This window comes from Enterococcus sp. LJL99 (genome assembly GCF_054871725.1).
On record NZ_JBTXLT010000007.1, the window covers coordinates 115,343 to 173,013 of the forward strand.

The 57,671-nt window shown below is 33.5% G+C and carries 54 protein-coding genes (2 of these 54 running past the window's edge); 6 read left to right on the plus strand and 48 right to left on the minus strand.

Annotation, left to right across the window (positions count from 1 at the left end; genetic code table 11):
- From ACYSNW_RS11930 to ACYSNW_RS12095, 34 genes are all read right to left on the minus strand, one after another.
- Positions 1–472, minus strand: the 5' portion of a protein-coding gene (locus tag ACYSNW_RS11930) for a carbohydrate ABC transporter permease (protein WP_461744742.1). Its footprint begins 410 nt before the window's first position; the window shows 472 of its 882 coding nt (coding positions 1–472); its start codon is at positions 470–472; its stop codon lies beyond the left edge, outside the window.
- A gap of 12 nt (positions 473–484) precedes the next feature.
- Entirely contained in the window at positions 485–1,396 is a 912-nt protein-coding gene (locus ACYSNW_RS11935) for an ABC transporter permease (protein WP_461744744.1), read from the minus strand.
- A gap of 351 nt (positions 1,397–1,747) precedes the next feature.
- Entirely contained in the window at positions 1,748–2,434 is a 687-nt protein-coding gene (locus tag ACYSNW_RS11940) for an alpha/beta hydrolase (RefSeq protein WP_461744745.1), read from the minus strand.
- Positions 2,435–2,716: 282 nt separating this feature from the next.
- Positions 2,717–3,073, minus strand: coding sequence for a PTS glucitol/sorbitol transporter subunit IIA (locus tag ACYSNW_RS11945; RefSeq protein WP_461744746.1), 357 nt, complete (start codon positions 3,071–3,073; stop codon positions 2,717–2,719).
- Positions 3,074–3,093: 20 nt separating this feature from the next.
- Positions 3,094–4,101, minus strand: coding sequence for a PTS glucitol/sorbitol transporter subunit IIB (gene srlE / locus ACYSNW_RS11950; protein WP_461744747.1), 1,008 nt, complete (start codon positions 4,099–4,101; stop codon positions 3,094–3,096).
- A 29-nt stretch (positions 4,102–4,130) separates the two neighbouring features.
- The gene (gene srlA, locus ACYSNW_RS11955; RefSeq protein ID WP_461744749.1) at positions 4,131–4,682 is read right to left on the minus strand and encodes a PTS glucitol/sorbitol transporter subunit IIC; all 552 of its coding nucleotides are present in this window, start codon (positions 4,680–4,682) and stop codon (positions 4,131–4,133) included.
- A gap of 28 nt (positions 4,683–4,710) precedes the next feature.
- The gene (locus ACYSNW_RS11960; protein WP_461744751.1) at positions 4,711–5,193 is read right to left on the minus strand and encodes a transcriptional regulator GutM; all 483 of its coding nucleotides are present in this window, start codon (positions 5,191–5,193) and stop codon (positions 4,711–4,713) included.
- Positions 5,193–7,046, minus strand: coding sequence for a BglG family transcription antiterminator (locus ACYSNW_RS11965; protein WP_461744753.1), 1,854 nt, complete (start codon positions 7,044–7,046; stop codon positions 5,193–5,195). The genes ACYSNW_RS11960 and ACYSNW_RS11965 overlap by 1 nt, the downstream gene beginning before the upstream one ends.
- A 22-nt stretch (positions 7,047–7,068) precedes the next feature.
- Positions 7,069–7,869 (minus strand): SDR family oxidoreductase, encoded by an 801-nt coding sequence (locus ACYSNW_RS11970; protein ID WP_461744894.1) that lies wholly within the window; start codon positions 7,867–7,869, stop codon positions 7,069–7,071.
- A gap of 173 nt (positions 7,870–8,042) precedes the next feature.
- Positions 8,043–9,038, minus strand: a complete 996-nt coding sequence (locus tag ACYSNW_RS11975; RefSeq protein WP_461744755.1) for a zinc-ribbon domain-containing protein — start codon at positions 9,036–9,038, stop codon at positions 8,043–8,045.
- A 314-nt stretch (positions 9,039–9,352) separates the two neighbouring features.
- Entirely contained in the window at positions 9,353–9,613 is a 261-nt protein-coding gene (locus tag ACYSNW_RS11980; RefSeq protein WP_461744757.1) for a hypothetical protein, read from the minus strand.
- Between the two features lie 115 nt (positions 9,614–9,728).
- Positions 9,729–9,983 carry a hypothetical protein gene (locus tag ACYSNW_RS11985; RefSeq protein WP_461744759.1) on the minus strand — a complete coding sequence of 85 codons (255 nt, stop codon included), beginning with the start codon at positions 9,981–9,983 and terminating at the stop codon, positions 9,729–9,731.
- Positions 9,984–10,032: 49 nt separating this feature from the next.
- On the minus strand, positions 10,033–10,413 hold the full coding sequence (locus ACYSNW_RS11990) for a DUF805 domain-containing protein (protein WP_461744761.1): 381 nt from the start codon (positions 10,411–10,413) through the stop codon (positions 10,033–10,035).
- A 50-nt stretch (positions 10,414–10,463) separates the two neighbouring features.
- A complete protein-coding gene (locus tag ACYSNW_RS11995; protein WP_461744763.1) occupies positions 10,464–10,631 on the minus strand; it encodes a hypothetical protein in 168 nt (55 codons plus the stop codon).
- 13 nt (positions 10,632–10,644) lie between these two features.
- A complete protein-coding gene (locus ACYSNW_RS12000; RefSeq protein WP_461744765.1) occupies positions 10,645–10,806 on the minus strand; it encodes a hypothetical protein in 162 nt (53 codons plus the stop codon).
- A gap of 442 nt (positions 10,807–11,248) precedes the next feature.
- Complete coding sequence (locus ACYSNW_RS12005; protein ID WP_461744766.1) at positions 11,249–13,858, minus strand: YfhO family protein; 2,610 nt, start codon at positions 13,856–13,858, stop codon at positions 11,249–11,251.
- Positions 13,859–13,871: 13 nt separating this feature from the next.
- Entirely contained in the window at positions 13,872–14,552 is a 681-nt protein-coding gene (lepB, locus tag ACYSNW_RS12010) for a signal peptidase I (RefSeq protein WP_461744768.1), read from the minus strand.
- Positions 14,553–14,571: 19 nt separating this feature from the next.
- Positions 14,572–15,243: a signal peptidase I gene (gene lepB / locus ACYSNW_RS12015; RefSeq protein ID WP_461744769.1), complete on the minus strand. Its 672-nt coding sequence runs from the start codon at positions 15,241–15,243 to the stop codon at positions 14,572–14,574.
- A 28-nt stretch (positions 15,244–15,271) separates the two neighbouring features.
- Positions 15,272–15,937 (minus strand): hypothetical protein, encoded by a 666-nt coding sequence (locus ACYSNW_RS12020; protein WP_461744771.1) that lies wholly within the window; start codon positions 15,935–15,937, stop codon positions 15,272–15,274.
- A gap of 24 nt (positions 15,938–15,961) precedes the next feature.
- Positions 15,962–17,059, minus strand: a complete 1,098-nt coding sequence (locus ACYSNW_RS12025) for a DUF916 and DUF3324 domain-containing protein (RefSeq protein WP_461744773.1) — start codon at positions 17,057–17,059, stop codon at positions 15,962–15,964.
- Positions 17,060–17,382: 323 nt separating this feature from the next.
- Entirely contained in the window at positions 17,383–18,168 is a 786-nt protein-coding gene (locus ACYSNW_RS12030; RefSeq protein ID WP_461744775.1) for a WxL domain-containing protein, read from the minus strand.
- 26 nt (positions 18,169–18,194) lie between these two features.
- A complete protein-coding gene (locus ACYSNW_RS12035; protein WP_461744777.1) occupies positions 18,195–18,983 on the minus strand; it encodes a WxL domain-containing protein in 789 nt (262 codons plus the stop codon).
- The gene (locus ACYSNW_RS12040; protein WP_461744779.1) at positions 18,983–19,321 is read right to left on the minus strand and encodes an LPXTG cell wall anchor domain-containing protein; all 339 of its coding nucleotides are present in this window, start codon (positions 19,319–19,321) and stop codon (positions 18,983–18,985) included. Before ACYSNW_RS12040 ends, ACYSNW_RS12035 begins: the two co-directional genes overlap by 1 nt.
- Before the next feature lie 17 nt (positions 19,322–19,338).
- Complete coding sequence (locus ACYSNW_RS12045) at positions 19,339–23,088, minus strand: pectate lyase-like adhesive domain-containing protein (RefSeq protein ID WP_461744781.1); 3,750 nt, start codon at positions 23,086–23,088, stop codon at positions 19,339–19,341.
- A gap of 138 nt (positions 23,089–23,226) precedes the next feature.
- A complete protein-coding gene (locus tag ACYSNW_RS12050) occupies positions 23,227–23,907 on the minus strand; it encodes a hypothetical protein (RefSeq protein ID WP_461744783.1) in 681 nt (226 codons plus the stop codon).
- A gap of 1,266 nt (positions 23,908–25,173) precedes the next feature.
- Positions 25,174–26,190 (minus strand): amidase family protein, encoded by a 1,017-nt coding sequence (locus ACYSNW_RS12055; protein WP_461744784.1) that lies wholly within the window; start codon positions 26,188–26,190, stop codon positions 25,174–25,176.
- Positions 26,191–27,414, minus strand: a complete 1,224-nt coding sequence (locus tag ACYSNW_RS12060; protein ID WP_461744786.1) for a phosphopentomutase — start codon at positions 27,412–27,414, stop codon at positions 26,191–26,193.
- A 5-nt stretch (positions 27,415–27,419) separates the two neighbouring features.
- Positions 27,420–28,574: a YhfX family PLP-dependent enzyme gene (locus ACYSNW_RS12065; protein WP_461744788.1), complete on the minus strand. Its 1,155-nt coding sequence runs from the start codon at positions 28,572–28,574 to the stop codon at positions 27,420–27,422.
- A gap of 3 nt (positions 28,575–28,577) precedes the next feature.
- On the minus strand, positions 28,578–28,928 hold the full coding sequence (locus ACYSNW_RS12070; RefSeq protein WP_461744790.1) for a PRD domain-containing protein: 351 nt from the start codon (positions 28,926–28,928) through the stop codon (positions 28,578–28,580).
- 13 nt (positions 28,929–28,941) lie between these two features.
- A complete protein-coding gene (gene yhfZ / locus ACYSNW_RS12075) occupies positions 28,942–29,865 on the minus strand; it encodes a GntR family transcriptional regulator YhfZ (protein WP_461744792.1) in 924 nt (307 codons plus the stop codon).
- An 11-nt stretch (positions 29,866–29,876) separates the two neighbouring features.
- Positions 29,877–30,974: an aminotransferase class V-fold PLP-dependent enzyme gene (locus ACYSNW_RS12080; protein ID WP_461744794.1), complete on the minus strand. Its 1,098-nt coding sequence runs from the start codon at positions 30,972–30,974 to the stop codon at positions 29,877–29,879.
- Positions 30,971–31,864, minus strand: coding sequence for a phosphotriesterase family protein (locus ACYSNW_RS12085; RefSeq protein ID WP_461744796.1), 894 nt, complete (start codon positions 31,862–31,864; stop codon positions 30,971–30,973). The genes ACYSNW_RS12080 and ACYSNW_RS12085 overlap by 4 nt, the downstream gene beginning before the upstream one ends.
- A 16-nt stretch (positions 31,865–31,880) precedes the next feature.
- Complete coding sequence (locus tag ACYSNW_RS12090) at positions 31,881–33,197, minus strand: YhfT family protein (protein ID WP_461744798.1); 1,317 nt, start codon at positions 33,195–33,197, stop codon at positions 31,881–31,883.
- 19 nt (positions 33,198–33,216) lie between these two features.
- Positions 33,217–33,579: a DUF2620 domain-containing protein gene (locus ACYSNW_RS12095; RefSeq protein WP_461744800.1), complete on the minus strand. Its 363-nt coding sequence runs from the start codon at positions 33,577–33,579 to the stop codon at positions 33,217–33,219.
- A gap of 624 nt (positions 33,580–34,203) precedes the next feature.
- Here ACYSNW_RS12095 and celB point away from each other — a divergent pair.
- Positions 34,204–35,472, plus strand: a complete 1,269-nt coding sequence (celB, locus tag ACYSNW_RS12100) for a PTS cellobiose transporter subunit IIC (RefSeq protein WP_461744802.1) — start codon at positions 34,204–34,206, stop codon at positions 35,470–35,472.
- A 201-nt stretch (positions 35,473–35,673) separates the two neighbouring features.
- On the plus strand, positions 35,674–36,393 hold the full coding sequence (locus ACYSNW_RS12105) for a GntR family transcriptional regulator (protein WP_461744804.1): 720 nt from the start codon (positions 35,674–35,676) through the stop codon (positions 36,391–36,393).
- 214 nt (positions 36,394–36,607) lie between these two features.
- On the opposite strand, the gene ACYSNW_RS12110 is transcribed toward ACYSNW_RS12105, so the two are convergent.
- Together ACYSNW_RS12110 and ACYSNW_RS12115 are read right to left on the minus strand one after the other, a co-directional pair.
- Positions 36,608–37,495 carry an SDR family oxidoreductase gene (locus ACYSNW_RS12110; protein WP_461744806.1) on the minus strand — a complete coding sequence of 296 codons (888 nt, stop codon included), beginning with the start codon at positions 37,493–37,495 and terminating at the stop codon, positions 36,608–36,610.
- 489 nt (positions 37,496–37,984) lie between these two features.
- Positions 37,985–39,379 carry a glycoside hydrolase family 1 protein gene (locus tag ACYSNW_RS12115; protein ID WP_461744807.1) on the minus strand — a complete coding sequence of 465 codons (1,395 nt, stop codon included), beginning with the start codon at positions 39,377–39,379 and terminating at the stop codon, positions 37,985–37,987.
- 327 nt (positions 39,380–39,706) lie between these two features.
- On the opposite strand from ACYSNW_RS12115, the gene ACYSNW_RS12120 reads away from it, so the two are divergent.
- Positions 39,707–40,087, plus strand: a complete 381-nt coding sequence (locus tag ACYSNW_RS12120) for a helix-turn-helix domain-containing protein (protein ID WP_461744809.1) — start codon at positions 39,707–39,709, stop codon at positions 40,085–40,087.
- Positions 40,088–40,262: 175 nt separating this feature from the next.
- Here the strand turns inward: ACYSNW_RS12120 and ACYSNW_RS12125 are convergent, their stop codons facing one another.
- The 5 genes from ACYSNW_RS12125 to ACYSNW_RS12145 form a co-directional block, all read right to left on the minus strand.
- Positions 40,263–41,108, minus strand: coding sequence for a VOC family protein (locus tag ACYSNW_RS12125; protein WP_461744811.1), 846 nt, complete (start codon positions 41,106–41,108; stop codon positions 40,263–40,265).
- Positions 41,109–41,145: 37 nt separating this feature from the next.
- Complete coding sequence (locus ACYSNW_RS12130; protein ID WP_461744813.1) at positions 41,146–41,742, minus strand: nitroreductase family protein; 597 nt, start codon at positions 41,740–41,742, stop codon at positions 41,146–41,148.
- Positions 41,743–42,013: 271 nt separating this feature from the next.
- The gene (locus tag ACYSNW_RS12135; protein ID WP_461744815.1) at positions 42,014–42,652 is read right to left on the minus strand and encodes a nitroreductase family protein; all 639 of its coding nucleotides are present in this window, start codon (positions 42,650–42,652) and stop codon (positions 42,014–42,016) included.
- A gap of 261 nt (positions 42,653–42,913) precedes the next feature.
- Positions 42,914–44,197, minus strand: a complete 1,284-nt coding sequence (locus ACYSNW_RS12140) for an ABC transporter permease (RefSeq protein ID WP_461744817.1) — start codon at positions 44,195–44,197, stop codon at positions 42,914–42,916.
- Positions 44,198–44,878 carry an ABC transporter ATP-binding protein gene (locus ACYSNW_RS12145; RefSeq protein WP_461744819.1) on the minus strand — a complete coding sequence of 227 codons (681 nt, stop codon included), beginning with the start codon at positions 44,876–44,878 and terminating at the stop codon, positions 44,198–44,200.
- Positions 44,879–45,273: 395 nt separating this feature from the next.
- On the opposite strand from ACYSNW_RS12145, the gene ACYSNW_RS12150 reads away from it, so the two are divergent.
- Positions 45,274–46,008, plus strand: a complete 735-nt coding sequence (locus tag ACYSNW_RS12150; protein ID WP_461744821.1) for a MerR family transcriptional regulator — start codon at positions 45,274–45,276, stop codon at positions 46,006–46,008.
- A 363-nt stretch (positions 46,009–46,371) separates the two neighbouring features.
- Here ACYSNW_RS12150 and ACYSNW_RS12155 read toward each other — a convergent pair whose 3' ends face one another.
- From ACYSNW_RS12155 to ACYSNW_RS12170, 4 genes are all read right to left on the minus strand, one after another.
- Positions 46,372–46,851 carry a glutathione peroxidase gene (locus ACYSNW_RS12155; RefSeq protein ID WP_461744823.1) on the minus strand — a complete coding sequence of 160 codons (480 nt, stop codon included), beginning with the start codon at positions 46,849–46,851 and terminating at the stop codon, positions 46,372–46,374.
- Between the two features lie 201 nt (positions 46,852–47,052).
- Positions 47,053–48,045, minus strand: coding sequence for a choloylglycine hydrolase family protein (locus tag ACYSNW_RS12160; RefSeq protein WP_461744824.1), 993 nt, complete (start codon positions 48,043–48,045; stop codon positions 47,053–47,055).
- Between the two features lie 144 nt (positions 48,046–48,189).
- Complete coding sequence (locus ACYSNW_RS12165) at positions 48,190–48,984, minus strand: hypothetical protein (RefSeq protein ID WP_461744826.1); 795 nt, start codon at positions 48,982–48,984, stop codon at positions 48,190–48,192.
- 28 nt (positions 48,985–49,012) lie between these two features.
- Positions 49,013–50,482, minus strand: a complete 1,470-nt coding sequence (locus tag ACYSNW_RS12170; protein ID WP_461744827.1) for a helix-turn-helix domain-containing protein — start codon at positions 50,480–50,482, stop codon at positions 49,013–49,015.
- Between the two features lie 635 nt (positions 50,483–51,117).
- On the opposite strand from ACYSNW_RS12170, the gene ACYSNW_RS12175 reads away from it, so the two are divergent.
- Positions 51,118–52,224 (plus strand): hypothetical protein, encoded by a 1,107-nt coding sequence (locus tag ACYSNW_RS12175; protein ID WP_461744828.1) that lies wholly within the window; start codon positions 51,118–51,120, stop codon positions 52,222–52,224.
- Positions 52,225–52,301: 77 nt separating this feature from the next.
- Here ACYSNW_RS12175 and ACYSNW_RS12180 read toward each other — a convergent pair whose 3' ends face one another.
- The gene (locus ACYSNW_RS12180; RefSeq protein WP_461744830.1) at positions 52,302–53,546 is read right to left on the minus strand and encodes an MFS transporter; all 1,245 of its coding nucleotides are present in this window, start codon (positions 53,544–53,546) and stop codon (positions 52,302–52,304) included.
- Between the two features lie 805 nt (positions 53,547–54,351).
- Here ACYSNW_RS12180 and ACYSNW_RS12185 point away from each other — a divergent pair.
- Positions 54,352–54,891: a LysM peptidoglycan-binding domain-containing protein gene (locus ACYSNW_RS12185; RefSeq protein ID WP_461744832.1), complete on the plus strand. Its 540-nt coding sequence runs from the start codon at positions 54,352–54,354 to the stop codon at positions 54,889–54,891.
- Positions 54,892–54,997: 106 nt separating this feature from the next.
- Here the strand turns inward: ACYSNW_RS12185 and ACYSNW_RS12190 are convergent, their stop codons facing one another.
- Both ACYSNW_RS12190 and ACYSNW_RS12195 read right to left on the minus strand, forming a co-directional pair.
- A complete protein-coding gene (locus ACYSNW_RS12190) occupies positions 54,998–56,518 on the minus strand; it encodes a bifunctional metallophosphatase/5'-nucleotidase (RefSeq protein ID WP_461744834.1) in 1,521 nt (506 codons plus the stop codon).
- Positions 56,519–56,534: 16 nt separating this feature from the next.
- A protein-coding gene (locus ACYSNW_RS12195) for a metallophosphoesterase (RefSeq protein WP_461744836.1) crosses the window boundary here: on the minus strand, positions 56,535–57,671 show its 3' portion. It continues 75 nt past the right edge of the window; only the last 1,137 of its 1,212 coding nucleotides appear in the window; its start codon lies off the right edge, out of view — the gene reads right to left on this strand; it ends in the stop codon at positions 56,535–56,537.

Genomic DNA, 57,671 nt, shown 5'->3' on the forward strand with positions numbered 1-57,671 from the left:
GAATAACGACATCATAATAACTGAATAGTGCTGGAATAATATATACCCAGAATGAGTCTAACAAACCTAATGATTTGATCAGTAAGTAAGTAGGGATCATCCCACCACTGAAATACATAGTAATAACGCCTAGTGTTGTATAAATATTTCGACCAATCAGACGAGACTTACTTAAGCCATATGCCACAACGGCACAGAACAATGTATGAGTCAATGCACCAATAACTGTTTTTAAAACTGAAATCATAAACGCTCTTGGAATACTTTCATCTGAAAGAACTTTACGATAGTTTTCTAAAGTGAACCCCTTTGGCCACAAGACCAAGCCATTTTCAGCTAGCCCAGAACCTGACGAAACCGATGAAACTAAAATATTCCAAATTGGAATAATAATCAATAATGAAAATAGAATCAAAATAAGTGTATTAAAAAAATAAAACCATCTATTTTCTTGCGTTTTCCTTTTTATCACTTAAATCTCCTCCTATAAGATAACCGAATTCCCATTATTCATTTTTCTAGTTACACGATCTGTTATAACCAGTAGAATGACTGAAATGACCGCAACTCCTAGACCAACTGCTGTAGCATAAGAGAAATCTCCTTGCGTAATCCCCATCTTGTATACAAATGAATTGATAACTTCTGATTTATTTTGATTCTGAGAATTCATCAATACTAATGTTTGATCCAAATTTGAACCTAAAATACCACTAACATTCAAGATTAAATTCAACGAAATAATCGGAGTCAATAATGGTATTGTAATTGAACGAATTTGTGTCAATTTACTTGCTCCATCCATTCTTGCAGCTTCGTAAAAAGTCGGATCGATTCGTGACATCCCTGCTAAGTAAAGGATCGTTCCCCAACCGACTTCTTTCCAAAGATCCGAAAGTACTGCAATCCACCAATATTGATTCGCTTCAAGCAAATGATTGGTTCCTTTTTCCATTAAACCAACCGACATTAATAATTGATTAAAAAAACCGTTGGTTGACAACCAAGAAATCAACATCCCACCTAAAACGATCCAAGACAGAAAATGAGGAATATAAGAAACTGTTTGGATAAATTTCTTCAATTTACCATCATTCATCTCAAAAATCATAATAGCTAAAATGATAGGGATAGAAAAACCTAAAAATAATTTCATCAAACTAATAGCTAAGGTGTTACGTACCGCTTCCCAAAAGAAACTATCTTGCCATATAATGCGAAAATTTTCTAATCCAACCCATGGAGCTGTTGAAATCGTATCAACAACTGTATAATTTTTAAAAGCAATAATAATGCCATAAATGGGAATATAATTAAAAACAATCATAAATGCGACACCTGGCAAAACCATCCAATGAAGCTGCCTTTGCTCATAAATTTCTTTTAGCTTTTTCATATACAAAATCCCTCTCTATCAGGTGTTTTAACCATTGTTTAGTTATCTCCTTTCAAAAACCGATTCAGTGAAACGTTTCTACAAAAACGATTATACATGCGAGTAAAGCAAAAAGCAAGCGTTTTCTTTAAATTATTTCACCATTTATCCCAAAAAAAGGCAAGAATAAAGTAAACCATTAATAAAAACGTTTCTATTAAATTGCACTGATTTAAAAAAAATTCCTTATAAATCAAGTGAAAAACGGACTTTCAGGAAACAGAAAAAATCAATCACTTAATTTATATCTAATTAGTCGAATAAAAAAATACCTACTAAGCATCATTTGACCTCAGTAGGTATTGTAATACTTTAAGAAAGAATAAATGTTTCAATATCCGCAACTACCAATTCCTTATTCTCTCCTAAAAAAAGTTGGTGTCTACCGCCTTCGTAAAGCTTCAAAGTTACTTGAGCATTACTATGCTTCGCTAAGTAATAGGCGCTTTTATAATAAGTCGTCTCATCTGTTCTATTCTGTAAAACAAGAATCTTTTTCTTATTTTTCCACTGAATTTTTTTCTTTAATTTTTTTTTAGTTCGATACAGTAAAGAGAGAAATTCCAAGCAAGCATTGATTGACGTTTCTGTTGCTGAATCAAAATAGTACTCCAGAAGTTCCTTTTTTTTGTAAACAACACTAGCCACTACATCCTTGGTTATAACGCTCAAATTATACAAATAGATTGGCGTATTGCATAAAATCAGTTGATCCACTGATTGACGATCAGCCACTTGAATTGTTAACAAACCACCCATCGAAAAGCCAATACAAGTAATCGCTTCATATTCTTGCTCTAGTTCAGCTAATTTTCTTTCAACATCAGCAATCCAATGTTGGTAAGTTGCTTTTGAAAAACTTTTTTTATCCCCATCATGTCCAGTCAAACGAATCCAGAAAGAAGCTACATTCTCGGCTTCCAAGTGCTTATGCAAATATAGGATTTCCTCCTCATTCCCACCGAATCCGTGAATAATCAATACCGCTCTTTTTTTCATTTGAACCTACTTTCTTCCCTTAATACTGTTATTTATAGAATAAGTTTACTCTTTATTTAAAGCGTTTGCTTTTAAATACAAGTAAATTTAATAAAAAATTAGATGATAGCTAAGGAGGTTGGGTCAAAAGGTGTTTAACTCCAAGAATTAGGTAGACTCAATACCCTATCGAATCGCAACAAGCGACAAATAACAGAACAATCATGAAAAATAAAAATAAGCTGAAATTCGCTAAAAATTAGAAATAATTTCCAGAGAATTTCAGCCTATTTACTGATTTTTTTACTTAATTTCAACAACTGATTCGACAGCAATTGGCGGAATTTCTTTTTCTTCTACATACAAAGTTCCTGGTAATTCCGGAGCAATAGATCCATCAAATTTGATTGTAATATGTCCTAACGTACTCAAATTCTGATTCACTACATTTCCGACAGCTGTAATTTTAAAAGGCTTTTGGTCAATCAACAAGGTCATTCCTTTAGCAATTTCTTTTTCTAAATCGTTGACCTCAATATTATAACAATATTCTACCAATCCATCTGGTGCGGCTTCTCCAAATAGAATAATCATTTTTTCATCTGCAAAAAGAGCGGCTTCTGCTCCGATTCCTTTAACTTTTGTTTTAAAAATACACATTTTCATTCCTCCTATTATTTTTAACTATATAAACCAAAACTAGCAATCCAAGCAACAACCACACGTGGCAAACCATTTAAAAACCTTGAATAAAGAACTGATGGTACGCCTACTTCTACCGTTTCAACATCAGCTTCCATTAAACCCAAACTAACAGGAATAAAATCACAACCATTTTGAGTATTGATTGCAAATAAGGCTGGTAACGCATACTGTGGCGGAATGTTTCCTTTTCCAATTTCAACCCCAATTAATGTACCAATAATTTGACTGATTACAGCTCCTGGTCCTAATAATGGCGATAAAAATGGTAAGGAACAAATAAATCCGATTATCATCAAACCGATAATATTTCCAGCTAGTGGGGCCATTGCTTTTGCAAACATATCACCGATTCCAGAGCCTTGAATAATCCCGATTAATAAGGAAACAAAAGCCATGAATGGAATCACGGTATTAATCATGGTTTGAACGCTTTCTCTTGCGGCTTGATTAAAAATCGCTACTACTTTCCCAGCACCCATACCTATTTTTGCAATAATACTACCTTTTTCAGCTCGCTGTTCAGTTATTTTTTTATCGATTTCATAAGTCGTTTGCTTCGGTTCTTCGGACTTTTGCGCTTGCACAGTTGGTTCTTCTTGTGTTCCTGTTTCATATAATTGAATCTGATCATTGGTTACCGCAGAAACATAAATATCTTCTGAAATATATTTGGCAAGAGGGCCGCTTTTCCCTGTCGCCACAATATTAATCGTTGGAATTCCCTTTTTAGGATAAATTCCACAACGTAAAGTCCCACCACAGTCAACGATTGCTAACGCTACTTCTTCATCAGGAATCGTGGTTTTGAACGCATTAACAGACTCCATACCTGTCAATTCTTCGATTCGATCCACAATCGTTGGTCTTTCTCCACCACCTGTAATATAGATAAATTTATTTTTTTCTGCAGTCGGTGTGATTAATAGAGGTCCACCAAAACCGCCAGCCCCTTTATGCACAATAATACTTTGATATTTAGTCATTTTCTTTCCTCCTATCCTTTTTCCACTAACTATTCTTTAATATCGATTGTTTTACTTAACGTCACACCTTGTTGTTTACTTACATAGGTTGTGGTAAAATCGGTGACCCAGCCACCAACTGCATTCATAACAAGTCCAACAAGTAGGTAGCGAATCGCCAATTCGGTTTGATTGAGTCCTAACTCTTGAATTCCTTGAGCAATTCCCATCCAAACAAATAACTCACCTGGATTGATATGAGGAAAAATCCCGTTACTGGTGTGATTAAATTGCATGATTGACGCAGAAAAACTTGGCTTGTAAAACTCTGGTAAAAAACGGCCCATCGTATGACTCATAGGATTTCCTAACATAAACGCTGAGAGAAACGGCATAATCATATATCTGGAAATCGGATTTTTAGTTGAGGCTTGAGCAATGTGGGTAATTTTTTCCTCACCAATAATTGCGATTAATGCATTCATTGCTACTAATAACATCAAAACTAAAGGAACAATCCCTGTCATCCAACTGATAAATGTTTCTGCTCCCGTTGAAAACAACTTCATAAAACCATCAGCTAATTCAACAATAATATTCATAAAATTTACTCCTCACTTTTTCTATTTTCTATTCAGATTTCAAAAGTTTACTTTTCATTTTTTGAGCGTAATAAGTCGTTTCCATTTTTAGCATTGTAAACGGTGATAATGAACTTTCTTCGGTATAGTCTTGGTTCATGACTTTGATGTAAATTTCTTTGGCATTTAGCATTGATGCACTAACTAGCTTGTTTTCTTTTGTCACTAATGGGTGTTTTTGGGTCAAATCAGTAATATTTGTACCAACATATTGTTTTTTTGCCTTAAATTTTGCGGCAACGGTCACCCCTTGCATCGTCAATGCATCAAGGATTGTTCCTTGTTCATCTAGCGCAAACATAGAAATAGTTCCTGCTCGAATTTTCCCAGGTCTTTTGCCGATAGCCACTTTTCCTTGTCTTCGAAGTCTGCTATATGATTCATTAAAATGACGAATTTGTTTTAAACTAAAGACGATTTGTAAAATATAAGCACCAACAATAACAAGTGCAATGATAATATATGGATGCATTAGATAATTCCTCCTGTTTTAAGCATTTTGATCAATTCTTGGGTACTATCGACAGCTAGTAACTGTTGTTTAAGTGATTCATTTTCCATTATTTTAAAAATAAAATCATATAAAACTAATAGCTCCGTTTCCATTTCCCCTGAGACTGTTTCTGGAATAGCCAATAAAATAATCGCTTGAATTTTTTCTTGCTGAAAACTAATTTCTTTTTTAGAAGTTGCGATAAATAGAACAATTTGATCATTTTTTTGATTGATTGTATGTGGAAAAGCAATTTTATTATGATAAAAATTTGCTTTTTTTCGATCTAACTTTTCAATTCTAGTCCTAAATTCTTGATCAACTAAAGCTTGTTGCTCTAAAATACCTATCATTTCTGCTAGATTCGTTTCATAATTTTCAGCTTCATTCAGTTTTTTTAGGTAAATTGGTTGCTGAGATAAACTCACAGCATTTGTTGTATATAAATTCAGCCAGTCATTGTTTAAAACCAATCCATTAAAAAGATTAGCGATTCTGATAACTACCGTACTTGTGACTTGCTGGTCCAAGGGAATTGTCGAAAAAACAAGGGAATAGACATCAAAGTTTGTTTTTAATGCTTGTTCTTCCGAATACTGAACAATCTCGGTTTCTTTACCAATAACATCTCGAACTTGTTGCTTGATTAACGCAATCACACCTGCACTAACATTGGCAACAATCGCCACAGTTTGCTTATTCACTTGATATTTTTTCTGCAAAAATAATTCGAAATAAATGGCTAAGTAACTAATTTCTGTTTTAGAAGGTTCTCGATGAATGATTTTTCCCAATTGTCCCATTGCAACACTTGCGATTTTATAGGCAAATGGATAGCTCATAGAAAATTCGTTTAGAAAAATATCCGTCGGTTTACTGTAAAATAACAAACGATTCATCAACATCATTAAATGAAATTTCAACTCATTGAAGAGTAAATCTTTATCAATTTCAATAAAATATTCGTTTTGAACAGCCTCCATCATTTCATAAAAAACTGTTTGCAATTGGATTTGATCTACTTCTTTCAGACTGATTTGTTTAAAATTATTGATGTATAAAGGATACTGAATAAATTCTTTTTCACTATTACTCAAGGTTCGTTCAAATAATAATTCGATTTCAAAAAACAATTCCTCTACCTGTTTTCTATCTATAGCCTCATTAGGATAAAATAAAAACTTAGTTGCAATGGTTTGTTTTTGATCCATGCGCTTGAGAGAAACCAATAAGCTCTTTTTTAATAACGCTGCATTGATTTGGTCAACTCCCAAAGATTCACAAAAGGAAAATAATACCTCGTCTACATTTTGACTTTGAGCAAAAAAATCTGGAAAAAAATCAAAGACATGATTGATAAGCAACAAACGAATATTGACTTCATTTCCTGTGATTTGTAGCCCTTTATTAGTTACACCATGAAGCGCCATTTCATATTCTTGCAAAATGAATTTCAATTCCTTAATATCTTTTTTCATCGTACTACTGCTGACACCGGTCTCCTCAGCCAAATCATCAATAATCACATATTCATGCGCTAATAACTTGTTGATAACAAAAGCAATTCGTTTGGACGATGAATTAAAGTCACTTTCTCTTTTTAGCGTTCCAGCCATCACCAACGTAAATTGCTGCGAATCAATAATCTGTAATTGAAATTCGTCATTTAATTGTTTGATTTCAGCAATATTAGTTAGTTGATCATTGATCATTTCTACACTACTTTTAATTTTATGTTTACTAAAACCTGTTTTTTGGCAAAGTTCACTTAACGATACCGTTTGCGAAAGTAATAATGTATTTAAGATTTGATACCAACGATTAACTAACACCTCTTCCCCCCTCTACCTTGTTTTATCCTCTTGTTTTTCCTCCAGCAACATTTGTTGTCACACCCGTAATATAGCTCGCTCGATTAGACAAATAGAAACAAACTAAATCAGCGACTTCAGACAATTTACCGCTTCTTCCTAATGGTGTCGCACTTGAGTTGACATAACCGGCTCTTAATTTTTCTACTGTGATTCCCCGCGTGTACGATAAGGCAGTTTCATATTCAAGCGTTCTTAATCCCGTTTCCTCCATAATTCCAGGTGCGATACCGACAACACGTACATTGTATTTTCCTAATTCCTTAGCCCAAGAACGAGTAAATCCGTTGACTGCTGCTTTTGTTGCGGCATAACAACTTTGTCCTTCGGAACCTTCTAGACCACATTCAGACGACATGTTGATGATTACGCCTGCTTTTTTTTCAACTAATATCCGCCCCACTGTTTGAGCAACCAAAAACAGCCCTTTCTCATTAATCGCTACCATTCTATCGAATGTTTCATCAGATAATTCATATTTGCCATGAGGCTCTTTCGGATCAATCAATAACCGTGGAATATTGATTCCTGCATTATTGACGACCCCATCGATTGTCCCGAATTTATCACAACCTGACTTGATTGCCTGTTCTACTTGATCCCGTTTCGTTACGTCCGTTTTTACAAAAAATAATTGTTCATGATTTATTTCATCTTCATGAATGTCCAAATTGATGACGTTTACATTTTGTGCTAATAATTCAGAAACAATTACTTTTCCAATCCCCGAAGAGCCGCCCGTTACCACTACTGTTTTTCCAGATATCTCTAACCAACTTGTCACATTTATCATTCCCTTCTCTTATTTACAAGCTAAGTATAAAAGAAAGATGAAAACGAATTAAGACACTCTTTTTCAGATAAACAGAAAAATAAGTGTCTTAATTATTGTCGCTAATTTAATTGATAAAAAATATAATTGCTTTTTGAGTTTATCTTTGTTGCACTACTTAAACATTAATACGTAACCCAAACTTCGTTTACGCCACCGCCTTTATTCAAACCATCGGTTAAAGCTAAACGAGAAGAATAGGATAAATAGCCATATAAAACCTGACTTCCGCCACCGTTGTCCCATTGAATCGTGATAGCAACATTGGCATTAATCATTTTAGTGCTTGGCATACGGAACGGATATTGAGTATCTGTATTATAACTTAACATGCTGCCTGAACTATTTTCGATTGTTGCGTGACCAAAATATTGCGTCCCATCGTAATTACTTTGAGTAATGCCTCCATTGGCCGCAATCGTCAAGCGACTTTGTTTCTGCCCGTCCTGGGAATAATAAAAAGTATAGGTATTCGCCCACTTCGCCAAATCTCCAACAAAAGTGGTGGACGCAGATGCTGTTTGTGTTTGAGTGGCATTAGAAGTAGTAGCTTCTTTTTGTTTTTGAAGTCCTTCGTTATTTGAATTAGTTAATTTTTCAGCAGCTTCTTTGATTGTCGCATATTCTGATTTTCCTAGAGCGCTAACTGGAATAGCCGCTAATTTTAATTCAGATTCTTTATATTTTCCTTCTATATTCAACTCTTTTGCTTCTTTAATGATTGCATCATAGTTTTCAACTTCTTCTTTAGTCGCTACAGTTTCTTTTGAATCCTTGGCATTTGTAGTAGCTTGAGCTTGAGTTTGGCTTTGCTCTTCTTTTGTCGACTTAGTTGAGACCTTCGTACTTGATTGAACACTTTTTGAAGCTGACTCCTGATTATTGCTAGGTTTAAAAGCGATAAAAATGAAAATTGCTAAAATAATTCCTATAGCAACCACAATCAGCCCAATCCACAAAGGTTGTCTCTTTTTCACGTCTTTTGTTCGGGTTTCATTTACAGCAGAATTTCCCTGTTGCTCCCCTAAATTTTCTTTTGCAGCAAGCGGCTTCCCGCATTGATCACAAAAATTAGAATCATCACTATTTTGTGTTTGACAATTAGTACATTTTTTCATCATTAACAACCTTCCTTCTTCTTTCTTATTCTCCTTAAGTAATTTGTTTTTTTCTAAAGAATACATAAGTAATTTCTATTATACTACTTTATTCGTTACTAGAAAGTAGTTACTAGACAATAAATGAAACAAAATGAGACTCATTTAACTAAAAACCATAAATTAATAATCAAATTTTGCAAAAAAAAAGCCAAAATCACTAAACTACGAGTAATTTATGGCTTGTTTTAACTTGTTATTATCAAAATAATTTTATTCAATCATGAGTGTTAGCTAATTAAACGTTACGACAGAATTCTTTTTTTTCTATTAGAAAGTTATTTTTTATTATCTAAACTCTGATTTAGACACGTTTCAATATCATCCAGCTCATTTTCACGATAATTATTATAGGTTCCCGCTCTATTTGCTAGATATTTTATTTCATGTAATGCTCTTTTATCGACGAGCCATTTCTTTAATGCTAAAGTTTCTTCTGGTTCTTTTATTTCTAACATCTCAATTTCAATCTCTGAATCCCTTAGTACACTTGACATTTTGCTAAGGATTAACATTTCTTTTCCTTCTGTATTTGTCATTTTTTTATCCCTTCTTTCTTACTACAATAAATTATGATGTCATGATATATCGATTGTTCTCTAGCTAATTCTCTGTAGCTTCAGATATGAGCTAGAAATGATGACTAGTCTTAATTTACATGACAATATATTGCATGTATTTTTCAAAATCATTTAATTCATCATCCTCAAAATAATCATACTTACCAATTCTAACCATTACTTTTTTTATTTCAGTAATGGCTTTTTTTTCAGCAACCCATTTTTTTATTGCCCAACTTGAAGGCTCCTCCATAGCTAAATCAATATTTTTTTCTGTTACATCTAACCATTTTAAAATTTGGCCAACTTGTTTCAAGGCTTGATTCGTTTCAACCCCTATTCTCTTCATAAAATCACCTTCTTTATATCCGTTCCATTGCTTCACTATTACTAGCAAATCATAAAGATTGATTAAGCAATAATGAGAACTCTTTTGTTCCTTCTTTTTTAGCAGGTTGGCAAAGCATTACAACTAATATAATCCAGCCAATTACTGGTAATAACCCAATCAAAATCCAAGCAGCAGAACGATTCGTATCATGTAAACGACGGGCAGTTAGTGTAATTTGAGCAATAAATAGTGCAAGACCAAGTAGACTAACAACAGGGTTCATATTGATAATTTCAAGATAAGAAATTCCTGTTAGGGTTAGGCCAGTACTGTAAAACAAAATATTATAAAGAATACTGTAAACGATTGTTGGAATCCAATATTGCTTTCTTGTTGCTGTATAATTCCATCTAAACATATCTTTCCAAAATTCTACTAATGTTGTCATAATATCCATCTACTTTCTAAAATTATTTTTTTAATATTACTTTTCTATTTCTATCTATGCGAATGATTTCTCCGAGCTTTGCCGCGAGCATTACTTTTTTGCACTATTGAAGCTGCTGCAACACTGGAAAGAACACCTTTCCCCAACGCTTTATCCGTTACTGTTTTGGCTGCACTGTATTTTACTGCTGATTTTAATAAACTCATTGTTAATTCCACCTTTTCTTCTTTATTATTCATTCATTGAATCAATATAGCTATCTAAATAAGTAGTTTTTGTATAATCGTACGTTTCTCTATAATTCATTTCCCACCGTAGTTCTTCACTTTCAAAAATCAAAGACAATTCGTTAAGAAAAGGGTCGATTGGTTCATTTTCATAGTCCAAATTCATGTCTTTCACCTCCTTGTTTGTTATTTCTCTTATGTCACTATCATAACGAATTTAAATGTTAAATTTAGCTGAATTTTGTCTTCTTTTACGACACTTTCCATACACTTTTAAATCCGAACAAACCGTATGTAGCACAGGGAATGAAATAAGTTGATGTTGCACCGTATTTACTCGGTTCTCGAACCTAAAAGTTTTGCCCCAACTGCCATAAAATTTGTCCTAACCTATTTGCTTACTTGTTAATCAAAAAAATAAGCTATAAATCAAATAAATGAATCAGAAAATTAAGTAGTTTCACTTCGACTTCAAATGATTCCTACTATATTCTTATTGATTTATTTGATTTATTACTTACTTTTTAAATAGTACCCTATTAACTTTTTTATCACTTAAATACTTTTTTTTACTTTATTCCATAAAACATCAATCTGTGCCATCGGATTTAATCTTCACTTTCCTTTTTACGTAAATGAAGCGTATAAAATGCAAATAAACCAAGACAACCAAGACTTAACATGATACCCATCTTAAACCCTTCCGGTAAGAACACAAATTTTACCTCGTGTTTCCCTTTTGTTAATGGTAACGTCAAAAAGGCTTCTTTAAAAATAGGCATCGTTACTTTTTTTCCATCCACATAAGCAGTCCAGCCCCTATCATAAGGAATGCTCGTCAAAAGGACCTGATCTTCTTGAAGATCAACTTTTCCACTTACTTTCCGTCCATCAGTCACTAACTCGACACCTTTTTTTGCTAATTTTTTATAGCTCTTTGTATATTTATCAGTATCCAGCAATGCAAGATCTGGCGCAACCATCTCTACGCTATTTTTCTCTCCCAATCCTGAAAAGATGGTTTTAAACGTAAGTGTCGTTGGTTTATCGAAATAGCCTAGAGAATAATATTGTCCTGTGGCATTCATACCTGATTTTATTTTTTGTCCATTTACTTCTAACGTTAACTGCGTTTTTCCCAATAAAATATAATCTGTTGGGTAAATACTGATATAAGCTTGTTTTCCAGCAGGTATCTCAGCCTCCCACTCTATTTCCATCGGTTCTTGCCACTTTTCCGGTTCATAGGTTACAACTGTTGTCGTATTAATTTTTTCCTGACTTTCTTTTATATTTTTCTGAGAAAGTTGCTTCATTTCTTTAAAACTAAAGAAATTTTCATTCGTTCCTGCCAAATGATTGAGTAACGTGGCTTGTGTTTGAACCGCATCTTCTTCATAAATAAAGTCATCGGTCAAAATTCCTAGCGGCATCGTATAGGCATTTTCATACAAATAAAATTCGCCACTTCTCCCGACTTCCTTATAGCCAAATTTATTCACAGGTTGTTTGGACAAATTATATTTCATCCCAATAATCGGCTCCATCAACAAAGTATTATTATTGTAGGAAATGTTCAAATTGGTTCCTGTTGAACGATACCCTAATGCATCTAAATAAATAGATGAATGACGATTTCGAACCGAAGAAAACATTGCTAAGCCATTATAATCAAAACGAAAACTATCATTCAACGATTTACGATCGTTGTTTTCCAAACGATAGAAAAAGTCATTCGCCTCTTTGGTCTGTTGAACTAACGTTTCAATATCTTCTGCTGAAGCATCATACACTTCTCTTGAAGGATAATGCCATTCTTCTGAAATGCCCTCCACAATCCCATATGTATTTAATCCACATTCTAAACTAATCAAAATAAGAATCAAACCAACCATTCCTTTGCTAGGAATCATACGTTTTTGATAAAAATAAAAGAAAAATAAATAGGCTAGTAAGAAAAGTAACGTGAGAATAAAAGAAACGCCTGTCAAATAATCATAGGCTTCTTTTCTTGTCAATACATAAATCACTGTAACTAGCCCCATTATAGACAATACGATGGTCGTCAAGCAATCAAAATCGCTTCTCTCAAATTTCTCTAGTCCGTATCCTGCAAGCATTACCACTAGAAAGGAAAACAAAAAACTAAACCGGAATAAAAACATATTCGGTGAATGAAATCCTTGCCAAAGTAAATTGAATGGTTCAATATAAAAACTGATAATTAATAATAGAAAAAGACTTCCGTAGCTCAGTTTATCTTTTAACGAAACTTTTATTGTTACAAAATAAAAAAGACAAAAAATAAGTGGAAGTAACCCCACATAGATAAAAGGAATAGAGCCATATTTGGTTGAATCATAAACGCCAATCATATTTTTAATGACTAAATCAAAAGGACCTGTTGCTGCTGTAAAAAAGCTAGAAACCTCTGATAAGGACTCGCCATTATTCCTTAAGTCTAAAACCATGGGTAAAATCATCACCATCGAAGCGCCCCCTGCCAACAAGGAGGTAATTAAATACATAGGTAATTGCTTTAAATAACTTTTTTTATTCATCATCACTCGAACAATCGCATAGAAAAAGGAAAATAGTCCTACCATAAATGCGATATAATAATTAGAGATGAATAAAAGAAAGTAACTAATAAATAAGAGCATCGGCTTCTTTTTTTCTAACAAACGATTGATTCCTAAAATAATTAATGGTAGATAAATCAACCCATCAAACCACATTAAAATTTCTGAAAATGCAACCACATAAGACATCAAAGCATACGAAGTAGCTAAAATCAATTGCGCCCATTTCGGTAATTTAAATGTATGGAGTGAAAAAATACCAAAAGATAAACCTAAACAGCCAATTTTTAGTAAGGTTAAGCAGTATAAAAACTCTGGTATTTGTTGCTGATTAAAGAAAACAACTAACGGCGGAAAAATCCCCCCTAAATAATAGGACAAAAACGCCCAATAATTTAACCCTAATGAGCCATTCCAAGAATAAAAAATGCTCCCATTTCCTTTTAATACTTGTCCAAAATTCGCATAAAAATTACTATATTGAGAATACGCGTCACTCGCTAATAATGTATGGGTGGTACTCCCTGGATAAATACCGTGTAGGCCATAGACCACGGCTATAATTAAAATAGGAAGCAAAAAACAGCTGCTTCCATAGAGAATCGTGCTGCGAATTTGCTTACTTTCTTTTTTCATAGACTACTCCTTTTTAATGCACAATTCCCGCTTTAGTAAACGGGAAATAGCGCATGAGAACTTTCCCCTCAATTTGTTTTTTTTCGATTAACCCGAATGCTCGACTATCTTTGGAATTTCCTCGATTGTCTCCTATAACAAGATAATGATCTTTGGGAATTTTTTTTAGCTTTTCCAAGCGCTCGACCGCTGTTTTTTCTGTTAAGGAAAGAATCACGGTGCTATCTGAAAATTCATCCTCTTTCGCTTTTTCAAAACTAGGTACCGAAAGATAGAGTTGATTATTTTTGATCTGCAATTGATCACCAGGCATTCCGATAATACGTTTTACGTAAGAGGTATTTGGCGGATCAATTGGATCGAACGTGATAATATCATAGCGTGCGACTTGCTTTGTTTTCTTTATAATCAAACAATCTTTCGTATCAAACGTCGGATTCATTGATTCACCATTTACAATATGAGTTTTCATCGTAAATAAAACGGAGAGTATTCCGATAACAATCAGCCCCAAAACCAGATATTCCTTTAATTGTTTCAATTGTTTTTGTCGTTTTTTTCGCTTGAGTTGTTCTGCTGTTAAGCGCGGTTTCTTTTTTCGTCTTTTTCTTAGTTGCTTCTTTTTATTAGGGGATATTTTTGATAGTCGTTTACGTTCATATTCCCTTGTCGATTTTTCTTTTATCTGAATCACCTCTTTCATCCAACCAGTGTTAGAAACTTGTTAGTTTATGAATAGGTAATAGTCTCATACTAACCTTCCCAATAATATCCTTTTCGTCCACATAACCATAAAATCGGCTATCTGAAGCATAGGAGCGATTATCTCCTAAAACCAAAAACTTGCCTTTTGGAATTCTAGAGGTTCCGTCGGTTGATAGCTGTTTCGTTGAAAAATCTTCAGTAAATAGCTCATTATTTTGAGCAGCTTCTTGCTTTTTTTCTGCTAAAAACCGTTCACTGATTTCCTTGTTATCAATCCATAATTGATCATTTTTATACCAAACCTCTTCGCCTGGCAAACCTATGACACGTCGAATCGCTCGATCATTTCCTTTGTTCGGCACATTCATATACACTAATGAAAATCGCTCAATCGTTCCTTTTTTATTCACAAATAAACGCTCATTGTGATTTAACGTTGGGCTCATTCCGTAACCAGTCACTTTCGGAAGCGAAAATAGAATGAGTGATAATCCCCAAACAAGCAGTCCAAAAATAGCGAATGTTCCTATGATTTCTATCATAAAATTCAACAACTGCCGTTGTCTTTTTTTCTTTTTCTGTTTAGCAGTTATATGCCGTTTTTTCTTTTGTTTAAGAGAGGAACGATTGATTGATTTTTTGTATTGTTTTTGCGTTGATTTTCTCTTGGTTTTATTCATTGTTTTACCAATCCTAATGACTCAGACCTTACTTTTTCTCTTTTAGTGCAGATTCATCAACATGGAAATAGTCAAATACTTTCTTTTGATTTGCTTGAATTTTCTTAATGTCCTCTTGATAACCCGCTAGCGTTTCTCCCTCTTTTAAAGAGTCAAGCGATTGATTACTCAGATTCAAGCCTAATTCTTTCATATTTTTGTATAACTGATTTAACATTAATTGACCGTCTTTACTTAAACGACCATCCGCTCTTCTAGCTCCATAGCTAGCTAAACGAGCAGAAAGTTCCTGAATATTTTTTTTTGTCTTTTCTTCATTTTCCTCTTTACCGATTGAAGCTAATTGACGATTGATTTCGGTATTCAATAAATAACCTTGAACAACTGCTGTAGAATCTTTTTCACTTAAATTCATTGATTGATAATAGCGACTATAAAACGCTCCTCCAACTGCTAGAATTCCCACTAAAAAGAAGACGATTGCCCGGGTCCGTTCTTTTTTTCTTTGATTCTCTAATTTTTTACGTTGACGAATCATTTTTTTGCGTTTACGTTTATTTTTACTCCGCTGTTTTATTAACTCATTTATTTTTTTGTTTTTTGATATACTGGATAAAAATTGAAAGATGGCACAAATCAGTACTAAAATAGCCAATGATAGTAGGATTATAAAAAACCAATCAAGGATTTCCACTCTATTTATCCTCCCTTCTTTCAATTATTTTTCTGCTTGTTGCTTTCTTTTTTTCAATCGTTCTTTGCGTGCTGCTTTTTCTTTTTCTTCTTTCTTTTTACGGAGAAGACGAATGGTCAGATAGATTAAAATCAATACCACTAATACGGCAGCAACGATGCCAATAATCAATAACCAGTTAATGCCTTTATCCTGAACCAAACTTAAATCTTGTTCATTAAACTTATCTGCTTCTTCATCAGTAATTTTAAACGATTCTTCCCATAACCAACGCCCATTATCCTTCGCAGTAACAAGAATTTTTGCTCGATAATCACCAGCGACCATTCGATCTCCATTTAAAGAAATAGGAAAATCAATCAGTGTGTTCGGTGCCATACGCATATTGGATTTTTTTGAATCATAAATTACTTCATCTGAATCTTTTTTCATAATCTGAACATCCACCGTCATTTCTTCAACATAGACTGGCGTAATATTCGAGAAATTAACCAAAATACTATTTGAGTAATTTTTTAATCCTGGATAAACTTTATTGAATTTTAAATCTGGCTTAATTCCTGACGTATCTGACTCGCTTAATAAAAAACCAATTAAATAAGCAAACTTATTAATAACCATTCCTTGATCTGTTTGACTTTCTTTGCCTTCATCTGTGATATCCTGTAATTGAATCCCACCGGAAATATACCCTTCAATCGATGACTCTGGCATTGCGATGTTAATATCTACTAGCTGACTACTTTGAGGCGCAAGAGTCACTTCTTCTGGCGCTTTGACAAGATCAGTAAACTTGTATTTTACTGAGGCATCTTCTTTTATCTGACTTGGTCCATACTCTATGACACCATTACTATTGGTTTTCGCCCCATTCAGTTTGATACTAATTTTTCTTTCTTTATCTGAGGTATTATTTAATTTTAGTTGCACGGTTTGTTTTTGATTTGGTGTCATCAACAAATCAAAATAGGTCACTTCTGAATTTCTTTGATTTTCTGGTCGAATCACTTCAAATGAAAACCCACCCTCTGAATCTTCTGCTGCGTCAACAACTTTTGTTAGAATAAAACTACTCATTATTATTAAAAATGTGAATCCTATTTTTATCATTTTTTTTAACATATTCATGGTCCTCATTTCTACTATTTTTCATAACCAATTGCTTCTTTATACTACTTATTTTTGGTTCAATTATTTCTTAAAACAAACAATTTCTTTATGTTTCTTACTAACAAAAATATCTATGTACCATAAAATAGTACTCGGATATAAAGGATGGGCCAAAAGTAACCTGTACTTCTGCTCCATCCTTTATATCCGAATAAGAAGATGAAACAAAAGTACAGTGACTTTTGTTTCATCCAACTTTCGTTCATTTACTATGTTAAATGAACAGATAGCCTATTTGACAAACTTATCAAATAATCGTTCAGATTATTTATCAATTAGTTTGCGTCTACAATACTCCATGTGATTTCTGCTTCATATTGTCCTGTTTTAACAACGTTCGTTCCAGGAACATGTAATTCTACACTATCGTATGCTTCCGCTTTTGTATCATCTAAATTTCCATCTTCACCAAAAACCAACTTGAATTTACCGTATCCTTTTCCAGTTTCTTTATTCGTATAAACAGTTGCCGTATCTGTATCATTTAGTGTAAATGTCGGTGTTACAGTAGCCGCTGATGGTTGTGTACCAGGATTTGACGATGTCATTAAATGAGCATTTTTATAGGCAATTGTTGCGCCATCTAATTTACGTTCAGCTGCTGTTCCTGTTGCTGGAGCTGTAAATTGTTTTGTAATTTTTGCTGAAATTGCGTGGAAGTTTGTATCTGTATCTTGACGAATATCTTGGAATGATACAAAGTGAGACGTTTTAACAGCATCTGTTGTGCCTACTTTTGTTGTTGCAAATGCTTTTGCAGGATATACTTTATCCCCTGCTGTTTCATTTGATACGATTTCATGAGTGTCAAAGTCCAAATCAGTGACTGATCTTATTTTCAATGGATTTTTATCTGGATTTATTGTTGGTTCTGTAATAGGTATAGGATTTGACGAATCTGGGGTAACTTCTGTTGTATCTGTATCATTTGTATCTTGTGTAAATTCTACTTTACCCTTAGATGTTACGTTTGGATCTGCTTTTGTTACTGAAGGAACGGTTAAGCCCACTCCTACTGCTGCTAATAATGCTGCTCCTGCTAATTTGTATGAATTTTTCATTTTCATTTCCTCCTGAAATTTTTTATTTATGGTAGCTCGGATAAAATCCAAGTTATCACTGTTTGGTAGTTTACTGCATCTTTTTTAGTATTTCCTGGAACAGCGAGAGACAACGCCTCATTTTTATAGATGGGTTTGTTTTCAAACACCGGATCTAATTCTGGCTCCCCAGTTGGTTTCATCCTTGGTGATAAGGTATTTTTTCTATCATTTTTATTCTGAATAGATGCACCAAAAACGATGGACCATGTGCCTTCTCCTGTTCCTTGTTTTGCTTCCGCTAAGTTGTAGGTTTCGCCAATATGATCAATACGAACGATGTCTTTTGATACAATTGGGGCTTGATTAGCTGAACGAACAGAATTGGTCCAAGATTGGTCAAATGAAATGACTGCTCCTTTTAATTCTTTGTTCTTCGCGGATTCATTTTTGAATTGCGTTTCTTGTTTTACTTGTAATAGCCAACCTGAACCCGTTCCACGGTAATCAGATACTTGAACAAAATTTCCTCTCGCACCTGTTTCACCATGAAACAACTGAGCGTTTCCAAAATACACTTCATCTTTTGTCGATAGTTTGTTTGAACCAAAATTTAATTGTGGAACAAAATCAATTCGTAAATCGCCCGATGTTTTTGGGCTTTCTCCTGGATCGACGTTATTTTGAGGATTTTCTGGATCCACTACTTGTTGCGCATAGTTCGCCTCGATATCAACTGTCCCTTTTCCTGTTTGCGCCAATACATTAACTGGAAAACAAACTGTCAACATTGTAAAAACCATACTTGAAAAAAGAGTCAACGATTTTTTTTTCATTAAGCCTCTCCTCCCTTATCGTGTTCTTTCTTCCGTTTGAATAAAAAGAACAACAAAATCAATAAAAGAAGGATCAGCCCTGTTATACTTAGACTTTTTTTCACTAATTCCCCTGTTGAAGGGTATCGCCCAGTTGGTTTGGTGACTTTCGCTGATGTGGATGAATTAACTGTTGCCTCTGAAGAACTCGAATCTTCATAAAATCCCACCACACCATTTGTCTTTACCACTCCGCCGTTTTCTTCCGCATTACTTTCTATTCCTAAACTAGTGAAAGAACCTCCAACAAAGAGAAAAAGAAGCAGAAATAAACTTATTTTTTTCACCTGCGTTATCATTCTATTTCCTCCTTGCATTATGGGGTTTCTCCCAATTGCCATATAATCGTTGTTTGGTATTCACCTAACTTACGAACACCGCCAGCCGGAATTTCCAATTGAAACCCAGTTTTTCCTTTGTCCCACTCACTACTGATGTTGTATTCTCCTGCAGCATCATGGGTATGTACGGTAATTGGTTGAGCATCATTCACAGTAATAGGAAGTGTCGTTTTACTGTCAACTTTATAGCGTATAGCATCTGGTAATATTTTTGTTGTGTCAACTTGACTTCGCAAGGAATCTTCAAGTTGAGCGGTTAAAGTCCAACTCGTTAAATCCGCTCGATTATCCCATATAACTAATGGGGTATCATACGTTGCTTTATCCACTTTTGTTGTTGCGTTCCCGACAGATTTAATTCCAAAATCTAAATCCGTTGGTTTCGATTTAATGATCAACATTCCTTTAAAACGATACTGGACTGTCGTTCCTTCACTTGTCACTGGAACAGCTGTTTCATTCGCTGGTCGTTGATTTAAATCGTAGTTTTTTAGTTCAACAGCTGATATTGCAGCCTTAATTGCATCATTTGTTGATAAATCAACCGTTTCACCAATTATTCCATCAACATTCACAGAATCAAGTATAGAATTCCCTTTTTCATCTAAAAATTCAGCTGTAATCGTGCCAATACTTTTGACAACTTTCACAATAATTTTTGTAGAAAGATCTGTAGCTAATCCTGAATCTGATGCTTTTACGGTTAATTCAACAAAATAGTCTTTTGGTAGTAATGAATCATAATTATTTAATCCACCAAAATCTGTAACGGTGATTAAATTGGTTAAATCAGTTTTTATACCATTTGAAACTTTGTAAGCACTCGGAGTACTCTTACTTAAGATAAAACTTGTCAATTCTGTATCTGACATGTTTTTTATTTCTTCACGTTTTGTTTCAAAGTTATCGCCAAAGATAAATTGCTTATAAGGGTGAACCACTAACTTAGAAGAAATTACTGTTGTATTTCCAGCCTCATCAGCTAAATCAATTTTCACTACATATTCTCCAGCAGTTTTCATGTCATTTTCAATCACATCAAGTGGAGTTTCAGTATTAAATTTATAAGTAAAATTTTGTGGCACTGGATTCGTATCTGTTGCATTCTTAACAAACAAACTTGCATCCGGAACTGGATCATCTACTGCTGAATTATAAACGACAGATTCTCCACTTGGTGGCGTTTTATCCAAGACCGTTTGAATGACAGAACTCTCTTTTCCGTTTAACCATCCATAGGCTTTGATTTTTTCTCCAGCCTTTAATTCAACATCGTCTGGTAATGTAAAACTAAATTTACCATTTCCATCAGCTACAGTATGGAACTTCCGATCATCGTCTTCTACTGGAGAATTCACTTTAGCCTCTGTTAACAAAACATCTTTACTCGCATCATTCTCATCAACCACTTTGTAAAAAAGAATCGCAGCATTGTTATTTACCACACCAGTCAGTTTTTGACCAGTTTCTATTTTCTTATTATCACTTGGTTGGTCCAAACCTATAACAACATCAGGAATATAGTCATACAATACTCTGGAAAAATTCTCAGTTCTGTAATTACTAATAAAATCATTTTGAATTTTTTTAGTAACACTATTCCCAACTACTTTCGTTGTATTAATGCCGTTGTACGTTACATTAGCTCCATACATTGGTGTCCAATTGTAGGTAGGTTGTTCTTTCGCAGAATCAGCTTTCTTCCATGCAGAAACAGCTTGAATATCTGCTTTAAATGTACCTGGATTCGTCATATTTACAAGCTTGGCATTTGCATTTCCACGTGCGTCTAAATCAACCTTTTGTGCATTTGAAAATTGAAAAACAGTATTTGATCCAAATTCAAGCATATTTCGGTTTCCAGTTCCATTTTTAATTACAGATTCGAATGTTCCTTTATCTCCAATAATAAAGTTTGAACCATTTCCTCCATAAATCATTGAACTTGTTGATAATCCTTCATTAAAGGAAGTAAATTTAGCAACCCCTTGATCTTGAACTATGAATTTAGATCCGTTTGAAAGATCTAATATTCTTCCAGATCCGCCGTCTTTATTGATAGCCAATTGACCACTTTGAGCAACATTAAATTGAGAATTGGTTCCCATAGAAATTAGGGAAACTCCCGTTGTCATTTTCGTTGCATTAATATTCATAGTCGCCTTTTTCCCAATATTAATTTGAGAATTTTGTTGCATCATAATTCCAGCCCGAGAATTTGCGTTTGCAATTGGACCGTTTGCATTGACATTAAAGACACTATTTTCGCTTAAATTAATACTTGTTTTCCACTGAGTTTGCGTATTATTATATCCCAATTGCACAAGTACACGAGTTGTGTTGTCTGCAGACTCAGCCGTCAATTGAGCGTTCTTTCCAACATCAATTCTTCCATTTCTTTGAATGTTTATAACTGATGGAAGGTTGTTATAGGGTGTATTTTGCCAAGAATTCGTTTCTCCGTTATTTCCATTAGTTCGAAGCTTCAATTTAGCTCCTTCTTGAAGGGTTAACGACGGTTGAACAGAAGCCACTTGTCCAGTATTAGAATACCAACCACCTAAAATTAACGCATCCCCTTGTTCTGTTTGAATTGTAGTATCAGAATTTTCAGCTATCACCGTGGTATGTGATTCTAAACCAGATTGTTGTGTATTGGCCATATTTCTTTTCGTTCCGTCATACGATATATAAGTAGTATCTTGAGAACTTATAATGTTTTTCCCTTCAAATCGTAGTGTTGCTTGAAAAGATGCGGTTAGCTGTGACCCTGTATAATTAGAATTTCGATAAGTTATACTAGATCCAATTTTATTTTCATCCCACATGGTAAAAGGTCCATAATAATGACCACCATACATATCTAAATTATCTACAACAGCTTTTCGAACAACGTTCAAATTACTTGGCCACCTATATGAGAAGCCAATAAAATCAATTGAATGACCATTTCCTAAAACAACATAATCTTTTCTACTAGAATTAGTAATATCAGTACGAGTACTACTCGAATTTGTCATATTACTTTGAACATTAATAATTTGAATATCATTCGTTCTCATAGCCGTGTCAAACTTGGTCCAAGTATCAACTGTAGCCACTTTTCCAATATATACTATCACTTCACTTGTCAAATCTTTTTCAGTACCAGAAACACTAGCAGGTACTGTCATAATCAAATGAAATTCTTGTAATTCATTTGAAGAAACTTGATCTAATCCATTTAAATCATTTATTTGGATTTGACTAGTGACATCAGAAATAGCTCCATTAGCGATTCCGTAGGCTTTTGCTTCACTCTCCTTAAGAATCATTTGCTTAATCGCTTCACCGTTTCCATTATAACTTTGGATATCAGTCATTGATTTCCCAATATTATTAGCAACAATTCCAGTTCCGTCACTAGCTAAGTTAAAATCACTAAGGTTGCTAAATTTAGTCTCAATCGCACGATTATTTATGTTTTGAGTATCTGAGTAAGTAGAGGTATTAGACTGAGTATCTTCTATACTAGATGAACGCTCACTTTCTACTTCCTTACTTGTTTGCTTATTGAAAGTTTCATCATCTGAATTACTTATCTCATTGCTATTTGAAATAACCGTCTCTGCTAAATTTTCACCACTATCTTCTTTTGCTTTCAAATGAGATGAATTATTAAAAAGTAATACAATAAGTGAAATAGTCAGTAAAAAAAATACAATAATTCGGCTTTTCTTTTTCATTTCTTTCCTCCTTCCTTAAAAATTTGAATACTTAATTATTTCCCCCTTTTGCAACACCACCCTTCATTACCAGTAGTTAGAAATATATTTTTAAAAAAATGTACTATGTAATTAATATATTTTTTGTAAAAATATATTTCATTCAACTTTCAAACGTAAAATGTACCCCTTAGAACGCACTGTTTCTATTTTGAAATCAACACTTCCGCTCGTTTTTTCACGTAAATGAAAAACAACATTTGCAACACGAAAAGCAATCTCTTTTTTATCGATTTTTTCAGGAACAACTAATCGTCCAGCAGTAAATAGTTCTTCATAATCTACTGTAGTATCGCTATTTTCTAATAATTTATGAAACATTCGATACTCAATTCGTGTTAATGGCTTTTCTTCCCTGTTAACTAATACTGTTTGATTTTTTTCATTCAATATTTCACGAGCTTTTTCTTTTGGACGATCACTTTTTCTTTTCTTCACTCGATTGAACGTATTTTTTATGATATAGGGCAATTTATCTATACAATCATTTGAAGTTAAAACGTCATTCGCCCCTAATTCAAACAAAATATCTTGTTCACGATCTAACGAATTTGAAGAAACAATCCAAACAAAGACATCAGGATTTGATTTTGAAAACAATAGCCATTCGATTACTTCTGGTAAGTTCTGTTCCTTATTTAAATAAACAACTAATCCATCTAACTCTTCAAACTGCTCCTTCTCTTTTACCTGGATCAAACGATAAGATTGGGAATTTAAAAGAGGATCTAATTCCATCTGAGATAGTTCCTTATCTGCTAAAACACCTAATATAGACATCAAAATCGCTCCCTTTTTTTCTTGAAATTAAGTAAACCAAGAAAATTGCCTAAAAAGGCTTTAAAATAAGGTTTTTTAAATCAAATTTCTTTTTTTGACGTTTTTTTTGACGGGGTATGTAGTCTAATTAGCTAGCTTCAATAATAAAAAAAACGTTATTTTATTTGAGATAAATTTAAATACCTCAAACCAAAAAACGTTATATTATCAAGCTATTTTCCTTTTGAATACTTTTATGAAAGAATTTTACAAATGATAAGGACGTATTTAATTCTGACGACTTTTTTGACGGAATATAAGAAGCATTTGACTAATTCTACTTATAAAATCAAATCAAATAGAAAGAAATAATTGGGAACTGGAGTAGGTAGCAAGAAGGAGAATAGACACACAATATAAAAAAGTCATTTTTCACATTAATAATTCTAAAAAAATGACAAAAAAATTGAAAATAGATATAGACATTAGATTGCACTTCGAATATAATTAAATTATCTTATCATTATTAAAAAAATCTATTATAAAAGTTTCTTGGTTTACTTAAATCCGCGAAACTTTTTTAATAGATTTTTATCTTTTTGTTTTCTTTTATCCTCATCAATAGAGTCTGATATAATAAATTTATCAAATGGTTTAAAAAACTAAAAGTTTTACTTATTATTTATTTTATCAAAAATATTTGATAAAAAATTTTTTTTTAATATTTAGATATCGACTTGTAAAAAAAATGAAATAATTAATTACGATTATTCTTTGAAAAAAATTGACTAATTAGAGATAATTCAACAGAATCATGTCTAATCTGTTAGTTTAACAATTAAATATTTCCAGGAGATTATATAGAAAAACAATAATTAAGTAAAAAAAGAACATCCTATTAAAAAGTTAGCTAAATTCTAAAAATAAAATAGACTTTTTTAAAGGTTACTACCTATTAAATATTCGTATAAATAAAATAACAGACCCTAATAACATTTAGTTTCAACAATGGGTTTGGAAAAAAACAGCCATTAAGATTTATAACTCAATTAACTACACAGCATCATCAACGCTCTCTTTTCTTCTATTTGTAATATACCAAACTAAGCGACCTATCACTAAGCTGGCAAAACACGAAAGATTTTCATTCACTACTGAATGATTCCTATATACATGCTCTTCAACTTTTTGTGATATGTCACTTATTTTCGTAGAATGCCTTCTGCTCTATCTATTTCTTGCTCTTAAACTTAGAAGAATTGATTGGTTCCCTTTGGTAATTTTCACCTAAACACCATTTTCAAAGTAAGCATTTATATTTCCAAAATACCTATTACTTATTTCATCACTAGGCAATTGTAACTGGCTAGCTACTTGCAACATTTTTTGGATTGATTTTGAATCTGATTTACAGATAAGCAACCACCCTTTAGCAAATTCGCCACAAGGAACACTAATAGCTGAAGCACCGACCATTGTCACTACTCTAACAAATCCTTTATTCGCCTTTATTTGCATTTTTTGTGTCTCTGAATCAAAATGCCCAAAAATTGTATCACCAAAACCGTCTACTTCAATAGGTCCCTCTTTTGAAATGACTATATCATAGTTAGCTAGTAATTCATTTAGCTGTTTGATTAAGTCATTTCTAGATTTTTGATATTTATCTGAAAAATCTAATCCTTCATTTATAACAAACTCATCCTGATACTTTGTTGCATCTGAAATAGCTTCCTTATCTAGCGCAATTTTTATTGCCTTCTGATTTTTTTCTTCTATTAAATTGAATTGAGCAACAATAGTTTGTTCAAGTAAAAAATAATCTTTCGTTATAAATCCTAAAGAAGGGGAAAATGGATGACCATCAGTCGAAAGCTTCTTTTCACGTCTTTTAAAATAGGGTTCTCCAAGTTGGGGATGAATAAAACTAAATAAGTTTAACGCCATAGCTGGTGCCAACACGGAGCCACCGCCATCCGTGCCCAACCCAATGTCGTTAATTCCCAAAAAAACATTGATAGCTGTTCCACTTGACGAACCAGTCATTGGTTTTCCAGTGATAGGATTTTGTAATGATAGATCTACGGCTCTTCCCGATAGGCTAGCTTTATCAATCGTATGTTGAAAGATACTTGATTTTTCTAAGTGATCAACAAACGCGAGTGGAATCGTCGAAACATTTTTGACACCTAAATAAAAAATTTCTTTATCCTCGACTTCATGGTCAATAATATTAGGAAAAGTTTTAATAACTGAATTGTAAGGGTTCGCTAAAGCTAAAAAAGTTTTTTTCGCATTTTTCATTTAGGAATCTCCGTTCTCAAATAACTCGTTTAAAAAAGAAGTTCCATTTTGTGGCATAGGAACGTTAAAATACGCTGCTACAGTCGCACCCACATCTGCTAAGGTTTGTCTTTCACCAATGTATTTGTTCGAAATTCCTTTACTATAAATTAATAATGGAACTTTTTCGCGCGTATGGTTGCTATGCCCAATGGTTGGATCATTTCCATGATCGGCCATCACAATTAAAATATCTCCTGTTTCTAACAAAGGAATCAGTTCAGCAATTCTTCTATCACTCAGCTCTAAACGATCAGCATAGCGTTCGACATCCTCTGCATGACCCGCTAAGTCGGTTTCTTGAATGTTAAGTGCGATAAAGCCAGTTTTATTCGCTTTTGTTTCACTAAGCAACGAGTCAAAAAGCATTTCTGAATCAACGCCTGGAAATAAACGATTACTGGATGTTTGCACAATATCTGCAATTTTACCAAGAAAAGAAACTGTTTCACCTGCTTTATCCAAAAGAGTTGGCGTTTGCACATTTTTATCAATCCCATATCCCAAATGGACAACTTGATAGCCATGATTGTAGACTCCCGACTCAGGTGCATCTACTCCAGCAATTTCATTATTTTTTATTTTTCTAGCAGCTAATAAGTCGTCTAAAGTAATATTCTTTCCTCCGAAAGTAATGACTCTTGACACTTGAACGACTTCACGAACCACATGACCTAGCTCACTTAATGCGTCAAAATCAATCAAATCTAAACAAGCAGAGACATTGTATACTTGACCATAATCAGTTTCTAAATTATCTCCCACTGTGGCATATTCATTTACAACAAGAATTTGAGTCCCAATTTCACCTACACGCCTTACTTGATACCCATGTTTTACTAAATTGGCTTCCACTTCATCGATTTTTTGATTAAATGGTTGAATCAAAGGGACTTTCGGTGTCGTTCCCATAATTTCTTGATGTCCTAAAAAAGAATCGGCTCCGTGATGTGCCAAATTCGCAGTGCCATAATTAGCAGTTGGTGAAAAATGGTGATGTCCTATTTCTTCTCCCAGAGCATTCATTAAGCCTAATTTCTCTAATGTTGGAAGTTGGACATCTGGTTTACTTTTTATAATATGACCAGCCGTACTGCTTCCAACATCTCTTGGACGAACGCTTGAAACATCAGCCATCGCCCCAACACCAAAACTATCTAAAACAATAACTACAAATCTACCCACTTTCTTCACCTTCTAATTAAATTTCCTTGACTATCATAAATTCCTTCAAGTTGCGGGATACCCGTTTGAATGCCAGAAACAACTGCCACATCACTTCTTGTCACAAATATTTGTGTTCTAAAAGCGGCTAATACGGTTGATCCGATAGCATGACTTGCTTTTGTGGCTAAATAATAATCAATACTATCATTATCAAACGGCAAAACACGGTCAACTTTTTCTATACCATTTTCTGCAACTAGTACTTGATTCAAATGACCTCGACGATAGTAACCACCACCATAAAAATAGCTATTCCCATCTAGATTATGAGAAATTTCACTAACATAAAGCATTGCAGGTTTTTCGACTAGATCCATTTTTGCATGTAGTGGTGTTGTACCAGTCAACGCATGACCTGGTTCACCTTGCGTGCCACCTAGAGCTTTGATCATAGGGATCGTATTACTACAAGTTGCCGATGGAATATTCAACTCTTTGATTTGAATTCCATAAGAATTTAAAATTTGTTTGGCTGCCTCGATCGTTTTGACATTATGAGTCGGAACAAGATGTTCTATCCCATCAAATAAGAAACAAGGAAAAGAAGTCACTCCGCTAATTTCAATATTGGTCAACTTTTGCTTTATTTTCCCTAATTCATGTAAATCGCTTAAATGAAAACCCCCAAATTGTCCTTCATAAATTTGATCATCTGGTTCAATCACTTTTACTAAAACCTGTTGCTTTCTGTCTAATTTTTTAGCGATTTCATTGATTTGTTGTAGTTTTTCAACTGAGTAGACAGTAATAAATTTCACGCCATACTCAATCACTTGTTCCATAAGTCTTTGCGGAACTTGAACTAAATGTCCAATATTGCCAATTGGTAGTTGGTTTTCCATCATGACTAATGCTTCTTTAAAATCTACCACTACAGCATGTTCAATTCCGGCTTCACGAATTTTCTGTGCGACAAGAGGATTTCTGCCTAATTGTTTTGTCATATAAAACAATTCGATTTCAGCTTGATCTGCACTATTTTTCAATGCTAAAGCGTTCTCAAAAATCGTATCTAAATCAAGAACATACGTATCTGGTAAAATCGCTCCTGATTGATGTAGTTCTTTAGCTACATCTATTAATAATGGATTTCTTCTTTTCGTTACATCTAAAAACATTTTTTACTCCTCTCTGAGCATATTTATAATATGAAGATAGAAGTAATCTAATTCCGAATCATCAAATGATTTATTTGCCATTTTTTGAAGATCTTGCCATAGTTCAATGGAATGTAAGTAGTTCGTATCATTTTTGATTTCTTCTAAAATAAATGGTTCTAGCTCATTGACCGATTCTCCTTTTTTCCGTCTCCCATCAGCCATTGCTAAATGAGTTAAAAAAACATCCGCTTGCTGAGAATCTGCAATTAATTTATTTGCCAACAAATAGGTTAATACATTTTTTATATACTCATAAGTATCTTCGTCAATCACACCTGAATCTAATAACACAGTTAATTTTTGTTCAATCATCTTTACTGCTCCTTTAATACCTTGGAATTATTGTTCCATTTTTTACTTCAGACTGAATCGTCAATATTTTATTTTTATCAATGCTTTTTTGAAATACAGCTTTCATTGAATGATCTTCTTCGTGACAAACAATCACAGCAGCACTCATATCTAATTCCAGATCACCCTCATGTAATTCAGAATAATGAATAGTTTGATAATTTTTATCTCGAATTTCATCATAATTCCAAACCCCAGCATCGATTAATTGGCGGTTTAATGAATGCATGATTTGATGTCCTTGCATTTCAACTAGCTGCACTTCTTTTCCTTCAATCAATCGTTGTGTTAATAGCTGTTGATCTAGAGAGCTGTAATCGATAGCTACTCTCATTCCCGTTTCAATCATTTTTTTATCTTCACTAGAAAACATTAAAATATGTTCACTTAAATACGTATGTTCACCAAAATCAACCACAATTTCTAGCGGTTCATTCTGAGTAATTGCTTGTTTGGCCGCGAATCTTGACACAACAGCAAAGCGATATGTTTTATTAGAAATCGAGCGGATTCTTTCTTTAGATCCCCTAATATAAGCTAAATTCAAATTGATTGCATGATCCTTAAACGCCTCATAAATTCCCGTTGCCATGCCTTCATATAAAGTAGAATAAGGTAAGGTCATCGTTCCTAAAATGGATTCTGACAAGGCATATCCTTGAAGAATTGAATAATCGATTGCTTCAATAAATGTCCCTAAATGTCCATGGCTTTTTAACGTAATAGCCCCTTCAGCCTTTAAGTAGTTCAAAGCATTTTGAACTGTACCACGGGCAGTATCATACTTTTCTTGATAATCACTAATACTTAAAATGCGATCACCTTTTTTTAATTGCAAAAGATCAGAAGCCAGATAATTGATGATTATGCCCTTCTTCTTTAGAAATTTTCCGCTCATTTACTAACTCCTCATTTCTTCACTTGGTTCATTGCTGCTTGTAAGATAGTTAAAATCGTCGTTGCACCAGCTCGATTTGGATTGATACGAATCATTGTCTCTTCTGCACTTGGATTGGCTGCTCTAAAGGTGCCAGAGACTCGATAAATCAATGGTGAAAATTCATATTGCGACTCGGCGCCGACTGGGTTCGGTAATGCACCCAACTTCGTCGCTGCCTCAATGATTTCTTTTGCATTGTTCGTCGTTAATTTTACAATAACAACTCTAGACTGAGCATTGACCACAAAAGCTTGTTCCACGCCTGCAATCTCTCCCTGATTCAACCTTTGACAAACTTCATCGCCGACTTTTGCTGAAATAGCTAAGGAAACAGGGGCATAAATCAACCCTTTTAATACATCTAGAGCTTCATGTCCTTGAACTTGTCCGCCTCCAGAATAGTTTTCTGCTCGAAGCCTTTTAATATATTGCTCTTTACCAACGATACAGCCAATTCCCTCTGGTCCTAATAATTTAAAGGTAGAGAAGCAAGCTAAACTACCACCCATTTGACTGCCGATCCCTTTGGTTTTCATCGCAGAATAATTATCATCTGTAATGATTGGCAGGTCGGGGTCAACTGTACGAATCGCTTGAATTAATGTTTTTAAATCATAAGCATCCGTAAGTTTTTGACGAGTCACTTGAATCAAAACACCTGTTGGTTTTTCTTCTTTTATTTTCTGTATCACTTCTTGTAATTGATTAAAATCAGCTTCTATTGTTTGTATTCCTAACATTTCAAGTGAAACGTTGGTTGTTGGATAAATCGGCGCTTGGTGGACTAACAATTTCCCACCACTCCCAATCGCTGCATGTAAAGCTAAGCGAATGGCATTGGTTCCTGCACCACGAACTAACATCGCAGATTCAGCCTCAAAAAAATCAGCTAAAACCTGTTCTACTTTGTGTGTCGTAACTGGCTGATTTAGACCTTTTACGACGCCAAGGTCTCCTCTTGTTAAAATTTCATTTCCAGGAAACACCTTGGTAATAGCATCTACTAATTTAAATTGTAACATGGTCGCTTCTTCCATGCTTAAACTTTTCAATGGATGAACAATCATACTTTCACCTCACGATTCATAAAACGTTGTGGATTGATTTCTAACATTTTTTTGATAAAAGAGGCAGAAACACCATTTTCCAAAGCCAAAGGAACAAATGTATCTAATAAATAAGCATAGCCAATTCCATTCTTATATACTAAATTCGATTTGCGTGTAATATCCATTGATAAAAAGACTTTATCTGTATAACCTCTTTCTTCAATTTGTTTTAACATTTCTACACGCAAGAGATCAGGTTGATAATTTTCTTTTCCAATAGTATCAAACTCAACATAAACCCCTTCATCTAACATGGCTAGAATATAATCAATATCTCCAGTTAAATCAACATGTCCAATCACGATTTTACTCAAATCTAGCTGTTGCTTTTTAAAAAAAGCGACTTGTTCATGACCATAGGTTCCTAAAGTTGTATGAGTGGTAATTGGAACGTTGGTTTCTTTTTGAGCAATCACTGCAGCTTCAAAAACTTTACGTTCACGAACAGTCATTTGATTATTACTTGTGCCAATTTCGCCAATAATCTGAGCCTTAATCGTTGTTTCAGCAATTCCTTCTGTGATTTCACGAATCATAAATTCTGCAAGCTGATTCACCGTAAAATCTGTTACAAAATCAGGTAAAAACTTATCTTGATAAAAACCTGTTGCCTGGACAATATTCATTTGCGTTAATTCTGCTACTCTTTGAACATATTCTGGATTTCTGCGCATATCCATATTCGTCACATCAACAATATTACGAACACCTTTACGATATAATTGCTTGAATTCCTTTACCGTTTCCTCGAAACAATTCAAATTTGTATCATCAATATTTTTCAAACGCGATAAATCAATTGTCGTATGTTCATGCATATACGTAATGCCTTCTTTTAAAACTGTCATATCAAGTTACTCCTTTTTAGCCAGCTACAGCTGGTACAAATAATCCTAAGAAATATAAAATATTAACAATTACGCCTAAACTAATTGCCGCAATCGGCCCCACCGCTAAATCAACAATTGGTTTTTTCGCTTTACGATTTAACAACAATAGTCCAATAACCCAGAAATAACCAATCCCAGGTGCGATAGCTTCTGAAGCCATTGCTCCACCAATCAATAATGCAACTTCTAACACTTTATTCATTGCAGTTCGAATATGTTCACCCATCTCACGAATCCCAGGAAATTTATCTAATGCTTTCGCCATTAACGTAAGTAATTGAACTTCAATAAACATAATAATTGCTCCAACAATAAACGCAACAATTGGATTTCCTTTTAATAAAATCCCAATTACAAAGACAAAAGTTGTTCCCGCTGGACTATAAACACCTGTAACTATAGCTGTTGAGAATACCAAAGGAATAAATCCAATTCCTCTAGCAAAAGCTGCTAAAGCAGCTTCTTGTGTTTTTCCTTCCGCAAGTAAATTTAATGAAATCGGATCGCCCGCAATAATCATCAAACTTGTTGCAGCTGCTACTAAGCCACCCATAACTGATAACCAAATCCAATTCTTTTTGATTCGATTTACACGTTCTAAAAAGACACTGACTAAACTTTCATTCGAATTAGCGCCATCACTTTTCACTTGAATCGCGTAATAAATCATAAAAATCATTCCGACTAATAGCGACATCCCTTCTGCACTTAAAGTGAAGGTCGTTCCTTTACTAAGTGTAAACGTTCCAAAGCGTTTAACGACAAACAGCGTTAACAAAGTAGCAATAAATGAAATACCACCTTTTTTAAACCCATGTTGACTAGCAATCGCTACTGCTGGGAAAATGCTAAATGAAATAACAACTGGCGCCCCAACTTGAGAAAGAGCATCCATAAAGTTCACAGGCATCATCGCAAACAAATCAACAACTGCTTGTAATCCAAGAACCAATCCAATTCCATAAATAGCTCCCACAATCGCTGAGATGACTAACCCTTTTTTCCCTACTGGTGCCCACGTTCCAATAATATCCGTCATCAATAAAACACTATGAACTAGTAGGATTGACGCGCCAATTGAAACTGGAATCCCAAAGCCGATTACCAAACCAAAACTTAAGGCAAAACTAGTTGCAGCTAATTCTTTTTTCGTAATCGTTCCTTCCAAAAACTCTGGAATGATCGGTCTCAAACCATCGTTAAAAACCGCGATTCCTTTATTAGCTAATACCGAAGCTAAACCACCTAACAAAGCAATAGAAATCAATTCAATAATTTTCGATGAGTCCATTTTTTTCCTCCAAAAAATTTTATAAGTTTATTAATTCTTCCATGATAATTGGAACAACTGTTTCTTTATGTTGTGCTGTAAAGCCAAATGCTTTCTTACCACTACGGACATTTTCGCGAATTTCTTCTTCCGGCATTAAATTCCCTGGCATTGAAACAGTTACACAATTTTCTCTGCCTAATAATGCTAATGCCATCGCAAGTGCGCCGCCACCACCAGTATTACATGCTCCTAAATAAAAATCTGCCTGTCCGGTTTTCACTGCCATTGCAGCATCCAAATCACTTTTGACTGCTAATTCAAACTTACCTTCACCATACTTTTCGACTAAATTTCTAACTTCTTCTTTGTCGATTTGTCCACCAATTACTATTTTTTTCATCAAAATATCCTCCATTTCTCAATATACATTTTTTTGTATATTGATATATGTTAATTAACAAGGTCATAGTACCATCATTTGATTTAGTTTGCAACCCCTTACAAATATTAATAACGTCATTTTTTTATTAAATAGATCAATTTTTAGAACGAATTTTCAAACTTAATTTGAGTTAATAAAAATAAATTAACGCATAAATCATAAAACACTTTACAATTAGATTGTAAAATAACTATAATAGAAATATAACTTATATTTTTTTAGAAGGAGATGATTTTATGCTAACTTTTTTGAGTTGGTGGTGGCCATTTAAGCCAGGTGGTTTTACTGGTGGTGGCGGCTCTTCTGGCGGCGGAGGCGCGAGTATTTAACATCCAAAAAATAAACGAGAAATCACGAAAATGACCAAAAACATGAAAGAACTCTGTTCAATGATGTTTTTCAAATTTTGTGATTTTTCGTTTTTTTTACTCTCACTAATAATCTCAGATTAATAGAACACTTAGGATTATGCCCTAAAATAAAACTAAACTTAATCGAACAAAAGTATAGACATTTAATTTTAAAGATGATATATTATATTTGTAATCGATTACAAATATAATATAAAGGATTGTGATTTTCATGAACGGCTTTATGGATTCTCTTGCTGAAAAGATTATGCCTTTAGCAAACAAACTAGGGCAAAATCGTTATCTATCTGTTCTTCGTGATGCATTTATGCTTTCGTTCCCCTTAACAATGTTCGGTTCGATTGTAGTGGTCATCAACAATTTACCATTTTTCAATGATGCAACAAAAGGCACCTTATCTACTCTTTTCGGAAATGGACAAAATGCAACAATGAGTATTATGTCTGTATTCGTGACCTTTGGTATTGGCTATTATTTATCTAAATCTTATGATGTTGAAGGGATTTTTGGTGGTGCTGTTTCCTTTGCTAGCTTCTTAATTTTAACTCCTTTTTTTATGACTACTCCAGAAGGGGAAGAAATTTCAGGTATCTTATCTTTAGATCGCTTAGGAGCTAAAGGAATGTTTATCGGTATGATTGCTGCCTTTTTAGCAGCAGAAATTTATTGCCGTATCACTAAAAAAGGGTGGCAAATAAAAATGCCAGATAGTGTTCCACCAGCGGTTTCACGATCATTTGCCGCATTGATTCCAGCTATTATTACCTTGTCAGTCTTTCTATTTTTAAACGCCGCAGTGATTGGTTTCTTCAATACAAATCTTCATGATGTTGTTTATGAAATTATTCAAAAACCACTTGTTGGTTTAGGAAGTAGTCTCCCTGCAACCTTGATTGCCTTGTTCTTTGTTCAATTTTTATGGTTCTTTGGCTTACACGGTCAAATCATTGTCAACTCAGTAATGGATCCGATTTGGAATACATTGATGTTAGATAACCTAGAAGCTTATAAAGCAGGAAAAGATCTTCCTCATATTATTACTAAACCATTTATGGAAACCTTTACAGTTGGTTTAGGTGGTTCAGGTATGACGTTAGCAGTCGTTTTGATTATGGCCTTTATTATGAAGAAAAAACAATATCGTGATATTGGACGATTAAGTTTAGCTCCAGGTCTATTTAATGTAAATGAACCAGTAATTTTTGGTTTGCCAATCGTATTAAATGCAACTATTTTGATTCCTTGGATTATTGCTCCATTGATCGTGACTTTCTTCAATTACTTTGTCATGGCAGTTGGAATTGTTCCCCCACCAACCGGTGTATCTGTTCCTTGGACAGTACCGTTTTTCTTTAGTGGCATGCTTGCAACAAATTCCATTTTAGGAGGAATTTTACAATTAGTTGATATGTTGATTGTCGGCATTATTTGGTACCCATTCTTACGTATCTTGGATAAAGAAAAAGACAGTATGATTTAATGAGGTTGTGCCAAAAGTGATTAGCTTCGAGAAGTAAGAAAAAGTTATTTTACCCATTCACTTTATTTGAACTCGTACATTGTTTCCAAACGCAATGTACGAGTTTTGGTATAAGATCATAAGTCTATTTTTTATACTCTTTTTTAAGAATTGTCTAGACATTAATAATCAGGTACAATACTAGTTAGGAGGTGTACTTATTTGAAACCAAAATATGAAGAAATTGCTGATATACTGCGTGAAAGAATAAAAACCAACGTCTATGAACCAGACACTTTATTACCAAATCAAACCGATTTAGTAGAAGAATTCGATGTAAGCCGTATGACAATCAAAAAAGCAGTCGGAATTTTAGCTATAGAAGGATTGGTTTATTCTCAACGGGGTTCAGGCACGAAAATTTTAAATAATTCTTTTTGGGATAAAGAAACCTCTCCAGTCAGTCAGTATGACGGTCTGAGTAAACAAATGCACGATCGGCATAAAAAACTAACTAGTGCTTCCATCTTATTTGAAGTTGAATTCCCCAATAAAGAAGTACAAGAAAGATTAATGATTACAGCACAACAACCTGTATATAAGATTATTCGTTTACGTATTTTAGAAGAAATCCCGTTTGTTCTTGAACATACATATATGCCTTGTGATTTAGTTCCTGGCTTGTCTACTGAAATTATTGAACAGTCGATTTATTCTTATGTCAAAGAAGAGTTGAATCTCCATTTTGCAGGTGCTTATCGCAATGTCCAGGCAGATAAATCAGATAAATATGATCAAAAATATTTGTCTTGTGCGGTTAACGATCCCGTTTTAGAAGTTGAACAAGTTGTTTATCTGAAAGATGGACGACCACTTGAATACTCTAGAAGTAGAAATCGATATGACGTTCGAGGATACTCAATTTTAAATGTTGAACCATAATTTCATATAAAATTCACCTTAAAAAGCTAAATTGCTCTCAAAAAAATGATTTTTAGAGAAAAGCATGAAACAAATTTCATTTTTGAATTTTGTCTCATGCTTTTCCTTTAATTCATTTTTTATAAAACAATTAGCTTTTTGCCAGATTTAAACGCCCCAATTATTATCTTTGTTTGCGAAAAAAACAGGGTTCGCTATCATACTCTCTATACTATTAATCAAAAAAACTTCCGCCTGTAATAGAGTAAATTTGACCTGTTACATAACTAGCGTCATTGGATGCTAAAAATACATAGACAGAGGATAATTCAACAGGTTGACCTGCTCTTTTTAAAGATTCATTTTGTCCAAATTCTGGTATATTTTCAGGTGGTTGTCCCCCACATATTTGAAGTGGTGTCCAAATTGGACCTGGCGCTACTCCATTAACCCGAATCCCGTCTGGTGCTAGTTGTTCAGATAACCCTTTTGTAAAAGCTGTAATGGCTCCTTTAGTTGCCGCATAATCCAGTAAATTTTTGCTAGGCTCCACACTTTGAATGGACGTTGTGGTTATAATACTTCCACCAGCAGGTAAATAGTCAAGCGCTTCTTGGACGGACCAATACATCGAAATAACATTAGTTGTATACGTATCTATAAGTTGCTTAGTCGAAAGATCTTTGATTTTTTCAACCGCTTGTTGCATTCCAGCATTCAAAACTAAAATATCTAATCCATCTAATTCTGCAGCTGCATCATGAATCATTTTTCGAGTAATTTTTTCATCTTTTAAATCACCAGGTAAAAGTACGGCTTTGTTACCTTCAGCTTCAACAATTTTTTTTACTTCTTGGGCATCTGCTTCTTCGAAAGGTAAATAATTGATTGCTACATCAGCGCCTTCCCGAGCATATGCGATTGCAGCAGCTCTTCCAATCCCTGAGTCACCACCTGTAATCAGCGCTTTTCTGCCTTCGAGCTTGCCAGAACCCTTATAAGATTCTTCTCCACAATCAGGTATAGGAGTCATCTTTTGTTGTAAAGCAGGTGCTTCTTGCCTTTGTTTTTCAAACTTTCCACTGTAAAAACGTGTTAAAGGATTTTCTACTTTTTTACTCATACGTTCTCCTCCTAAAGTTATTTTGGTTGTCATTTTTATCTAGCTCTTATTTACACCCTATTACAAAAAAATAAAATATGCAAAAAATATGTTTTATTTCTCTTAGAGACTGTTTCATTTTATTAGTAAATGTGGGTGAGGAGGTTGAGACAGAAATATTTAACTCAAAAAAATGAACAGAAATTTGCCAAAATTTGAAGATCAGCAGGTTTGAATCATTCAGTATCAAAAGGAATCCTTTTGTATTTCTTGTTATTTTCGAAAATTTCTTCTTATTGCGATAAACCACGAAGTACGTAGTGATTCGATGATGTATCGTATCTAATTGGTTTCCAGAGTTAACCATTTTGTCCTAATCTCTTTTTTAAGCTATTTTAAACTAAGTTTCATCAAAAAAGAGCTCCCATAAAATAGCCAAAACTATTTCTGAGAAGCTCCATATATGTTCAAATCAACCTCATTTATTGCAGTATTTTCCATAGTAAATTTTTAAGACAGTGTGTTTGACTCTGCCACTTGCTTAAACCAATGGCCAGATTTTTTGATTGTTTTTATTTGTGTATGAATATTGTTCGAGATAAATCCGTAACGATTTTTATAGGAATTGGCCCAAGACCAACAGTCAATCGGCGTCCATAAATGATAGCCAAAACAATTTGAACCTTCTTCAATTCCTTGATGAACCCACTTTAAATGTTCACGAATAAAATCGATGCGGTAATCATCTTCTATTACACCTTGTTCATTCATAAATCGTTCTTCTCTAGAAATTCCCATACCATTTTCAGAAACAAACCACGGAATATTATTGTAATTATCACGAATATTGATAGCAATATCATATAGTGCTTTAGGATAAATTTCCCAGCCGCGATCAATATTCATACGACGTCCTGGCATCTCATACTCATCAAAGTAGCGGTTAGGCAACCACTCACCAACACTGTTTGGTGCAACATCTGGTGCTTTTACACGATGAGGATGATAAAAATTAACACCTAAAACATCTACAGTGTTTTCTTTGATTAACGCAAGTTCTTCTGGCGTACTTTCCCATAACACGCCGTCTTTTTCAAATAAATCAGTTAACTCTTTAGGAAACTCTCCATGAACAGCGGTATCTAAAAACATTCGATTATTGAATAATTCTGCAATATTAGCGGCTTGTTGATCTGCTTCGTTCGATGAAGCTGCATAAGTTGGCGTTAAATTCAAAATAATGCCAATTTTTCCGCCTTGTTTTTGTAACCCCATCGCTCTAAAGGCTTGGATTGCTTTCGCAGAAGCTAAATTCAAATTATAAGCTACTTGAACCGCTTTTTTTCCATCGACAACTTTTGGATAATGAAATTGATGTAGATATTCCCCTTCTACAACAACGATTGGTTCATTATGAGTAAACCAGTCTTTGACACGATCACCAAATAATTCAAAACATTTTTCAGCAAAACGGACAAACATTTCTACAACTTCTTTTGATTCCCAGCCACCATATTTATGATAAAGTTCAACTGGCAAATCGAAGTGATGCAAGTTCATGACAGGTCGAATGCCAGCCGTAATAAATGCATCAATTACTTCATTATAAAAACGAGCGCCATCTTCATTAACTGTTCCTGTTTCTAAATCATCAATTAAGCGAGTCCATTGAATCGATGTGCGAACACTATTCAACCCAATTTCTTTCATTAAATCGATGTCTTCTTTAAAACTATTATAAAAATTAGAAGCAGTATCTGGTCCTACTTGATCAAAAAAATCTTCGGGTTCAATCTCATACCAATAATCGAACATATTTGCATGTTGTTTATTAAAACGCCCTTCACTTTGAGGGCCAGAAGTTGCGGCTCCCCACCAAAAATCCTCTTTAAATTTTCTTTGCATCAGATTCCCTACTTTCAGTTATCGCTATTTTAAATCTCTCTATCTATTATAAAACGCATTCAATAAAATGTCTATACTTTTATTTCAAAAGTCCAGTTTTATATTTTGTACTATTTAATTTTAAGCGCTATAAAAAATAGTTTATCATAATTCACGTTAATTTTCTTAAAACGATGCCGTTCATTACTTTAAAACAAAAAAACAGACATCAATCAGTTCCAAAATAAAAATTCTTTGTAAAAACCTCTTAACAATCATAAACTATAAAGAGAATCGAACAGAATTTAATTCTAGTTCTTAGTATGATCAATTTCAGGGGGGAAAATAATGGTATTTGGAAAAGTGCTTAAAGAAAAAAGAAAACAGATAGGATGGACACAAGAAGAACTGTCAGAAAAAATACAAATTTCAAGGCCGACTATTTCTAATTGGGAAAGTGACAAAAGTTTACCTGATATTTTAAATATCTTAAAATTGAGTGTTTTATTCGGATGTTCTCTAGATGACTTATTAAAGGAGGAAATAAAAATGACGACAAAAATATTTAAAACAATGACCTATGGTGATATGCCTTTGAAAATTAGAATTAATGAAGAAAGCTTTTTCGCTAAAGGAGTTGAAGTTAAAGCAAATGTGAATACTGAAACTGGTGAAGTAACTTTTTTTATAGAACAAGAAAAATTAAACAAATTAAATGAAACTCATTAAATTGTTGTTCAATCGTGCAATTAAGTTATTAGAAATTTAATTTTAGGAAAATTTATCTAATTCCTTAACTCGAATTCCCTCTAACTACTTAATATTAATACTATAAGTAATTTAAATTTATCCAAAAGAAAGACTGATGAGCTTTTGTGACAATAGCTCGTCAGCCTTCTCTATTTTAACTAATAAAAACTAAATCCATTCCATTAGGATCTTTAATTCTAATTTGATCTTCAATCTCATCAAATTCAATATTTTTTTCTACCAATCGGTTAATTAAGTGCTTCAACTGCTCTTTATCACCCAATGAAAACATATATGCTGCTAATCCCAACTGCTTTTCCGATCTTATAGGCAAATGATTTCCAGCCCATGTATTCGTTCCAATATGATGATGATAATCTCCGGCAGCAAAAAATTTCGCTCTATGACCAAAATCTGATGTTCTTTTGAAGCCAATACTTTCATAGAATTTTTCAGTTTCTACTAAGTTTGCTACTTGCAAATGGACATGTCCAATGATTGTTCCAACTGGGATTCCATCCCACTGGCCATCCGCTTCAGACACTAAACTATCGCCATCCAATTCTTCTGTGACGCCAATAATTTCACCATTTGGACGAATATCCCAAAAGCTTTTCGGTTTATCCCAATAAATCTCAATACCATTTCCTTCTGGATCATTAAAATATAATGCTTCACTATATCCATGATCAGCAGCGCCAAGTTCTATTTGATGTTGCAATAGACGAACCAACATATTGCCTAAATCTTTACGAGTAGGTAGAAGCAACGCAATATGATAAAGACCTGTTGTTTGATGATTTTGGACAGCATCTTTTTGTTCTTTAAAAATAAGTAGTTCTTTTTTGCTATCACTAGTGCTTAACGAGGCAATCTGTCCTTCTTTACTAATAAGTTCAAAGCCAAGTACTGAAGTATAGAATTGAATCATCGAATCTAAATCTCTTACAACAAGTGTGACCTGTTCTATTTTGGTTTTTTCTGATAATAATACAGTCATATGCGTTCCTTCTCCCACAATTTTCTTTATAGCTTAATTAATTGAATTCACGGAAACGAGCAGCATCATCCATGTATTCTTTTTCGCCTGCTGGTGCTTCAATTGAACCGAATACTAATTGCGCTCTTAATTTCCATTGGCTTGGAATTTCCCATTCTTTAGCAACTTCATCATCAATTAATGGATTGTAATGTTGTAGATTTGCTCCAATATTTTCTTGTGCTAATGCTGTCCATACATTTGCTTGCGTTAAACCAGTCGCTTGTTCTGACCAAATTGGAAAATTATCCGCGTATAATTCAAATTGCTCTTGCAATGATTTTACAATATCTTGATCCTCAAAAAATAAAATTGTTCCAGCTCCATTAGCAAAACTTTGTAATTTAGCTTGAGTGTTAGGAAACGCTTCAGTTGGTGTTACTGGTTTTAGCGCTGCTTCTGTAATTTCCCATAATTTTTTATGTGCTGCACCAGTTAATAAAACAACACGTTGTGTTTGAGAATTAAATGATGTTGGACTTTCTTTAACAACTTCCTTCACTAATGAAAAAATTTCTTCTGTTGATTGTGTTAAATTATCTCCTAAAGCGTAAATAGAACGACGTTTTTTCAATGCATTTAAAAATTCTGACATAGTTTATCTCCCTTTCAAATTAGCTTACTTAAATTTCTTTTTTATTTGATTACAAACACAGTATAACAACTTACTAAAAGTAAGTAAATTAATATGCTTACGAAACTAAAAATAAATGAGTAGCAAAAATTTCTAGCAATCTATTCTATTCATGCGTATTCTTACTCAAAAACAACAAAAAACCAAAATTCTAAGTTGTAAAAAACAACACCTAAAATTTTGGTCATTAGTCTATTTTTTTATCGTTCTACTCAAATCAAACTTATTTATTTTATCTCCAAAAGGTAATTTCAGAAGATGGTAATCGATAAGAAGAATAGCCTGCTTCATTTGCTTTTCCAATTGATAGAATCATGACTGGATAATAACGAGTCGCATCTAATCCCAACTCTTCAGCAATTTTTTCTTTATCAAAGCCACCTATCGGATTGGTATCATACCCATATGCACGAGCGACTAACATTAAATTCATCGCCACTAATGAACTATCAATCACAGCCATTTCCTTTTTAGCTTCAAGCGCCATATTTTCAAATAGTGGACTTAATGTCTCTAATTGTCGATCTTTAACTTCCTGCGGCATTAATCCTAATGCAACAGAAGAACCATAGATTTTTTCCGCATAATCAAAGCTATTTAAATCACCAAAAATGACAATCATTGCTGCAGACGTTTCATTTTGTGTTTTATTGAAATGTACTAAAGGTTCCAACTTCTGTTTTCCTTCATCGCTTGAAACTACAGCAAAACGCCACGGCTGCATATTAACAGAAGAAGGTGCTTTTACTGCATCGTTCAGAATCGCTTCCATTTCATCTTGGCTAATTTTTACTGTTGTATCATAATTACGAATCGATTTTCTTTCTAACATTATTTTTGAAAAATCATTTTCATGATAATTAGTTGTCATATTCTCCCTCTTTTCAGGTATTCATCCGATTTATTTCGAATAAGCGAACTATATCATTTCTCAAAAAATATGTAAACTTTTCTGTTTGAATCATTCTTATTAAAGTAAAAATACACCCTAGCTCACCGCAAAAAAAGACTAAACTCAAAGAAAAAGTTTAGTCTCATTTATTGTGGTTGGGACAAAAGTAAAAACCATTTTTGTCTCAACCTTCCATTTATTAATCATCATTTTACAATGCTATTTTTTTGTAAAATCAACTTATTCGTAACGTAATGATTCAATTGGATCAAGTTTTGCAGCTCTTCTAGCAGGTAAAGTTCCAGCTAAAAAGGCAATTCCCATAATGATCAAAATAATCACAGCTGAAGAAGGTATTGAAAATTGGACCAAAGTAAATCCAGTTAATGCACTTAAGAATGAATCGGCAGCAACTTTATTAATAATCGAGCCAACACCCATAGCACCTAAAATTCCTAAAACAGAGCCTAATAAACCAATTATCATCGCTTCAAAACTGAAAATCATAAAGACTTTTCCACCACTCAAGCCCATTGCCTTCATTAAACCAATTTCGCGTGTTCGCTCTTGAACAGACATAAACAATGTATTAATAATCCCAAAACTAGCGGCTAATAATGCAATCGCACCAAATAAAGTTAGCACTCCAGTAATCGCATTGATGACACTGCGAATCATTCCGATTTCATCTTCTACAGTTTGTCCGCTGTAGCCATCTTTATCCAAATCTTTTTTGATTTGAGTGATTTCTTTATCAGTCAAATCTTTTTTCATTTCAGCAACAATCATACCGTATTGATTTCTCATTGTATCTGGTAAACCTTCTTCATTAATAACAGCAATTTTATCAACTAAGGCACGGTTCAATAATGATACGCCACCTTGAACTAAGCTAGTGTTTCTGACTCCAACGATTTTCGCTTCGAGAACCGTTTCTTTGCCAGTTGCGGTTGCAGGAACTCCGATTTTAATCGTTTGATTTATAGCGGCTTCACTTGATTTATAGCCTAGTGACTTCACATATTCTGGTGCCAAAACAAGTTGATAATCCTCTGTTTTTTGATCAACAGATTTTCCTGCTTCAAGATCAATCGACAAGCTATCTAATTTAGGCATTGACGTGAAAATATATTTTTCATCATTTTTACCAGAAATATAAGAAACTGAAGCTGATTTCATTGGATAAGCTTTTTCAATCCCTTTAACTTTTTTGATTTTATCTAAATCTGATTCAGTTAATGCTTTTTGTTCCATCATAGAACTTGTTTTCTTGTCAGCATCATATTTCTCTGGCTCGCCATCTTCTCCAAAACTTCTACTTACCTTCGGTTGAATCAGTAATTGCTCTTCACCACCAACGCCACTAATTTGTTTATCAATATAATCATTGACGCCATTATTAACACCTGTTGTTAGTGAAATAGTAAATGCACCAATAAAAATCGCAACGATTGTTAGTAAGGTACGTCCTTTATTTCTCATTAAATTAGAACATGCTGATTTTATAATATCACTGATTTTCATTTACTCGCCCCCTCCAATAATTTCGCCATCTCGTACATGAATTTGTCGATCACAACGAGCGGCTAATTCAGGATCATGTGTGACGATAATCAATGTAATACCCTTTTGCTTATTCAAATCAAAAAGAAGATTTTCGATTTTTTCACCTGTTGTACTATCTAAATTTCCTGTGGGTTCATCTGCAAAAATTATTTGAGGATTATTCACTAACGCTCTTGCAATACACACACGTTGTTTTTGTCCACCAGATAAATTATTGGCTTTATTATTACATTTATCTGCTAATTCAACTGATTCAAGAGCTTTCATTGCCATTTGTTTGCGTTGTTTACTTGGAATTCCAGCTATTTTTAATGGTAATAAGACATTATTTAGGACTGTATCTTTAGGATTCATAAAAAATTGTTGAAAGACAAAACCAAATTCTTTATTTCTCGTTTTATCCAATGCTTTCTTTTTGATGGAAGTAACGGACTGTCCATCTAGAATGATTTCACCAGAAGTCGGTTGATCCAACAATGCTAAAATATGCATGAAGGTTGACTTACCTGATCCACTTTTCCCGATGATTGCAACAGATTCCCCTTTTTCAATTTCTAAACTAACACCTTTTAAGGCATCAAATTTCGATTCATTTTTCCCATAGCTTCTTTTTATATTTTTTGCTTCGATTATAGCCATAGTCCCCTCCACTTTTCTTCATTTTTTATTTTGCTCATATATAATAACGACTTTTTCCCTATCGCTATCATTTATTTTGCCTGAAGTAAAAGAGCCTGTCATGGTACCTAAGACCTAATTGTCAAAAAAATTTTGTATTAAATACTAACAAAGAAAATGAAGTACACACGCTAAAACAAGAGAAATAAACGATGAATATAAAATTTCTGACTACCATTTCCGTTATTTTTCGCTTATTTCTTAACTTTAGCCGTTTTAGCTCAAACACTTTGTTCTTCGCTTTTTCATCATTGATTTTATAACAAGTTATTATTTTAAAAAAAACAGCAGTTTTTATTTGACTAGGTGGTAGCCTTAAAGTATATACTTATAAAAAAAGACAAGGAGTTTTATTTATGCAAGACCTAACTATTGGCGAGGTAGCTAAGTTGTTTAGCATTTCAAATGATACAATCAGGAACTATATTCGTAAAAATTTGCTAACACCACGTAAACAAAATCACTATTACTTTAGCGAAGTAGATATTTATCGTTTATATCAAATAATTGTTTTTACAGCGATTGGATGTTCTCTGGAGCAAATTAAAGAAAATTTCCAGACAAATCAAACCGAACAATTGCTTGAAAAAATATCTTTAAATCATACAAACAAACAAGATGAATTTTCAACGGTTAATAGAGTAATCGAAAAAATTACTACCGCTCAAAAAAAATATAAACTAGATCGAATCACCTTTTCTAGACAAGAAGAAAAATCCTTAAAAAAAATAGCTGAATTTGAAGATGAACCTATCATTGATTTTTCCACCGATGCGCCATTTAATAGTAATCAATTAGAAGTTCCTTATCATATTATTTTTAATCGAACGGATATTGTTTCTTGTGTACTCAGCGATAAAAAAACAAATGATTACTTTTTTCCTGCTGGTATGTATGCTTGTAAATGTTTTTCAGCAATGACTAACGAACAAATCAAAACAGAAGTTGCCCTCTTTTTGGAAGAATATGAGTTAAATGAACTCGACCATTCAATCACGGAAGTCTTGGTTTACGAAAATATTTTTTGTTCCTTAGCTTATAATCAAGCAAAAATGTATGTGATCGAAGCAAAAATTAGTGAACAGTCATAGGAACTATAATTATCAACTACTCTAAATAATTCGCTTCTGTTTATCTACTTAGTCCATTGTCTCTCCTCATAAATAGAAATGACAGGAAAGAGCGGTAAATTCCAGAAATCAATGGTCCAATTCCTGTAAAATACAGCTCTTTATTTGTTACTTTTATTAGGGCGTTTCTGGAAACGATAGTAAGGAAGATTTTTGTAATTTAGCTGAAACTCATTGGCATAAAGCCTTAAACATGGGACAAAAAAACGCTTGATTGTGAGAAATGAGTAAGTACGTTCCATCATCGACTCCCTATGCTCTTCATGATTTATCCCGTAAGAAACAATTACCGAAAATTGTTTTACAGATACTTTCTATTCACTCTTATGAAACAATGACTTTCTCGATTTCAGCTTGCATTTCTTCTGGTTTCACAGTCGGAGCAAATCGTTTTACTACTGTTCCCTCGCGATCAACTAAAAATTTGGTGAAATTCCATTTAATTGCACCACCTAATAATCCACCTTTTTCTTTTTTTAAAAAATTATACAAAGGTGCTTCTTCACTTCCATTGACTTTGATTTTCGCAAACGTTTGGAATGTTGTTTGATACGTCAAATGACAGAAATCACTTATTTCTTCATCACTACCTGGTGCTTGGTGACCAAATTGATTGCATGGAAAATCCAGAATTTCAAAGCCTTGATCATTATATTTTTTATATAGAATTTCCAAGCCTTCATATTGAGGAGTAAAACCACATCCTGTTGCAGTATTCACAATTAACAGCACTTGTCCTTTGTAATTTTCCATAGAAATCGTTTTTCCATCAGTTGTTTTCACTTCATAATCATAGATAGCCATCTCACATGCGCTCCTTTTACAAATCGCTTATTTACTAAATAGTAGCGATTCTACTAAAGACTTGCAAGCAAAAGAGCTTATTTAATCGGAGAAGAGCTAGATAATACAAAAAGAACGTAGTGATTTGATGAATCATTCGAAATTGTGACAAACAGCCACTTCCCTTGATTCCTCCTCACTACCTTCTTTTAATTAATGTATTTAGTTTTGATCATTTAATTCAATGATGCCAAATTGGTGTGCCACGTCAAATTCTGTTGGTACATCTGCACTCAAAAGCTCTGGTGTTAGTCCTACTGAAAAAACTTCTTGTGTTTCGTACGGATTATAGTAATAAATTCCTTTATCCAAGTCAAACGCCGCACGATATTGCGTATAATCAACAGCTCCATCGTCTTTGATATTTACACCTTTTGGAATCGTAACACCATTTAATATATGAAAAATGCTACTTAGCGTTTCACCAGAAGTTTTTCCTTTTTCTGCTAAAAAACGCATATAAACCGTACGTACAAAACGTTCTGGCGAAGTAAAACCACCAGGCAAACCAAACGTTCCAGAGCCTTGTCCAAAAGGATGGATAGTTAATTGATCAACTTGTCTATTTGAGCAATTTGTTGGTTTCAAAAAAAGATAATTGTTTAAATTTTTTAAATGCCACTCTAACTCGGGGCTATTTGTCATTACGCCTACAGGATTTGATTTAATCGTTAATTTTTGATTGTTTGTCTCGATTACTACAGTTTCTCCAGTTCGATCACTAACAATATAATGTAGCGGTGGTACTAAACCTAATAAAGCAACCTCTGCATTTACAACATTAACTTCCGTAATTTTTTGTCTCAATTCTTCAATACTACCGATTTGACCTAAAACCCACATAATGAATTCATGAGGAGCTAAATTTATTTTACCTGCTATTTCTTTTGTTTGATATTCGGCTTCATAAGGATAGTAAAGTTCTGCAATCGCTAGACCTGCTTCATTTACACCATCTGCAAAAAGAAAATCATCTAACTTACGACCCGTTCCAACAAATCCATAACATGTTCTTTCTATCCCACCAAAATAGCAACTTCTCTCATAATTTCGTGGCATTACAATCGGCTTCCCACCTAATTCAAAACCAAAATCCATTGTTCTTGCTAAAAAATGATGCCCATTTTCTGATTCAAATGTCAAACTTGTACACATAGTAATCCTCCAACTTATTGTCTTTATTTTTTATTTAAAATATTTCTGAACCCTTCTATGAGTTTGTAAGTATAGCCTAGTTATTACTATTACATCTTTAGAACAAACTCACTCATAAATTCGCCTTACATGCTATCTTTGATACTAGTCGACTCTTGTCCAATCATCAATCGTCTTTCCTTCACTATCTTTTAATTCTAACCAGCTATTCGTTCCGCCAAAATATAAAAGTAACCCGATTTCATTGACACTTTTTAAAATAATATCCTTTGTCGTATAAAAACCAACGATAGCATCTGCATGATCGGCTCTTAATTTTTCACCCATCTTCACACTAAAACCAATTGACCCATCTTTATTCAAAGGAATTTCTTTTTTCAGTTTCGCACCGGCTTTCAGTAACATTTCATTTCTCTTTTGCCAGATAACGGTTGCTTTACTCTCTCTTGAATCGACATAAAACGCCATTTCACTAATACTTTTGCGCCAGGTATGTCTTACTTTCATTCCCTTTTTTGCAGTTCTTCTTTGAAGAGGAAAACCAAAACTAGCTAAAATCAAGGAAATTTGCTCTTTATATTTAGTCGTTTCTTTTTTCTCTTGGACAGAAAGTGAATGAAGCCTATCAGCAGAAATCGCTTGCTGATTCTTTTTCATTTTTGTCTCTTCTATCAATAGATTGGCTAAATAATCTGTATGAACAGTTTTGGGAACTGATAATACGATTGTTTGATCAATCTCTTGGTTTTCTTGAAAAGATTCAGGTAACGTACCAATCATTACGAATTTCCCAGCATTTAAAAGTAAATAAAGTTGATTTTTCTGAATTTTTTGCTGCCAATCGACTTCTTTTGAAATAAAAATTTGCCCTAAGTCATTTTCGATAGTAATCGCCGTGTTTGTCTCAGTAATTTTTACAATTAAATCCAGTGCCTTCATATTCTTCTCCTCAAATTTTATCAATTGCTTATAGCTCAAATAGCTTGATTGCCAGCTGCTCGATTTCTCGTTTTGAGGGAAAGTGGGAAACTTTGATTAGCGGGCAAGCTTTAATTGGCTCAATCATGACATCATTATGAATCACTAAATCAATCTTGTTTTCTTTTATGTATGTGTCTGTGATTCTTTCTCCAAAAACACAAACAATCTCATAATTACTAGGAACACTTTTTTTTAATAATGAAAAAAGATGAACCGTATAACAAGAATCTCCGGTTATATTCAATAATAATTTTTGATTATTTGCTACAGAATTATTTAGCAAATATGGACTCAATAATAATGTCACTTTCGTCGCTATACCTTTAGGAAACACCAATTGAGCTTGATGAGACAATTTTATGTTCATCACATTTTTTAAGCACTCTTCATATAAATCTGGAAACGTTTCACTTGCATAAGAATTTAATTCATATGAATTACTTTGATACAGTGGTGTCAATAGAGATAGAAGACTGATATTTTCTAATAAAGAAGCTATTTGTTCTTGAATCTCGGTCAACTTTTGCCCTTCAAATGAAAGACGATTGTCAAATGTAAATCCTTGCTTGTTCTGTTCTTCATAAGTTAATTTTTCTATCGGTGTTTTTTTTGTCTGTCCAACAGTAGGTGCTAAATAAATCACTGTATCTAACATCAATATATAAGCATAGATACACTCTGTCAATGGAACTTCTTTAATTCCAAAATGTTGCTCCATCAACTCTATAAACAATTCTGAAAAAGCCGTAAATCGTTCATCGTTTAGCAATACTTGATTGATTTCAAAACTGATTTTAGTATAGCATTTTCTTTTCAATCGCTGAACGAGAACATATAACCAAATTTTTACTCGATTATTATCTACGGATAACGTTACAGAGTAATTTCGATAAGAAACGTCATGAAATTGTTGTAGTGTTTTCTCTATCAACAAATCTTGCTCATGCCAACCACTTTGACTAATATAATCAAAATACAAGTAACGAATATCATTCTCATTGCCTATCAGAGTAAAGTAAGGAGCCATTTGTAGCGATAAATTATAGGCTTTCAACACTTTTTTTAATTGTGGTAAGAAACGTCTCAAGGTTCGTTCAGAAAGCCAAATCTTTTCACACCACTCTTCTAACGAGCGTTCCTCTCCCTCTAATAAAGCTCTTAAGAGAAAAAAAAGTGGTTGTTTATTGAGCATTTTAGCTAGTATTTCCTCAATTGTACACTCACTATTTCGATTAAAAATAATAGTTTCTTTCTTGACTTGAATAAATTCATTCATCGCAGGAACAAATTCTTCTAATGAAATCAAGTCATTCTTAATCGTTTTTTTGGTTACATTAAGTTCCTCAGCTAAATCCTCCACGGTCAAAATATCTGAAGCATCTGCTAAAAGGTAGATCAAATGAATGATGCGGATTGTTTTTTTATCAGTTACTAAATCCATATATAGTTTTCTCACAATTTTAACACCCACTATTTCTTTTTTTACACTCAGCTAAATCCAAAATCTATGATCTATTATTGATTCAATTAAGCAGCACTACTACTAAAATACGCCAAATCTATTTATTTTCACTATTTCGACATCGATTTAAAAAATAAAATAACATCAATTATTCTAAAAACGGCTAATTTAGTAATCAACTAAGCCATTATATAATATTAGTCAAACTAAAATAAGACTTTAATAAATTAATTAAACATTTATTAAACAAAACCAAAATTTAAAACAGAGATTTTCATAAAGATGGCAAAAAAAATCACTTTTTAGTTTTTTTTGCCATGTATTCTGCAGAAAAATCATGCTAAATTTGTACTGAATCTATTGAAATAATAATTATTCAAAAAAGAATTAGGATTCACCAAAAGTCACTTTCCTTTTTCTTTTAGTTTTTCCTAACTATATTTTTTCTTGGTCAATGTGAGGAAGACAAAAATAAAGCATTTTTTCAATCTAATTTTGACACTGAAAAGAGCGTGTCAAGAAATTCAAGTCTTGCCCAATTACTTAATACTATTGAATAAGTTGCGGTAATCGCTTGATTTTAACTACATTTTGTCGCACCCTCCAACATGAAAGAGAGGACAACTGTAATGAACAAAAGAGAATTAGTTCTTACCTGTACAGAATTAGCAGAAATAATTATTCACCCTCAAAAAAACAATCAACTTTCAGTTTTTTTGAAAGAAAAGTTAACTCAGTTTGGTTTATCAATTGAAGAAGAATTTCCAACGAATGATGACAAGAATATGCAGTATACAATCAAAGCAACCCATCATGGATCTGTTGCAAAAAAACCACTGTTTTTCGTCTGTTCGATTGATTCTTCTATCAATACTAACCAACTTAAATTACACAAGAATCAGACTGATTCTTCAAAAACAAGCTCTCTTCCGCCAGAAAATGGCAGTAGTGTTGTTGTTTTGTTAGAAGTTATTCGGTTTATAAAAGAACAAGAGTTGCCGACTGGCCCCATTGAATTTATTTTTACGTTCTCTGACCACAATCGAAATACTGGACAATCCTTTGATATCAGTATGATTGATAGTAAATTCGGTTACATCTTAGATTCTTTTTCTCCACTAGGAAACGGCGTGACCAAATGCCCATTTATCCATACGTTCGAAGTCAATGTTACAAAAGCGATGACTTTTTCTAATTTAATGAAGGAAAATGATTGTTCTGCTTTAGATATTGTAAATATGGTACTAGATCAAATTCCAACTGGACAAATAGATAAAGAAACCTATGTAACAATAGAACCAATTATCAATTCAGAGAAAGATCCTGTACTTGAAAGGCATATATCCATATCGGGACAAATCAGTTCTACTTCGAATCGTTCAGCTCACTTATTTTTACACAAAGTTAATACTTCTTTTCAGCAGCTATGTAAAGAAATGGAACTATTTTATGAAATGGACATTCATAAAGTGACTACAGGTTTTCATTTAGCAGATTCTTCTTTACCTGTTTCCACAGTAAAAAAAGCTTTACGCAAAATTAAACAACCCTTTTTAGCTCAAACAAGCAAAGAAAACTGCTTGGCTAGTCTATTTAATGCTTTGGGAAAAGAAACACTTAATCTTTCAATTGGCCCCGAGGAAATGCAGCTAGAGACAGAGGATGACAACTCCATAGAGGAATTGTTGAACGCAACCAAATTAATTTTATTGCTAATTGAAAAAACACCTAAGTGACCTTACTAATTTAAGTAACAGCAATAAATGTAATGAAGCAATAAAACTTCGTGGGTCTAAAAACCCAACGAAGTTTTTTATCGTTCTGTAATAATAATTTTTTCCGTCATCCGTTTTACATGATCCGTCAATTTTCTATAACGATACCTAATAACCAAACTTGCAAGAACACCAATAAAAGTCAGTAAAATATTAAAACCAAAAATCATTGTGACACTTACTGTCTCCAATTGCCCAGTAATATAAGGAATAAGCATTACAGAAACAGAGGTTGCAATTGAATAGTAACTCGTCATTTTTCCTTTTCCACTAGGAAATAATTCTAATAATACAGATAAACCGAGCTGCCAAATTCCACCTGCAGCAAAAATACCAATTCCTAATGCCCCCATATAAAACATCCCGACACTTGGGAAAAAAGTCATCATTACTAATAGTAGACAAGAAACGCCTGTACAAAATACCATTAACAGTGTTGGTTGTACACCGCGTTTTACAATAAATGACGTGATAAATACTGATAAAAATGAACCTAGACTATAAGCACTTACTAAAACTAAACTATCAGCATGACTCATCAAATTTAGTGATTCTGCAAAAGAAGGAATCCACATAATAAAAATATTGAATGTCGACACACACGTAAAACTAAAAAATAGCAAAGCGATTCCTTCAATTTTAAATGTCGGCTGATTTTTTTTATCTCCATCCAATCGATCAACTTCTTCTTCTATCTGTTGGATATCGATTTTTGGCGGAAAATTTAGCTTGGATACATAAATAAAGTTAATAATTAAGCAAATCGTACAGCCGATAAAGACAAGGCCATAATAACTATTCGTATTGATTAACAATCGTGTAATCAAGGGCAAAACAAATTGGCCGACTGAAATAAACGCCTTATTCAATACACTTAATGAGCTATTATCCTTTTCATCTGGATAAGCTTCCATCAAAGTGGGATAGGTACTGGTATCTAAGAAAGCATTACTAAACCCTGCAAATAACGTAAAAAACAGCCCTTGCCAATAATTTTGACTAATCAATATGCCCATAAAGAAAATCAAATAACAAGTAATTCCGATTTGTACCGTTTTTTTTCGCCCAAATTTATCAGAAAAATAGCCTGCAAAGTAAAGGCTTAATAATCTACCTAAACCGATTCCGCTAATGACCAGCGTTATATTTTGTGTTGATGCTTGCCACTGCTCTTTTAAAGAAAGCAGGTTTTGCGATAATATGATTGTGACCATACCTTGAAAAATAAAATTTGTATACAAAGAACTTATCAACGGTTTATAATTTTTTTTGGTTGTTTCCATAATGAATCTCCTGACTTAGGTAATTTTCTTCTTGTTCAACAATTCACTATCTATAGTTTAAGTACAAACCCTTATAATTTCTAATGGTTTATATTTATTCAATCTATAAATTATTTTTATCAATCTTTTTTGCTAATGACATATAATTCCATTATTCACTTATACAAAACGACTGTCAATAGAATTTGTCGTAAATAGTTTCAAAAAAGTTGGAATAAACATCGTTGGCTCTGATAATTTAGTAGTTATTGGTATTGTAAAGCAGTCACATTGAAGCGAATAATTGAGCTAAATAGTAGTTATTGTAATCTTAGCAATACACGATGATTCGAAAATTACTGAGATTCTGATTGATTTATACTATTATCCAATTTAGAAAGACATTCCTAATAAACGATTAAGACTCAAAAAAATCAGCTATTTTAATCAAATAACTAACAAAAATAATTATTCGTATTTTTTTACAACTATAACATTTTATCTAAATTTATTATCTAAAAACTAATTACTAAACTACAGAACATCCATTTCACCACAATAAAAAAAGCTGTTTTATCAAGTAACGAATGATTTATGCTTACCAGCAACTAACTAAGAATAAAAAAACACATTTTAATAAAATTGTGATTTTAATTTAAATGATTAGAAAAAGTTTATAATTTCAAACCAAAAGATTCTTAAATAAATCAATCAATCTCTTTTTTTTCTCCTTTTGCATATTCTTTTATTGTGATATACTGTCTTTGTTTATTACGCTAAAAAGGCTTTCCTAGACATAGAAATAAAAAAGGAGAATTTGTTGATTATGAACATGAACCAAGAAGAACCTAGTAGACGGCAGCACAAACATATACCTGAACCCAAAGGACCAAAAACACTGACTGTTTTATTACTTTTATTAAACACAACTGCACTCGCTTGTTTACTTTTTTTGAACTTTCAAAACTACGGTCAGTCAGAAAGACAGGATGCGCGCTTAGATACAGTTGAATACAAAATAGATGCGCTTGCTCAAGGCTTAACAACAAAGCAGACACAACCATCAAGTACAACTAATCAATCAAGTAGCTCTAGTACAACTGATACCACACAAGAAACGACTCAAGCTCTTAACTCTAGTTCAGATGAAGGGATTGTTCCAAATGAAGAGCAAGAAACGACTCCTTCATCTAGTGAAGAAGCCGCAGCACATACTACACCAGAGAGTACCAGTTATACGGTCAAAAGCGGTGACACCCTTTCAACAATTGCAGAGCAACACAACCTTACCGTAGCAGAGTTAATGAGTAAAAATGGTTTATCTGACTCGACTCTTTTTATTGATCAAGAACTCAGTCTTAAATAAAAAATACGCATATTAAAGAATCAGCCCCAAGAAAGTAAGTAGAGAATTCCTAAAAATCCCTCTCACATTCTTGGGGCAAACTCCTTTTATTGCATTCTTCACTAAATTATTTTGCTACTATTTGATAATTCAATTGCTGCGGAACCATACAGACTTTTTGCGCTTTAATATATTCGACAATCATGGACACAATTTCTTGAGCTCCTTCATCAACTACTGGACATTTTTGATACGTTGTAAATCCGCCACCCCCACTAGCGCGATAATCGCCTAAAGATAGCGTAAACGTATCTGTATCTTTTATTGGTTGTCCTTGATAACTCAATTTAGTTAGCCTCTCTCCTAAAGCTTTCCTTACATCAATCTCATAAGTGATTCCTATGAAAAAATCATAATTATAATGCTCTACTTTTGGATACAGATAATTTTCTGAAATAGTTATTTGTCCTTCTGAAGTTAAACTAAAATAAGCCGCATTTTTTTCTAAGACTTCTTTTAGTTGCGCTCCTGTGATTTCAAGTGTGACTAGTTGATTGGTGTATGGATAGGTTGCAATCACATCACGCATGGTCACCTTTTGATGGAAACCCGGTGAAGTATTAGCAAGAGCCACACAAGTTATTTGTGCCTTACTGTGCTTTAATTGAACTGCGCCTATTAACTCTACAATTGGACTACCATTGAGCGCCATCGTTAGTTTTTCTGTTGCCAAAGCAGCCTCTGAAAGTTCACCAATACTTTGCTCCAACCAATTTTGTACTTTATTTTCTATAGGCAATAACCGTTGATACAATGTACCATCTGCTTTTTCACTAGGCTCTCCAACAGTAGAATCAATCATGATTCCTTCTGCTGTTTTTTCTAAATGGATTTCAAAGTAACTTTGCGCATTAGCTGAAGGTTGAACAATATACGTCCCATGCAACAACTGTCCTTCAATCAACAAATGTTGATGGCCTGTTAACAGTAAATCAAAAGTTAATTCTTCACATATTCGATAGCCAATATTTTCAGTTGTTTTAGAAAGTTGTGACCCATTTTTCACATCCCGTTCAAACCCACCATGATAAATACAAATCGTCAGATCAACTTGAGCTTTGATTTTAGCTAAAGCCTTCTTAGCTGCTTCAAAAGGATCGGTAATCGTGATATCTTGGATATTCTCTTCTTTTTCCCAGACATTAATATAATCTGTCACAACGCCAACAAGACCAACCTTTAAACCATTAGCTAATGTTTTAATCGTATAAGGATATTGCTGTTCGTTTTGATTTTTACTAAAAATATTTTCGCACAAACATTGCGCATCCAATGCTTCCAAGTAATTTGCTAAATAAGCTGTTCCAAAATTCACATCATGATTTCCTAGAGTGACAAAGTCATACCCTGCCTGATTCATTGCGACCGCTTGGGGAAACCCTTCTTCTTGATGCTCTTGACAATAAGTCGCTAAAGCGGAGCCTTGAAGCATATCCCCGCCATCAATGATTAAGGTGTTCTCATCTTTTTTAAAATTAGGAATACACTTCAACAAGCCCATTTTTTGCTCCGTTTGATTCGCATAGTTCGTTGGATACAAATAGCCATGGACATCTGAAGTATAATAAATTTTCATTTCTTGTTTCAAAAAAACCCTCCTTTATTTAGGATTCATTTTTAGTTTTTAAATACGCCAAATACTCATCAAAAAGGTTGATTACATGATTCATTTCTAAACGATAGGTAGGAAACAAATTAGTATTTGTAACCACTTGATAATCGGTTTGATCTGGAATCAGTCGCCCTTCTTGCAATTCAACACCGTCAATTTTTTGTTTCATGACTTGCTCTTTCATTTCTTTATTCGACAAACGATAGGTAGAAATGGGATACGGTGGTGAGAAGCTAGTAAGGAAATCTTGGATTATTGATCCGTCCAATTCAATTGATTGAAATTTAGTCCCTGTTACCTTTTCAAGATACATTGGAAAATCGACTAAATCGATTGAATTGCTTAGCCAGTGTCGGTACATTTCTCTAGAGTAATTTAACTTTATACTTGTTTTAATTCCTTCTGTAGAAAGTAAGGTGGCTGATTTTTTTACCAATTGCTTGGTTTGTGTGTCAATTAAAAAAGATAATTCGCCAACATAATTCCCTCTATAACCTGGTTGAACAAAAACTGTATCGTTTAACAGTCCTTCATTTACTCGATGCTGATGGCCACAAATCACACCATCTATCCCAGTAATTTCAGTAATTATTTTATAGGTTTGATCTTCCCCCGTATCGTATTGTGTCGGTTTTCCATCCTTCATATCTCGCTCGATCCCACCATGATAACTGACAATTAGAATATCTGTTTTCGCCTTAACAATGGGTACCCAGTAATGAAGCGTTTCTAGAACATCCATAAATTTTAGCGTCTTTATTTTTTCATAGGAAGAAATCTGTGGCATGGCACTAGTAATCACACCAATAATACCTATCTTGATCCCTTTTCTTTCAATAATAGTATATGGTTCAAATAGTAGTTTATCTGCTAAATCTAAAACATTCGCACATACATAGGCTCCTTTAAATGAAGCAACTTGTTGTTTTAGAAATTCAATACCATAATCAAAATCATGATTACCCGGAACCATAACATCGAAACCAATGTCATTCGCTAAATGAACCCAAGGGGAAACCTTTTGTGTAGTATTAAAAAAAGTAGCCTCAGGACTACCAACAAAAAAATCACCGTTGTCGATTAAAATTGGTTGCTCATATTGTTTAGCAAGCGTTGGAAGAGAGCAAAT

Bases quoted from the DNA above. Each gene is read 5' to 3' on its own strand.
- ACYSNW_RS11935 (WP_461744744.1), bottom strand. From the start codon at position 1,396: ATGAAAAAGCTAAAAGAAATTTATGAGCAAAGGCAGCTTCATTGGATG.
- ACYSNW_RS11940 (WP_461744745.1), bottom strand. From the start codon at position 2,434: ATGAAAAAAAGAGCGGTATTGATTATTCACGGATTCGGTGGGAATGAG.
- ACYSNW_RS11945 (WP_461744746.1), bottom strand. From the start codon at position 3,073: ATGTGTATTTTTAAAACAAAAGTTAAAGGAATCGGAGCAGAAGCCGCT.
- srlE (WP_461744747.1), bottom strand. From the start codon at position 4,101: ATGACTAAATATCAAAGTATTATTGTGCATAAAGGGGCTGGCGGTTTT.
- srlA (WP_461744749.1), bottom strand. From the start codon at position 4,682: ATGAATATTATTGTTGAATTAGCTGATGGTTTTATGAAGTTGTTTTCA.
- ACYSNW_RS11960 (WP_461744751.1), bottom strand. From the start codon at position 5,193: ATGCATCCATATATTATCATTGCACTTGTTATTGTTGGTGCTTATATT.
- ACYSNW_RS11975 (WP_461744755.1), bottom strand. From the start codon at position 9,038: ATGATGAAAAAATGTACTAATTGTCAAACACAAAATAGTGATGATTCT.
- ACYSNW_RS11980 (WP_461744757.1), bottom strand. From the start codon at position 9,613: ATGACAAATACAGAAGGAAAAGAAATGTTAATCCTTAGCAAAATGTCA.
- ACYSNW_RS11985 (WP_461744759.1), bottom strand. From the start codon at position 9,983: ATGAAGAGAATAGGGGTTGAAACGAATCAAGCCTTGAAACAAGTTGGC.
- ACYSNW_RS11990 (WP_461744761.1), bottom strand. From the start codon at position 10,413: ATGACAACATTAGTAGAATTTTGGAAAGATATGTTTAGATGGAATTAT.
- ACYSNW_RS12000 (WP_461744765.1), bottom strand. From the start codon at position 10,806: ATGAATTTGGACTATGAAAATGAACCAATCGACCCTTTTCTTAACGAA.
- ACYSNW_RS12005 (WP_461744766.1), bottom strand. From the start codon at position 13,858: ATGAAAAAAGAAAGTAAGCAAATTCGCAGCACGATTCTCTATGGAAGC.
- lepB (WP_461744769.1), bottom strand. From the start codon at position 15,243: ATGAATAAAACCAAGAGAAAATCAACGCAAAAACAATACAAAAAATCA.
- ACYSNW_RS12025 (WP_461744773.1), bottom strand. From the start codon at position 17,059: ATGTTAAAAAAAATGATAAAAATAGGATTCACATTTTTAATAATAATG.
- ACYSNW_RS12030 (WP_461744775.1), bottom strand. From the start codon at position 18,168: ATGAAAAATTCATACAAATTAGCAGGAGCAGCATTATTAGCAGCAGTA.
- ACYSNW_RS12035 (WP_461744777.1), bottom strand. From the start codon at position 18,983: ATGAAAAAAAAATCGTTGACTCTTTTTTCAAGTATGGTTTTTACAATG.
- ACYSNW_RS12040 (WP_461744779.1), bottom strand. From the start codon at position 19,321: ATGATAACGCAGGTGAAAAAAATAAGTTTATTTCTGCTTCTTTTTCTC.
- ACYSNW_RS12045 (WP_461744781.1), bottom strand. From the start codon at position 23,088: ATGAAAAAGAAAAGCCGAATTATTGTATTTTTTTTACTGACTATTTCA.
- ACYSNW_RS12050 (WP_461744783.1), bottom strand. From the start codon at position 23,907: ATGTCTATATTAGGTGTTTTAGCAGATAAGGAACTATCTCAGATGGAA.
- ACYSNW_RS12055 (WP_461744784.1), bottom strand. From the start codon at position 26,190: ATGAAAAATGCGAAAAAAACTTTTTTAGCTTTAGCGAACCCTTACAAT.
- ACYSNW_RS12065 (WP_461744788.1), bottom strand. From the start codon at position 28,574: ATGTTTTTAGATGTAACGAAAAGAAGAAATCCATTATTAATAGATGTA.
- ACYSNW_RS12070 (WP_461744790.1), bottom strand. From the start codon at position 28,928: ATGATTGAACAAAAATTAACTGTGTTATTAGATTCAGGTGTGATTGAC.
- yhfZ (WP_461744792.1), bottom strand. From the start codon at position 29,865: ATGAGCGGAAAATTTCTAAAGAAGAAGGGCATAATCATCAATTATCTG.
- ACYSNW_RS12080 (WP_461744794.1), bottom strand. From the start codon at position 30,974: ATGATTGTTCATCCATTGAAAAGTTTAAGCATGGAAGAAGCGACCATG.
- ACYSNW_RS12085 (WP_461744796.1), bottom strand. From the start codon at position 31,864: ATGACAGTTTTAAAAGAAGGCATTACGTATATGCATGAACATACGACA.
- ACYSNW_RS12090 (WP_461744798.1), bottom strand. From the start codon at position 33,197: ATGGACTCATCGAAAATTATTGAATTGATTTCTATTGCTTTGTTAGGT.
- ACYSNW_RS12095 (WP_461744800.1), bottom strand. From the start codon at position 33,579: ATGAAAAAAATAGTAATTGGTGGACAAATCGACAAAGAAGAAGTTAGA.
- celB (WP_461744802.1), top strand. From the start codon at position 34,204: ATGAACGGCTTTATGGATTCTCTTGCTGAAAAGATTATGCCTTTAGCA.
- ACYSNW_RS12110 (WP_461744806.1), bottom strand. From the start codon at position 37,495: ATGAGTAAAAAAGTAGAAAATCCTTTAACACGTTTTTACAGTGGAAAG.
- ACYSNW_RS12115 (WP_461744807.1), bottom strand. From the start codon at position 39,379: ATGCAAAGAAAATTTAAAGAGGATTTTTGGTGGGGAGCCGCAACTTCT.
- ACYSNW_RS12120 (WP_461744809.1), top strand. From the start codon at position 39,707: ATGGTATTTGGAAAAGTGCTTAAAGAAAAAAGAAAACAGATAGGATGG.
- ACYSNW_RS12125 (WP_461744811.1), bottom strand. From the start codon at position 41,108: ATGACTGTATTATTATCAGAAAAAACCAAAATAGAACAGGTCACACTT.
- ACYSNW_RS12130 (WP_461744813.1), bottom strand. From the start codon at position 41,742: ATGTCAGAATTTTTAAATGCATTGAAAAAACGTCGTTCTATTTACGCT.
- ACYSNW_RS12135 (WP_461744815.1), bottom strand. From the start codon at position 42,652: ATGACAACTAATTATCATGAAAATGATTTTTCAAAAATAATGTTAGAA.
- ACYSNW_RS12140 (WP_461744817.1), bottom strand. From the start codon at position 44,197: ATGAAAATCAGTGATATTATAAAATCAGCATGTTCTAATTTAATGAGA.
- ACYSNW_RS12145 (WP_461744819.1), bottom strand. From the start codon at position 44,878: ATGGCTATAATCGAAGCAAAAAATATAAAAAGAAGCTATGGGAAAAAT.
- ACYSNW_RS12150 (WP_461744821.1), top strand. From the start codon at position 45,274: ATGCAAGACCTAACTATTGGCGAGGTAGCTAAGTTGTTTAGCATTTCA.
- ACYSNW_RS12155 (WP_461744823.1), bottom strand. From the start codon at position 46,851: ATGGCTATCTATGATTATGAAGTGAAAACAACTGATGGAAAAACGATT.
- ACYSNW_RS12160 (WP_461744824.1), bottom strand. From the start codon at position 48,045: ATGTGTACAAGTTTGACATTTGAATCAGAAAATGGGCATCATTTTTTA.
- ACYSNW_RS12165 (WP_461744826.1), bottom strand. From the start codon at position 48,984: ATGAAGGCACTGGATTTAATTGTAAAAATTACTGAGACAAACACGGCG.
- ACYSNW_RS12175 (WP_461744828.1), top strand. From the start codon at position 51,118: ATGAACAAAAGAGAATTAGTTCTTACCTGTACAGAATTAGCAGAAATA.
- ACYSNW_RS12180 (WP_461744830.1), bottom strand. From the start codon at position 53,546: ATGGAAACAACCAAAAAAAATTATAAACCGTTGATAAGTTCTTTGTAT.
- ACYSNW_RS12185 (WP_461744832.1), top strand. From the start codon at position 54,352: ATGAACATGAACCAAGAAGAACCTAGTAGACGGCAGCACAAACATATA.